Source organism: Saccharothrix isguenensis, assembly GCF_052936305.1.
The window spans coordinates 2,056,168-2,113,061 of sequence record NZ_CP193626.1; the positions used below are offsets into that span (position 1 = coordinate 2,056,168).

At 71.5% G+C, this 56,894-nt stretch carries 52 protein-coding genes and 2 pseudogenes (2 of these 54 only partly in view); 23 read left to right on the forward strand and 31 right to left on the reverse strand.

Annotation, left to right across the window (positions count from 1 at the left end; translation table 11 throughout):
• Both ACRAKI_RS09910 and ACRAKI_RS09915 read left to right on the forward strand, forming a co-directional pair.
• On the forward strand, positions 1-863 hold the 3' portion of the coding sequence (locus ACRAKI_RS09910) for a hypothetical protein (protein ID WP_447006753.1). 61 nt of this gene lie to the left of the window's left edge; only the last 863 of its 924 coding nucleotides appear in the window; its start codon lies beyond the left edge, outside the window; it ends in the stop codon at positions 861-863.
• On the forward strand, positions 860-1,234 hold the full coding sequence (locus tag ACRAKI_RS09915) for a GntR family transcriptional regulator (RefSeq protein WP_447006754.1): 375 nt from the start codon (positions 860-862) through the stop codon (positions 1,232-1,234). Before ACRAKI_RS09910 ends, ACRAKI_RS09915 begins: the two co-directional genes overlap by 4 nt.
• Before the next feature lie 79 nt (positions 1,235-1,313).
• Here the strand turns inward: ACRAKI_RS09915 and ACRAKI_RS09920 are convergent, their stop codons facing one another.
• A complete protein-coding gene (locus ACRAKI_RS09920) occupies positions 1,314-1,499 on the reverse strand; it encodes a hypothetical protein (RefSeq protein ID WP_447006755.1) in 186 nt (61 codons plus the stop codon).
• A 73-nt stretch (positions 1,500-1,572) separates the two neighbouring features.
• Positions 1,573-2,715: a hypothetical protein gene (locus ACRAKI_RS09925; RefSeq protein ID WP_447006756.1), complete on the reverse strand. Its 1,143-nt coding sequence runs from the start codon at positions 2,713-2,715 to the stop codon at positions 1,573-1,575.
• Positions 2,716-3,069: 354 nt separating this feature from the next.
• Between ACRAKI_RS09925 and ACRAKI_RS09930 the strand changes: the two genes are divergently transcribed.
• Both ACRAKI_RS09930 and ACRAKI_RS09935 read left to right on the forward strand, forming a co-directional pair.
• Positions 3,070-6,258: a S8 family serine peptidase gene (locus ACRAKI_RS09930; RefSeq protein ID WP_447006757.1), complete on the forward strand. Its 3,189-nt coding sequence runs from the start codon at positions 3,070-3,072 to the stop codon at positions 6,256-6,258.
• Positions 6,259-6,324: 66 nt separating this feature from the next.
• Positions 6,325-7,020: a DUF4386 domain-containing protein gene (locus ACRAKI_RS09935; protein WP_447006758.1), complete on the forward strand. Its 696-nt coding sequence runs from the start codon at positions 6,325-6,327 to the stop codon at positions 7,018-7,020.
• Positions 7,021-7,030: 10 nt separating this feature from the next.
• Here the strand turns inward: ACRAKI_RS09935 and ACRAKI_RS09940 are convergent, their stop codons facing one another.
• Complete coding sequence (locus ACRAKI_RS09940) at positions 7,031-7,387, reverse strand: DUF6223 family protein (protein WP_447006759.1); 357 nt, start codon at positions 7,385-7,387, stop codon at positions 7,031-7,033.
• 219 nt (positions 7,388-7,606) lie between these two features.
• Here ACRAKI_RS09940 and ACRAKI_RS09945 point away from each other — a divergent pair, with 219 nt between their 5' ends.
• The 3 genes from ACRAKI_RS09945 to ACRAKI_RS09955 all read left to right on the forward strand — a co-directional run bounded on the left by ACRAKI_RS09945 (position 7,607) and on the right by ACRAKI_RS09955 (position 11,832).
• A complete protein-coding gene (locus ACRAKI_RS09945; protein WP_447006760.1) occupies positions 7,607-8,728 on the forward strand; it encodes a sensor histidine kinase in 1,122 nt (373 codons plus the stop codon).
• Positions 8,725-9,381 carry a response regulator gene (locus ACRAKI_RS09950; protein WP_447006761.1) on the forward strand — a complete coding sequence of 219 codons (657 nt, stop codon included), beginning with the start codon at positions 8,725-8,727 and terminating at the stop codon, positions 9,379-9,381. Before ACRAKI_RS09945 ends, ACRAKI_RS09950 begins: the two co-directional genes overlap by 4 nt.
• 177 nt (positions 9,382-9,558) lie before the next feature.
• A complete protein-coding gene (locus ACRAKI_RS09955; protein WP_447006762.1) occupies positions 9,559-11,832 on the forward strand; it encodes an Orn/Lys/Arg family decarboxylase in 2,274 nt (757 codons plus the stop codon).
• A gap of 28 nt (positions 11,833-11,860) precedes the next feature.
• On the opposite strand, the gene ACRAKI_RS09960 is transcribed toward ACRAKI_RS09955, so the two are convergent.
• From ACRAKI_RS09960 to ACRAKI_RS09970, 3 genes are read right to left on the reverse strand one after another with little or no spacing between them, the layout of a single operon-like run.
• Complete coding sequence (locus tag ACRAKI_RS09960; protein ID WP_447006763.1) at positions 11,861-12,460, reverse strand: DUF2867 domain-containing protein; 600 nt, start codon at positions 12,458-12,460, stop codon at positions 11,861-11,863.
• Positions 12,457-12,897, reverse strand: a complete 441-nt coding sequence (locus ACRAKI_RS09965; protein ID WP_447008377.1) for an MBL fold metallo-hydrolase — start codon at positions 12,895-12,897, stop codon at positions 12,457-12,459. Before ACRAKI_RS09965 ends, ACRAKI_RS09960 begins: the two co-directional genes overlap by 4 nt.
• Positions 12,898-12,934: 37 nt before the next feature.
• Complete coding sequence (locus tag ACRAKI_RS09970) at positions 12,935-13,810, reverse strand: NmrA family NAD(P)-binding protein (protein ID WP_447006764.1); 876 nt, start codon at positions 13,808-13,810, stop codon at positions 12,935-12,937.
• A gap of 76 nt (positions 13,811-13,886) precedes the next feature.
• Between ACRAKI_RS09970 and ACRAKI_RS09975 the strand changes: the two genes are divergently transcribed.
• A complete protein-coding gene (locus ACRAKI_RS09975; protein ID WP_447006765.1) occupies positions 13,887-14,309 on the forward strand; it encodes a winged helix-turn-helix transcriptional regulator in 423 nt (140 codons plus the stop codon).
• A gap of 100 nt (positions 14,310-14,409) precedes the next feature.
• On the opposite strand, the gene ACRAKI_RS09980 is transcribed toward ACRAKI_RS09975, so the two are convergent.
• Positions 14,410-14,883, reverse strand: a complete 474-nt coding sequence (locus tag ACRAKI_RS09980; RefSeq protein ID WP_447008378.1) for a cellulose binding domain-containing protein — start codon at positions 14,881-14,883, stop codon at positions 14,410-14,412.
• A 156-nt stretch (positions 14,884-15,039) separates the two neighbouring features.
• A pseudogene (locus ACRAKI_RS09985) lies at positions 15,040-16,440 on the reverse strand (endo-1,4-beta-xylanase); the annotation flags it as partial.
• A gap of 566 nt (positions 16,441-17,006) precedes the next feature.
• Here ACRAKI_RS09985 and ACRAKI_RS09990 point away from each other — a divergent pair.
• Positions 17,007-17,162, forward strand: a complete 156-nt coding sequence (locus ACRAKI_RS09990; protein WP_447006766.1) for a hypothetical protein — start codon at positions 17,007-17,009, stop codon at positions 17,160-17,162.
• Here ACRAKI_RS09990 and ACRAKI_RS09995 read toward each other — a convergent pair.
• The gene (locus ACRAKI_RS09995; protein ID WP_447006767.1) at positions 17,159-17,746 is read right to left on the reverse strand and encodes a hypothetical protein; all 588 of its coding nucleotides are present in this window, start codon (positions 17,744-17,746) and stop codon (positions 17,159-17,161) included. The genes ACRAKI_RS09990 and ACRAKI_RS09995 overlap by 4 nt on opposite strands.
• 170 nt (positions 17,747-17,916) lie before the next feature.
• Between ACRAKI_RS09995 and ACRAKI_RS10000 the strand changes: the two genes are divergently transcribed.
• The 6 genes from ACRAKI_RS10000 to ACRAKI_RS10025 all read left to right on the forward strand — a co-directional run bounded on the left by ACRAKI_RS10000 (position 17,917) and on the right by ACRAKI_RS10025 (position 22,234).
• On the forward strand, positions 17,917-18,396 hold the full coding sequence (locus tag ACRAKI_RS10000; RefSeq protein WP_447006768.1) for a DUF2975 domain-containing protein: 480 nt from the start codon (positions 17,917-17,919) through the stop codon (positions 18,394-18,396).
• Positions 18,396-18,617: a helix-turn-helix domain-containing protein gene (locus tag ACRAKI_RS10005; RefSeq protein WP_447006769.1), complete on the forward strand. Its 222-nt coding sequence runs from the start codon at positions 18,396-18,398 to the stop codon at positions 18,615-18,617. The genes ACRAKI_RS10000 and ACRAKI_RS10005 overlap by 1 nt, the downstream gene beginning before the upstream one ends.
• Positions 18,614-19,546, forward strand: a complete 933-nt coding sequence (locus ACRAKI_RS10010) for an ABC transporter ATP-binding protein (protein ID WP_447006770.1) — start codon at positions 18,614-18,616, stop codon at positions 19,544-19,546. Before ACRAKI_RS10005 ends, ACRAKI_RS10010 begins: the two co-directional genes overlap by 4 nt.
• Positions 19,543-20,349, forward strand: a complete 807-nt coding sequence (locus ACRAKI_RS10015; RefSeq protein WP_447006771.1) for a hypothetical protein — start codon at positions 19,543-19,545, stop codon at positions 20,347-20,349. The genes ACRAKI_RS10010 and ACRAKI_RS10015 overlap by 4 nt, the downstream gene beginning before the upstream one ends.
• Positions 20,350-20,516: 167 nt before the next feature.
• Positions 20,517-20,936: a YciI family protein gene (locus ACRAKI_RS10020; protein ID WP_447006772.1), complete on the forward strand. Its 420-nt coding sequence runs from the start codon at positions 20,517-20,519 to the stop codon at positions 20,934-20,936.
• 14 nt (positions 20,937-20,950) lie between these two features.
• A complete protein-coding gene (locus ACRAKI_RS10025) occupies positions 20,951-22,234 on the forward strand; it encodes an RNA polymerase sigma factor (RefSeq protein ID WP_447006773.1) in 1,284 nt (427 codons plus the stop codon).
• On the opposite strand, the gene ACRAKI_RS10030 is transcribed toward ACRAKI_RS10025, so the two are convergent.
• The gene (locus tag ACRAKI_RS10030) at positions 22,231-23,229 is read right to left on the reverse strand and encodes an IS481 family transposase (protein WP_447003591.1); all 999 of its coding nucleotides are present in this window, start codon (positions 23,227-23,229) and stop codon (positions 22,231-22,233) included. The two genes, ACRAKI_RS10025 and ACRAKI_RS10030, sit on opposite strands and share 4 nt — an antisense overlap.
• A 181-nt stretch (positions 23,230-23,410) precedes the next feature.
• Between ACRAKI_RS10030 and ACRAKI_RS10035 the strand changes: the two genes are divergently transcribed.
• The 3 genes from ACRAKI_RS10035 (at position 23,411) to ACRAKI_RS10045 (ending at position 25,614) form a co-directional block, all read left to right on the forward strand.
• Positions 23,411-24,667 (forward strand): MFS transporter, encoded by a 1,257-nt coding sequence (locus ACRAKI_RS10035; protein WP_447006774.1) that lies wholly within the window; start codon positions 23,411-23,413, stop codon positions 24,665-24,667.
• A 161-nt stretch (positions 24,668-24,828) separates the two neighbouring features.
• Positions 24,829-25,086: an MmyB family transcriptional regulator gene (locus ACRAKI_RS10040; protein WP_447006775.1), complete on the forward strand. Its 258-nt coding sequence runs from the start codon at positions 24,829-24,831 to the stop codon at positions 25,084-25,086.
• A gap of 315 nt (positions 25,087-25,401) precedes the next feature.
• The gene (locus ACRAKI_RS10045) at positions 25,402-25,614 is read left to right on the forward strand and encodes a hypothetical protein (RefSeq protein ID WP_447006776.1); all 213 of its coding nucleotides are present in this window, start codon (positions 25,402-25,404) and stop codon (positions 25,612-25,614) included.
• Between the two features lie 260 nt (positions 25,615-25,874).
• Here ACRAKI_RS10045 and ACRAKI_RS10050 read toward each other — a convergent pair whose 3' ends face one another.
• From ACRAKI_RS10050 to ACRAKI_RS10070, 5 genes are all read right to left on the reverse strand, one after another.
• On the reverse strand, positions 25,875-26,999 hold the full coding sequence (locus tag ACRAKI_RS10050; protein WP_447006777.1) for a hypothetical protein: 1,125 nt from the start codon (positions 26,997-26,999) through the stop codon (positions 25,875-25,877).
• 232 nt (positions 27,000-27,231) lie between these two features.
• Positions 27,232-28,149, reverse strand: a complete 918-nt coding sequence (locus ACRAKI_RS10055; protein WP_447006778.1) for a glycoside hydrolase family 11 protein — start codon at positions 28,147-28,149, stop codon at positions 27,232-27,234.
• Positions 28,150-28,416: 267 nt separating this feature from the next.
• A complete protein-coding gene (locus tag ACRAKI_RS10060) occupies positions 28,417-30,537 on the reverse strand; it encodes a CotH kinase family protein (protein WP_447006779.1) in 2,121 nt (706 codons plus the stop codon).
• Positions 30,528-31,358, reverse strand: coding sequence for a polyphosphate polymerase domain-containing protein (locus ACRAKI_RS10065; protein WP_447006780.1), 831 nt, complete (start codon positions 31,356-31,358; stop codon positions 30,528-30,530). Before ACRAKI_RS10065 ends, ACRAKI_RS10060 begins: the two co-directional genes overlap by 10 nt.
• A complete protein-coding gene (locus tag ACRAKI_RS10070) occupies positions 31,355-31,957 on the reverse strand; it encodes a DUF4956 domain-containing protein (protein ID WP_447006781.1) in 603 nt (200 codons plus the stop codon). The genes ACRAKI_RS10065 and ACRAKI_RS10070 overlap by 4 nt, the downstream gene beginning before the upstream one ends.
• 756 nt (positions 31,958-32,713) lie before the next feature.
• Here ACRAKI_RS10070 and ACRAKI_RS10075 point away from each other — a divergent pair.
• From ACRAKI_RS10075 to ACRAKI_RS10085, 3 genes and pseudogenes are all read left to right on the forward strand, one after another.
• Positions 32,714-32,845 (forward strand): annotated as a pseudogene (locus tag ACRAKI_RS10075) (oxidase); the annotation flags it as partial.
• 64 nt (positions 32,846-32,909) lie between these two features.
• Positions 32,910-33,068, forward strand: coding sequence for a pyridoxine 5'-phosphate oxidase C-terminal domain-containing protein (locus ACRAKI_RS10080; protein WP_447006782.1), 159 nt, complete (start codon positions 32,910-32,912; stop codon positions 33,066-33,068).
• Positions 33,069-33,735: 667 nt separating this feature from the next.
• A complete protein-coding gene (locus ACRAKI_RS10085; protein WP_447006783.1) occupies positions 33,736-35,601 on the forward strand; it encodes a hypothetical protein in 1,866 nt (621 codons plus the stop codon).
• Positions 35,602-35,862: 261 nt separating this feature from the next.
• Here the strand turns inward: ACRAKI_RS10085 and ACRAKI_RS10090 are convergent, their stop codons facing one another.
• Genes ACRAKI_RS10090 through ACRAKI_RS10105 form a run of 4 tightly spaced genes read right to left on the reverse strand, consistent with a single transcriptional unit; the run spans position 35,863 to position 41,169 of the window.
• A complete protein-coding gene (locus tag ACRAKI_RS10090; protein ID WP_447006784.1) occupies positions 35,863-36,897 on the reverse strand; it encodes an NlpC/P60 family protein in 1,035 nt (344 codons plus the stop codon).
• Positions 36,898-36,917: 20 nt separating this feature from the next.
• On the reverse strand, positions 36,918-37,403 hold the full coding sequence (locus ACRAKI_RS10095; protein ID WP_447006785.1) for a poly-gamma-glutamate biosynthesis protein PgsC/CapC: 486 nt from the start codon (positions 37,401-37,403) through the stop codon (positions 36,918-36,920).
• The gene (gene pgsB, locus ACRAKI_RS10100; protein WP_447006786.1) at positions 37,400-38,965 is read right to left on the reverse strand and encodes a poly-gamma-glutamate synthase PgsB; all 1,566 of its coding nucleotides are present in this window, start codon (positions 38,963-38,965) and stop codon (positions 37,400-37,402) included. The genes ACRAKI_RS10095 and pgsB overlap by 4 nt, the downstream gene beginning before the upstream one ends.
• Positions 38,962-41,169: a HAMP domain-containing protein gene (locus ACRAKI_RS10105; RefSeq protein ID WP_447006787.1), complete on the reverse strand. Its 2,208-nt coding sequence runs from the start codon at positions 41,167-41,169 to the stop codon at positions 38,962-38,964. The genes pgsB and ACRAKI_RS10105 overlap by 4 nt, the downstream gene beginning before the upstream one ends.
• Positions 41,170-41,421: 252 nt before the next feature.
• Here ACRAKI_RS10105 and ACRAKI_RS10110 point away from each other — a divergent pair, with 252 nt between their 5' ends.
• On the forward strand, positions 41,422-42,291 hold the full coding sequence (locus ACRAKI_RS10110; RefSeq protein ID WP_447006788.1) for a hypothetical protein: 870 nt from the start codon (positions 41,422-41,424) through the stop codon (positions 42,289-42,291).
• A 179-nt stretch (positions 42,292-42,470) separates the two neighbouring features.
• Entirely contained in the window at positions 42,471-44,915 is a 2,445-nt protein-coding gene (locus ACRAKI_RS10115) for a CapA family protein (protein ID WP_447006789.1), read from the forward strand.
• 59 nt (positions 44,916-44,974) lie between these two features.
• Here ACRAKI_RS10115 and ACRAKI_RS10120 read toward each other — a convergent pair whose 3' ends face one another.
• The 12 genes from ACRAKI_RS10120 to ACRAKI_RS10175 all read right to left on the reverse strand — a co-directional run.
• Positions 44,975-45,526, reverse strand: coding sequence for a GNAT family N-acetyltransferase (locus ACRAKI_RS10120; RefSeq protein WP_447006790.1), 552 nt, complete (start codon positions 45,524-45,526; stop codon positions 44,975-44,977).
• Positions 45,523-46,992 (reverse strand): ABC transporter ATP-binding protein, encoded by a 1,470-nt coding sequence (locus tag ACRAKI_RS10125; RefSeq protein WP_447006791.1) that lies wholly within the window; start codon positions 46,990-46,992, stop codon positions 45,523-45,525. The genes ACRAKI_RS10120 and ACRAKI_RS10125 overlap by 4 nt, the downstream gene beginning before the upstream one ends.
• Entirely contained in the window at positions 46,989-47,759 is a 771-nt protein-coding gene (locus ACRAKI_RS10130; RefSeq protein ID WP_447006792.1) for an ABC transporter permease, read from the reverse strand. The genes ACRAKI_RS10125 and ACRAKI_RS10130 overlap by 4 nt, the downstream gene beginning before the upstream one ends.
• Positions 47,756-48,700, reverse strand: coding sequence for an ABC transporter permease (locus ACRAKI_RS10135; protein ID WP_447006793.1), 945 nt, complete (start codon positions 48,698-48,700; stop codon positions 47,756-47,758). Before ACRAKI_RS10135 ends, ACRAKI_RS10130 begins: the two co-directional genes overlap by 4 nt.
• On the reverse strand, positions 48,697-50,235 hold the full coding sequence (locus tag ACRAKI_RS10140) for an ABC transporter substrate-binding protein (protein WP_447006794.1): 1,539 nt from the start codon (positions 50,233-50,235) through the stop codon (positions 48,697-48,699). The genes ACRAKI_RS10135 and ACRAKI_RS10140 overlap by 4 nt, the downstream gene beginning before the upstream one ends.
• Positions 50,236-50,245: 10 nt before the next feature.
• Positions 50,246-51,040, reverse strand: a complete 795-nt coding sequence (locus ACRAKI_RS10145; protein WP_447006795.1) for a class I SAM-dependent methyltransferase — start codon at positions 51,038-51,040, stop codon at positions 50,246-50,248.
• A complete protein-coding gene (locus ACRAKI_RS10150; RefSeq protein WP_447006796.1) occupies positions 51,037-52,221 on the reverse strand; it encodes an MFS transporter in 1,185 nt (394 codons plus the stop codon). The genes ACRAKI_RS10145 and ACRAKI_RS10150 overlap by 4 nt, the downstream gene beginning before the upstream one ends.
• On the reverse strand, positions 52,218-53,228 hold the full coding sequence (locus ACRAKI_RS10155; protein WP_447006797.1) for a dipeptide epimerase: 1,011 nt from the start codon (positions 53,226-53,228) through the stop codon (positions 52,218-52,220). Before ACRAKI_RS10155 ends, ACRAKI_RS10150 begins: the two co-directional genes overlap by 4 nt.
• Positions 53,225-54,289, reverse strand: coding sequence for a PLP-dependent cysteine synthase family protein (locus ACRAKI_RS10160; protein ID WP_447006798.1), 1,065 nt, complete (start codon positions 54,287-54,289; stop codon positions 53,225-53,227). The genes ACRAKI_RS10155 and ACRAKI_RS10160 overlap by 4 nt, the downstream gene beginning before the upstream one ends.
• Positions 54,286-55,113: a Rossmann-like domain-containing protein gene (locus tag ACRAKI_RS10165; RefSeq protein ID WP_447006799.1), complete on the reverse strand. Its 828-nt coding sequence runs from the start codon at positions 55,111-55,113 to the stop codon at positions 54,286-54,288. Before ACRAKI_RS10165 ends, ACRAKI_RS10160 begins: the two co-directional genes overlap by 4 nt.
• Positions 55,110-56,366 carry an ATP-grasp domain-containing protein gene (locus tag ACRAKI_RS10170; RefSeq protein WP_447006800.1) on the reverse strand — a complete coding sequence of 419 codons (1,257 nt, stop codon included), beginning with the start codon at positions 56,364-56,366 and terminating at the stop codon, positions 55,110-55,112. Before ACRAKI_RS10170 ends, ACRAKI_RS10165 begins: the two co-directional genes overlap by 4 nt.
• A 213-nt stretch (positions 56,367-56,579) precedes the next feature.
• On the reverse strand, positions 56,580-56,894 hold the 3' portion of the coding sequence (locus ACRAKI_RS10175; protein ID WP_447006801.1) for a CGNR zinc finger domain-containing protein. The gene runs 216 nt beyond the window's last position; only the last 315 of its 531 coding nucleotides appear in the window; its start codon lies off the right edge, out of view — the gene reads right to left on this strand; the stop codon is at positions 56,580-56,582.

The window sequence follows — 56,894 nt, forward strand, 5'->3', positions numbered from 1 at the left end:
CCACCCGGTCGACCGGCCTGCGGTTCCTCCGGCGATGGGGCGTCGCGGACCCGGACGAGCGGCAAGGCGCGCTCGCGGTGAAGTACCTGCGGGACCGGCGGTTGCTGTACCCGCCGCTGTTCCTGGCCGCCCCGGCCGTGGCGGCCCTCGCCGCGCACGCGTGGGGACTGCCTTCCAGCGACTTGGGCTTCGTCCGTTCCCTCGCTCCGCTGATCGTCGCCCTGCTGCTCGCGGAAGCCGTCGCCGCACTGCGTCGCGCACGCGGTCCCCGGGTCGCGACGCTGACCCGCCGGCACTGGCGCGACCTGGTGCCCCGGTGGGCGATCGGCCTCCTGCTCACGTTCGGCGCGGTGGCCGCCCTGCTGGCCGTGGCGGGCATGATCGCCCAACCCCGGGTGGACCGGATCGTGGCCCTGATACCGGCCGGCGGTGTTCGGGAATCCGAGCACGGGACGTTGACCGTCGCGCCGCAGCACCTCGCCGAACTCGCCTGTCCGACGTCCCTGGTCACGCTCATCGGGGTGGTGTCCGGACTGGCCGCCGCGCTGGGCGTGGTGCGGCTCGCGGTCCGGCGCGGTCCGGTCGGCGATCCGCGAGTGGACGCCGCGCTGCGGACGCGCAGTGCCCGGGTCGCGGTCGGCATCGGCATCGCCTGGACCGCCTCGATGGTCCTGGTGGCCAACTCCCGGCTCGTGGTCCTGGGCAGCGTCGACTTCGCCGGCTTCCCGCCGCCCCCCGACTGGCTGGAACTCGTCTCGTTCACCGAACTCGCCGGAGCGCCGGTGCTGCTCGCCGCCGCCGCGGGGTGGATCTGGGTGGCGAACCCGCCCCGCCACCTCCCGTACGTGCAGGGCGCGGCGTGACGCGAATCGTCGTCGACCCCGCCGGCGGCGTGGCGGCCTGGCGTCAGGTGCGCGACCAGCTCGTCCACCTGATCCGCATCGGTGAACTACCGGTCGGCAGCCAGTTGCCGTCGATCCGGCAGCTCGCCCGGGACCTCGGGGTGTCCGCCGGGACCGTGGCACGCGTCTACCGCGAGCTGGAGACCGGGGGCACCCTGCACACCGCGAGGCGCAACGGCACCGTCGTCGCCGCCATCCCCCGCACGGACGCGAATGCCGCCATGGCGCTGGCGACGGCCGCGGCCGAGTACGTCGACTCCGCCAGGGCACTCGGCTTCGACCGGCAGGACGCGGTGCAGGCGGTGCTGCACGCCTACCGGGACGAGGGGTAGGGCATCCCGCGGCACCCTGCCGGCGGCACGCCCAGAGGCGATCGCGGCGGCAGGTCCGGCGGCGATCCCAGCGGCGACCTCAGTGGCCGTCCCCGGTCATGTCCATCCCGCCGTCGCCGCCCCGGCCCTCGGGCGTGGACTCGTCCGGCCGCGTGTTGGGCGTGTTGGCCTGGTCGTCGGCGAACGTCGGCCGGCTGTGCTCATCGGCGAAGTCGGGCTCGTGCTCCAGGTCGGGTGTGGTGGGGTCGTTCTCGCGTGGGTCCATGCAGCTCTGGCTACCCGCTGACGGCCACCTCGACGCCTGACGCCGTGACCGGTGACGACGACGGCGGGCCTCGTCACCCGCGACGGGCCGGGGCGACGTCCTCCGCGCCTTTCAGCACGACCTCGCGCCGTTCCCGCGCGCGGTACCCGTAGGTCGCCTCGCGGACGGTGATGTCGTCCTCCAGCCCCGACCCGACCGCACCGGCGATCGCGCCCAGCACGCTCGCCATCAACGCGATGACCAGGTAGTCACCCACACCGACCGGGTGGCCGAGCGTGGTGGCCAGGTACGCGGGCGGGACGACCAGCGCCACCCCGGCGAGCGCGACGACGAACATGGCCACGAAGAACGCGGCGCTGCCGGCGGCGACCGTGATGACCGTGCTGGCGTTGCGCAGCCGGACGTCGGGATCCCTGCCGCCGTGGGTCCGTTCCCACAGCTCGTGCGCGACGATGATCCAGACGGTCATCGTGGCGATGGCGGCCGTGGCCAGGCCGGCGAGTCGGAGCGGGCTGAGCGAGTCCGCGAGGGTCCAGATGCTGGAGTACAGGACGCCGAACGCGATACCGGTCAGCGCGCCGGCCAAGGCGGTGGAGAGCCCTCGGAGCAGCTGCCACGGGCGGTTGACCCGGACCATCCCGGCCAGCAGGTGGGGCAGGCCGCGCCGGCGGGTGATGTCGAGGTGGGGCGAACCGGGTTCCTCCGGGTCCGCCACCCGGATGGTCCGCGTGGACAGCTGCCGCCGGAGTTCCCCGAGCGCCACCGGCTCGTACGGGTCGTCGGGCGGCGCGGCGAGGTAGGCGACGATCGCCACCACGGTCGCGCTCAGCCTGCGCCGCAGGCGCCAGCCGCCCAGCGCGGGCAGGCAGAGCACCGCGACCCGGTCGGCCGTGTGGATGTCGGCGATGACCACCGAACCCCCCTCCGGCATCGGCTGGTCGGTGATGCAGACCACCAGGTCCCACCCGGTGTCGCGGACGTGTTCGCGCGCCTTCTCCACCAGCGGGTTGTAGTCCGGGTACATCGCCTCGAACGGCTCGTGCATCGTGTCGACGTGCCAGGTGACCTGGTCGCTCACGTCGGTGCGGAGGCGTTCGGGCAGCACGTCGCGCAGCCGGTCGGCGAGGATTGCGGGCAGACCAGGATCAGCCAGCACGCCGACCGCCACCCTGCGTGACTGCCCCTCGTCAGGCCGCTCGTGGTCAGGCGCGGTCATCGGTCGCGGTCCGGGGTCACAGGACGTTCCTCCATCAGCCGTCGTCCCCGTGGCCTACCCCCTCCCCCGGCCGGAAAACCGGGCGAGGTCCATCTCACCGGACGAACCGCCCTTCGGTGACCAGGCCCGTGGTCAGCGGTGGCGCGCAAAGGTTTCGAGCACACCGCGTGCGACCGCCGGTGGTTCTTTCGGGTGCCGGAACACCCCTCCAAGAGTGGCTGACCTCCTCCACCCGGGTGGCTAGCGTCGAGGTCGTCGGGGCGATCGCCACTTCCGGTCCCACCGCCACCGCGGGTCTGCGGCGCCTCCCGACTGCGCGATCCACCGCGCACCACCGAATCTGGAGGAATCCCTGTGTTCAGACCACGAAAGCGCGGTAAAGCCCTGGGCGCGGTCGTCCTGGCGGTCGGGCTCGTCGCCGCACCGGTGCCGGGAGCGGCCGGTGCGGAGCCGTCGCCGACCGGTGTGCCACCGCGTACCGTTACCCTGGTCACCGGCGACCGGGTCGTGGTGACCGGCACGGCGGTCGGCGCGTTCCAGCCCGGTCCCGGCCGTGCGGCGATGACCTTCCACACGACCCACCGGGACGGGCGGCTGCACGTCGTCCCCGAGGACGCGGTCAGAGGCATCGCCGCGGGCAGGCTCGACCCGCGGCTGTTCGACGTGACGGGCCTGATCGAAGCTGGCTACGACGACGCCGGCAGCGACCACGTGCCGCTCATCATCACCGGTGCCCCCACCACGGGCCTGCAAGCCACGCGCGCGTTACCCGGCGCCGTGGCCGCGCGAGCGCCCAAGACCGGTGCCGCGTTCCAGGACCTGCTCGCCGACCCGGGCGTGACCAAGGTGTGGCTCGACGGCCTGCTCCGGCCCACCCTCGACCGCTCCACCACCCAGATCGGCGCGCCCACCGCGTGGCAGACCGGCTTGACGGGCAAGGGGATCCGGGTCGCCGTGCTCGACGGCGGCGTCGACGGCGACCACCCCGACCTGGCGGGCAAGGAGGTCGCGCAGCGGAACTTCACCGACGACCCCGACAGCGCCGACCTCGACGGCCACGGCACGCACGTCGCCGCCACCATCGCGAGCGGGAGCCGGACGTACCGGGGCGTCGCGCCCGACGCCCGGATCCTCGACGGCAAGGTGTGCCTGAACGGCGGCTGCCCCCAGTCGTGGGTCATGGCGGGCATGCAGTGGGCCGTCGACGAGGGCGCCGACGTCGTCAACCTCAGCCTCGGCGGCTACGACTCCCCGGACATCGACCCGTTGGAGGAAGCGGTCAACCTGCTGTCGGCGAAGACCGGCACGCTGTTCGTGGTCGCGGCCGGCAACGGCGGCCGGTCCAAGTCGATCGACTCGCCCGGCAGCGCCGACGCCGCGCTCACGGTCGGTGCGGTCCGGCACGACGACGACCTCGCCCACTTCTCCAGCCGTGGTCCGCGCAACGGTGACGGCGCGGTGAAACCGGACATCACCGCGCCCGGCTTGACCATCGTCGCCGCGAGGGCGGCCAAGGCGACCATCGGCACCCCGGTCGGCCGCCGGCACCTGGCCCTGTCCGGCACGTCGATGGCCACCCCCCACGTCGCGGGCGCAGCCGCCCTGCTCGCCCAGCAGCACCCAGACTGGACCGGCGCGCAGCTCAAGTCCGCCCTGATGGCCTCGGCCAAGCCGAACCCGGGACTGGGCGTGTTCGACCAGGGCGCCGGACGGGTGGACCTGACACGTGCGATCACGGCCACCGTCGGCGCCGAGCCGGTGAGCGTGACGTTCGACGAGCAGCGGTGGCCGCACCACGACGACACCCCGGTCACCAAGACCGTCACCTACCGCAACGGCGGCCCGGAGCCCGTCACGTTCGACCTCGCCGCCGAGCTGCGCGGTCCCGACGGCCGGGCCGCACCCGAAGGCCTGCTCACCGTCACCCCGGCGCGGGTCACCGTGCCCGCCGGCGGCACGACGGCCGTGGCCGTCACCGCGGACACCAGGGTCGGCTCCCTCGACGGCGTCTACTCCGGCGCGCTGGTCGGCGGACCCACGCGCACGCCGGTCAGCCTCGCCCGTGAGGTCGAGAGCTACGACATCGCGGTCGAGCACCTCGACGCCGAGGGCAATCCCGGCCTCGACCACACGACCGCGATCGTGGGCATGAACAACGACGTCTACACGAACGTGTACGGCGCCAACGGGACCGCCACCGCGCGCGTGCCCAAGGGGGAGTACATGGCGCGATCGGCCGTGCGCACCGGCGCGGAGGTCGCCGTGCTCGCCAGGCCGGGCATGACCGTCGACGCCGACCACACCCGGTTCACCTTCGACGCCCGCGCGGCCCGGCCGATCCGCGTCTCCGCGCCCGATCCCGGCGCGCTCCCGGTGATCAGCGACATCAACGTCGCCAGGGTGTTCAACGGCCGGCGCGTCGTGCTCAACACGGCGTTCTTCTCCGGCTTCGACGGCATGTCGATCGGTCACGTCGGCCCGACCCTGCCCGAGGACCAGCTGGGCGTCTCGATCGGCGCCCAGTTCCAGCACGCGCCGGTCGACGGAACGCCGGTGCACTACCGGTTCCGCTGGGTCGAGCGCGCGGTGCCGACCGGGTTCACCCGCGCGCCCGGCCTGGACGAGCTGACCGAGGTGCGGACGACGTTCGCCCCCGGACCGGCCGATCGACGGCACCTGCACAGCGGCAACGCCAGCCCGTTGGACGGCTCGGGCGGCTGGTCGGTGCTGCTGCCCGTGGCCGCCGGCGGCACGGTGGTCGACCGCATCACGCCGGACCGGCTGACCTGGGGCTGGTCCTACACGCGGCAGTCCCCGCAGTACCGGACGGAGGCCGACTACTCCTCGTTCAACCGCACGTACCGGCTGGGCCGCAACTACGACGAGCGGTTCCTGTTCCCGGTGCTCGGCCCCGGCCTGTCCGGGTACTCGGCCACCTACCTCGGTCTGCACGAGGACCGCATCACGGCGCAGGTGCCGCTGATCAACGACCGCGACGGCAACCTCGGCCGGGGGAGCCACGAGTCCGCGCGCACCTCGCTGCACCGCGACGGGCGGCTCGTCGGCCTGTCCCGCGACCAGGTGGCCGAGTTCACCGTGCCGGCGGGGGAAGCCCACTACCGGGTGGAGCACGACGTCGTCCGCGACCCGGAGGTCGACGAGCTGACCACGCGGATCACCGGGGCGTGGACGTTCCGCACGGACGTCCTCCCCGGCGGCCACGGTCGCCGGCTGCCGTTGTCGGTGGTGCGGTTCGCCCCGGAGCTGGACGCCGCGGGCGGCACGCCGGCCGGTCGGGTGCTGAGCGTGCCGCTGACCGTGGAGCAGCAGGACGGCGCGGACAACGGCGAGGTGCGGGAGGTCCGGGTCGACGTGTCGTTCGACGACGGCAGGTCCTGGCGCAGGGTGCCTGTCGTGGACGGCGCCGCGTTGGTGCGGCACCCGCACGCGGCCGGTTACGCCTCGCTCCGCGCCTCGGGGTCCGACAGCGACGGCAACACCTTCCAGCACACCGTGATCCGGGCTTACAAGATCACCAAGTAGGGCACGCCGGTGCCGGGGAGGAAGCCGCCCCTCCCGGCACCCGCTCCTGCTAGCCCGTCCAAGCGCGTGGCGAGAGTCGCGGGCGTCCTCTACCTCCTCCTCGCCGTGCTCAACGGCGCAGCCCAGATGTACGTGCGCGCCAGGGTCGTCCGGCGGGGTGACGCGGCTGGCACGGCCGCCAACGTGGTCCAGCACGCCACCCTGTTCCGCCTCGGCTTCGTGGCGAACCTGGTGGGCATCGCCTGCCTGCTCTTCGTGGCCATGGCCCTGTACCGGTTGCTCGGGCACGTCGACAGGAACGCCGCGGCGGTGCCGGCCGTCTTCGTCGCCATCGCGGTCGCGCTGATGAGCGCGAGCCTGATCAACCACTTCGCCGCGCTCGTGGTCGCCACCAACGGGTCCTTCGCGGCGGCCTCCGGCGTGAGCGGATCCGACGCCCTGGTGCTGACGTTCCTCGACCTGCACCGCAACGGGTACCTGATCGCCCAGGTCTTCTTCGGCCTGTGGCTCCTCCCGCTCGGGTACCTGGTCCGCGCCTCGGGGTGGTTCCCGAGGCCGCTCGGTGTCCTGCTGGTGGTCGGGTGCTTCGGCTACGTGGTCGACCTGTTGGTGAAGTTCCTGTTCCCCGGCTTCGGCACCACCCTGTCGCCGTTCGTGCTGGTGCCGGTGGTCGCCGCGGAACTGTGGATGATCGGCTGCCTGTTCCGCATCGGCGTCCGGAAGGACGCCCGGCCGGGCGGACTCGTCCCCGTCGCGGCCTGATCCCCGCTCCTCAGGCGGGGACCCGGCGGGAACGGACCAGCGCGAGACCGCCGAGGACCACGCCGAGCACGCCCACCACCATGGCCACGATGGCGCCGGCCCGTCCGTTGCCGGTGCCGAAACCACCGGCGGAGTCGGCGTAGTGCAGCCAACCGACGACCAGGGCGACCAGTCCCGCCACCCCGGCCGCGATCGCTCCGACTCGTCCGTTCCCGGCGGGACGACGGGCGGAGCGCAGGGCCGACGCGCCGAGGACCACGCCGACCAAGCCCACCAGCGCGGCGGCGGTGGGCACGAACCGCCCGGTGCCGATGCCTCCGGCGTCCTGCGCCACGGCCAGGACCTCCGGGATCAGTGTTGAACTCATGTCTCTCACTCCTCTTCCGCCACGTTTCCTCGCCGGCTGATCCTGTCGCCGGGCGGTCCGCCGGTCGTCTTGCGGACGGACGCCATCCGGCCTGCCACGACCACCGCACCCGGCTGCCGCGGCGGTCGTGGGAACGGCGGGAAGTACCGCGTTCGCGGTAGGCGAGGGGTCGTCCGCGGGGAGGAGTCGCCCGGCCGGGTACCGCGTTACGGTGCGCGCATGAGGACAGGACGGTCCGGAATACCGGCCGGCGTGGTGGACGGGGCGATCGCCGCCGGCGTGGCGGTGACGCTGCTCGTCGCCGGGTTGTCCGGGGACCACCCGGCCGACCCGCTCGGCTACGCGCTGGTGGTCGCGAGCGGACTGGCGCTGGCCGCGCGCCGGCACGCTCCGGTGGTGGTCCTCGCCGTGACCGGGCTGTGCGTGGTGGGCTACCAGGCGATCGGCTTCGACGTGCCGGCCGTCGCGTTCCTGTTCGCGGTGTACTCCTCCGTGCGGGCGGGCCACCACGTCATCACGGTCGTGGCAGCTGTGGTGTTGTTGGCCGCCTTGCCATTCGGCGCACTCGTGCTGGCGCAGGACCTCCCCGTAAGCGATGCGCTCACCCAGGCCCGGGGTGCGCTGGAGATCGCCTGGCTGGTCGCCGCCGCTGCCGCCGGTGAGGCGCTGCGGCAGGCCGAGCGGCGGGCGGACGAAGCCGAGCGCACCAAGGAGGAGACCGCGCGGCGGCGTGCCGACGAGGAACGGCTGCACATCGCGCGGGAGCTGCACGACTCCCTCACCCACCAGATCTCGATCATCAAGGTGCAGGCCGGGGTCGCCGTCCACCTGGCCCGCAAGCGAGGTGAACAGGTGCCGGAGGCCCTGCTGGCGATCGAGGAGGCCGGGCGTGAGGCGACCCGCGAGCTGCGGGCGACCCTGGAGGCGCTGCGCGACGACGGCACGACCCCGCCGCACGGGCTCGCGCACGTCCCGGAACTGGTGGAACGCGCCCGCACAACGGGCTTGGACGCGACGCTCACGATCGACGGGCACCGTCACGACGTGCCGGCGGCCGTGGACCGGACCGCGTACCGGATCGTCCAGGAATCGCTGACTAACATCACCCGCCACGCCTCCGCCGCCACGGCGTCGATCCGGATCGACTACCGGCCGGACGCCCTCGCCATCCGGGTGGACGACGACGGCAAGGCCACGCCGGGCGCCGTCACGCTGCCCGGTGTCGGCCTGCTCGGGATGCGCGAGCGCGTCACCGCCCTGGGCGGTCGCCTGCGGGCCGGACCACGCGGCGGGGGTGGCTTCACCGTCCACGCCGAACTCCCCGTGGAGCGGACGTCGTGATCCGCGTCCTGCTGGTGGACGACCAGCCGCTCCTGCGCAGCGGGTTCCGCGCGCTCCTCGACGTGGAGGACGACATCGAGGTGGTGGCGGAGGCCGCCGACGGGCAGGAAGGGCTGGCGCTCGCCCGGGAACACCTGCCGGACATCGCGCTCGTCGACATCCGGATGCCGGTGATGGACGGGATCGAGGCGACCCGGCGGATCGCCGCGGACCCGGCCTTGGCGGGCGTGCACGTGGTCATCCTGACCAACTACGGCTTCGACGAGCACGTGTTCAACGCGCTGCGCGCCGGCGCCGCCGGGTTCCTGGTCAAGGACGTCGAGCCGGAGGACTTCCTGCACGCCGTGAGGGTCGCCGCGCGCGGTGACGCGCTGCTCGCGCCGTCGATCACCCGCAAGCTGATCGACCGCTACGTCAGCGAACCGCTCACCGTGCGTGCCGACGTGGAAGGCTTGACCAACCGCGAACGCGAGGCCGTCGTCCTGGTGGCGCGCGGCCTGTCCAACGACGAGGTCGCCGACCGGATGGTGATCAGCCCGCTGACCGCCAAGACCCACGTCAACCGGGCCATGGCGAAGCTCCACGCCCGCGACCGCGCCCAACTCGTGGTGTTCGCGTACGAATCGGGCCTGGTGTCCCCGCGCACCCGCTGACGCGCCGACCGGTCGGTGGGCCGGCCCGCCGAGCCGTCCGTGCCCGAGCACGCGATCGAGGTGGGAACCATCGCCGCCCTCGACCGGGGGTCACGCTTTCGAGGCATCGACACCGGGGGCGTTCGGTTGAAAACTCATACCCCAGGGCAAGCTTCGCCCCACGGAAGAGAGTCGATCGTGTCGCGTTCAACGGTATTGGTGGCGCTGGACAACAGCACGGGTGGTCTGGTGTCACGGGACCAACTCGAACGGATTTGCGACCAGCTGCGCGAGGACGGCCACGAAGTCGTCTGGGCGCACACCGCCGAGGACGCGCTGGCGTTGACGCAGAGCAGGGCCGACCTCTCGGCGGCCATGGTCTCCTGGGACCTCGACTCCCCGGAGACCGTCCTCAGGGCGCTCATGGGCCGCTTCACGAAGCTCCCGGTGTTCCTCGTGACCACCGCGACCTCCGTGGACGACCTGCCGCTGTGGGTGTCCGAAGTGGTCTCCGGCTACGTCTGGCTGCTCGAGGACACACCGGACTTCGTCGCCGGCCGGATCGGGGTCGCCGCCCGCCGGTACCTCGACGGCGTGCTTCCCCCGTTCTTCCGGGAGCTGCGCCGTTTCGAGGACACGCACGAGTACTCGTGGCACACCCCCGCGCACGCCGGCGGGGTGGCGTTCCTGAAGTCGCCGGTGGGGCGGGCGTTCTTCGACTACTACGGCGAGCGGCTGTTCCGCACCGACCTGTCGATCTCCGTCGCCGAGCTGGGCTCCCTGTTCGAGCACTCGGGCCCGATCGGGGAGGCCGAGCGCAACGCCGCGCGCATCTTCGGCGCGGACCTGACGTACTTCGTGCTGCACGGCGACTCCACGGCCGACCGGATCGCGTGCCACGCCAGCATCGCCACCGACGAACTCGTCCTGGTGGACCGCAACTGCCACAAAGCGATCTACCACGGCCTGACGATCACCGGCGGCCGACCGGTCTACCTGGTGCCCACGCGCAACGGTTACGGGCTCATGGGTCCGATCCCGCCGTCGGCCATGACGGCGGGGGCCGTCGCCGAGCAGGTGCGCCGCAGCCCGTTCGCGGAAGGCGCGGCGAGCCCGGACCCGGTGTACGCCGTGATCACCAACTCCACCTACGACGGGCTGTGCTACGACGCCGTCCGCGTCGCCGAACTGCTCGGTGCCAGCGTGCCGCGCCTGCACCTGGACGAGGCGTGGTTCGCGTACGCCCGGTTCAACCCCCTCTACGCCCGGCGCTACGGGATGTCGGTCGACGCCGACGCCGTGCCCGACGACGTGCGGCCGACGGTCTTCTCCACCCAGTCCACGCACAAGCTGCTGGCCGCCATGTCGCAGAGTTCGATGGTGCACGTCAAGAACTCGCCGCGATCGCCGGTCGAGCACCGGCAGTTCAACGAGACGTTCATGATGCACGCCACCACATCCCCGCTGTACCCGATGATCGCGGGGCTCGACGTCGCCGCCGGGATGATGGACGGCCCCGGCGGCCGGTGGCTCACCGACGAGGCGATCACCGAGGCGATCCGCTTCCGCCAGGCGGTGGTCCGGCTGGGCCGGCGGATCCACGACGCGGGGGACCGGGCCGACTGGTTCTTCGGCGCCTGGCAGCCGGACGAGGTCACCGACCCCGCCACCGGCCGGGTGTACGCCTTCGCCGACGCCCCGCTCGACCTCCTGCGCACCGAACCGCGCTGCTGGACCCTGGCCCCCGGCGCGGCCTGGCACGGCTTCGAGGGCCTGGAGGACGGCTACTGCCTGCTCGACCCGGTCAAGGTCTCGATCACCTGCCCCGGCGTGGACGCGCTGGGCAACGTCGCCGCCATGGGCATCCCGGCCCGGATCCTCACCGCGTACCTGGAGACGCGCGGGATCGTCGTGGAGAAGACCGACGCGTACACGTGCCTGATCCTGTTCTCGATGGGCATCACCAAGGGCAAGTGGGGCACGCTGCTCGACGCCTTGCTGGACTTCAAGGCCCTGTACGACGCCGGCGCCACCGTCGCCGACGTCCTGCCCGACCTGCTGAAGGAGCACCCGGACCGCTACCAGGGCCTCACCCTGCCCGCCCTCTGCGACCAGATGCACCAGCAGATCGGCAAGAGCGAGCTGACCTCGTTGCTGGACGAGGCTTTCACGCATCCGACACCGGCCCTGTCCACGCCCGCGCAGACCTACCAGCGCCTCATCCGAGGCGGCACGGAACCGGTGAGGCTGGCCGACATCGCCGGCCGCACCGTGGCGACCATGGTCGTCACCACGCCGCCCGGTATCCCGGTCCTCATGCCCGGTGAGAGCACGGGTGAGGCCAACGGTCCCGTGCTGCGGTACCTGCACGCGCTGGAGGCGTTCGACCGGGAGTTCCCCGGTTTCCCCAGCGAGACCCACGGCGTGGCAAGGGATTCCGCGGGCGACTACTGGATCGCCTGCCTGCGTTAGGTTCTGCCTGGGTTGGGACCCGCCTGCGTTAGGGCCTCCCGGTGGTGTCGCGCTCGCGCCAGGCGCGTTCCCATCCCCGGGTCAGCGCCGGGTAGACGACGAGGTACCGGAAAGGTGCGATGGCGGCCATGTAGAGCCGTCCGAAGGTGCCGTTGGGCTTGACGAGCACCGTCATCCGCAGCTCGTGGTCGCCCTCGGCGCCCTGCGCCCAGGCCAGGTGCATGACGGTGTGCACGGTCTTGTTCGCCAGTTCGCGGGCGGACTCGTTGGGGAGTTCGTAGACCGCCTTGAGCGGCATGGTGGCGTTGTCCTCGCCGCGTGGCGCGTCACGGAGGTCTTCGGGCAGGCGGTCGCGGAGCGAGACGACCCGTTCCCCGACGCTGTCCGACGGTTCGTCCCAACCGAAGAGCGCGCCGAGCTTCCACCGTGCCGCGAACAGGAACCGCACCGGCCAGGGTTGTCTCGCGATGCCGCTGTGGGTCCGCATCGCGGCGAGCATCACCGGGAAGTCGTGCGGTCCGGCGCCCGGGGTGCGGAACGCCCACGCGTCCTCCACGTGGAAGTCGTCGGCGATCTCGTGGATGCGCCACGGCTGTTCCCCGTACGCGGTCTTGTCGAGTCTTGTCACGGTCGGTGTCCTCGTTCGGCGTTCCAGTCGGTCATCAGGGCGAGCAGTTCGGTCTGCGCCACCGCGGCCATGTCCGGGTCGAGTCCGCGGTAACGCTGGTAGAGGTCGACCACCATCGGTTCGGCGTCCAGCCAGGCGGCGTACCCGGCCAGGTCGACGGTCGCGGCGGCCTCGCGGAAGGGCAGGCCCTTGGCGTGGGCGGCGTCGGCCCGCTCGATGACGTGGGCGAGGTAGCCGCGGACCGCGCGGATGCCGTCGGCGTCGGTGATCGGGCCGCGACCTGGCACGACGGTGGGTGCGTCGAGCGCCGGCATGGTGTCGCACGCGGTGATCCAGTTCGCGGTCGGCCCGTCCCACACGATCGGGGTGCAGCCGATGAAGAGCAGGTCACCGGCGAACAGGACGCGCGCGTCCGGGGTGCGCCAAATAATGGACAGGGGAGAAAGTGGGGTCGGGGTCTCGCTCGTACAGGCGTCAGGTGCGCAGGGCCTTCAGCGCGTGGGAGATCAGGTCCAGTGGGGACCGCGGTGGGGTGGGGAGCAGGGCGGCCAGGTCGTCGCCGGAGGGCTCCAGCAGGCCGGCGGCGATGTTGGCGAACAGCGAGAGCGTGTGCCCCACCTGGTACGGCTGGAGGTCTCCGGTGGCCAGCGCCTGCCTGGTGTCGGCCAGCGACACCGGCTCGTACGTCACCGGACGTCCGAGGGCGGCGGTCAGCGCGTCGGCGATGTCGCTCCCGCCGATGGCGGTGGTGCCCGCGAGTTCGTACGTGCGGCCGGCGTGACCGGTCGGGCGGCCGGCGGTGAGATCGGCGTGGACCTCCGACGCGACGCGGGCGGTGACGTCGGCGAGGTCTTCCCGCGCCACGACCGCGATCCGGCCGTGGCCCATGGGCGCGGTGAACACGCCCGTGGTGGCTGCGGATTCGGCGGAGTTCACCGCCAGACCTGCCGGGATCTCCGCGTACAGGCCGTTGCGCAGCACGGTGACGTCGAACGGGGTTTCGGCCAGGCGGGCTTCGGTCCAGCGGTGGGCCAGGGCGATGCTGAGCTGGTCGCCAGAGCCGGCCAGGCTCGTGTAGACCACGTGCCGGACACCCGCCGCGGCTGCCGCGTCGATCACCGCGCCGTGCCGGGCCAGCACCACGTCGTCCTCGGCGTAACCGGCGGAGACGAACACCAGCACCTGCGCACCGGCGACGCCGTCGGTGAGCGTGGACGGGTCGTCGAAGTCGATCCGCCGGGCGGCGCCCGTGGCCGCGCGCGTGCCCGCCACGACGTTCAGGCCGGCGGCGCTGAGCCGGTCGAAGACCAGACCACCGAGCGCGCCGGACACACCGGTCACCAGGATCATGGAATACCCCTCACTGCGGTTCGGTTGCTGACCATAGGTTCGTGACCAGCGGCCGGGACCGTAAGGAGGCACTACTGTGTCCGTCGCGCACACCGGGGTAACCCCGCAGGTCAGCGGTACCGAGCCGGTCGGTCCGTGTGGCGAGGACGACTGCGGCATCCGGGACGTCCTCGATCGCATCGGGGACAAGTGGACGGTGCTGGTGATCGTGGAACTGGCCAAGGGCATCCGCCGCTACCGCGAGTTGCAGCGGGCCGTTCCCGGCATCTCGCAGCGGATGCTCACCGTCACCACCCGCCGCCTGTGCCGCGACGGTCTGGTCGAGCGGACCGTCTACGCGACCGTCCCACCGCAGGTCGAGTACGCGCTGACCGACGTCGGCCGCAGCCTCGCGGAGACGATCGCCCGCCTCGCCGACTGGTCCCGCGACCACAAGGACGCCATGGCCACGGCCAGGCAGCGCTGGGACGCCGAGCACCCCGACGACCCCGACCGCTGAACACCCGGGCACGCACACCCCGCCGTCACCGGTGTCGCCAACCTGACGCACGCGCGCCGGTGTGCCCCTCACGTCACTGTGAGGGGCACACCGGCACCCGTCACGGAGTCGAGCAGGAGACGGCCGGAGCCGCCCACTGGCCGTTGGCCATCACGGTGAAGCCGAACGTGGTGCTCGCGCCCGCGGCGAGGTTGCCGTTCCCGTTGGGCTTCATGGTCATCACCAGGCCGCTGGAGTCCCAGCTCGGCGTGCCGCTCCACGTGGCGGACACCCGCTGCGGAGAGGTCAACCGGACGGTGGCGGTCCAGCTGGTGATCGCCGACGCGCCCGCCCGGATCGTCACCTCGCCGTTGAAGCGGTCACCCCACTGCTGGCTCATGCGGTAGGACGCCGTGCAGGAACCGCTGCTCGGCGGCGGCGGCGTCGTGGTGGTGGTCGTGCCCGGCGGGGTGTCCGACGGCGCGACGGCCCGGCCGGTGGACGGCGAGATCATGCCCGCGCACAGGCCCCGGCTGCGCAGGTCGGACGCGATCTGCGGGATCGCGTTGATCGTCGTCTGGTAGCCGTCGTGCATCAGGATGACGCCGCCGTTCTGCAGGGTCGACGCCGCCTGCACGATCTGGGCGGTGCTCGCGTTGTTCCAGTCCCGCGAGTCGACGGTCCACAGCACCTCCGTCAGGCCGTACTGCGCCTCGACCGCCTTCAGCGTGCTGTTGGTCTCGCCGTACGGCGGCCGGAACAGCTTCGGCGCGACGCCCGTCGCCGACTGGATCGCGTTCTGCGTCTGGGAGATCTCCGACGCCATCTGCGACTGGCTCAGCTGCGTCATGTGCGGGTGCGACCAGCTGTGGTTCTCGACCCACATGCCGGCGTCGCGCTGGCTCCTGGTGAGCGCCGCGTTGCCCTGGACCTTGTTGCCCTGGTTGAAGAACGTGGCCCGCAGGCCGTTCTGCCGCAGTGCGTTGAGCAGCGTGGTCGTGGTGGCCGCGATGGGACCGTCGTCGTAGGTGAGGGCGACGTAGCCGTTGGCGCAGTTCGACGTGGTCGGCGGCGTCGTCGTGGTGGTGGTCGGCGGAGCCGTGCCGGCGGCGTTGAGCGCGTTGAGGACCGACGTGTAGGCGGCCTTCTTGTTGCCCGAGCCGTCGAACAGCAGCGGCGTGCCCGAGGCGCGCCACGAGTCGCTGTCGCGGATGCCCCACACCGTGATGCCGGTGCAGCGGGTCACGGCGAGGCAGGCCTGGACGACGCCCTGGTACTGCTGCGCCTGGCTGGTGCCGGAGCCTTCGATGTCCAGCTCGGTGATCTGCACGTCCACACCCAGCGCCGCGAAGTTCTGGAGCGTGGTGTGGTAGTTGGACGGCACCGGGTTGCCGCTGTTGAAGTGGGCCTGGAAGCCGACGCAGTCGATCGGCACGCCGCGCGCCTTGAAGTCCTGCACCATCCGGTAGACGGCCTGGGTCTTGGCGTGCGACCAGTTGTCGGTGTTGTAGTCGTTGTAGCAGAGCTTCGCGGAGGAGTCCGCCGCGCGGGCCGCCCGGAACGCCGCCTCGATCCAGTCGTTGCCCGTCCGCTGGAGGTTCGAGTCACGCCGAGCGCCCGACGAGCCGTCCTGGAACGCCTCGTTCACCACGTCCCACGAGTGGATCCTGCCCCGGTAGTACGTCGCCACCTGCGTCACGTGGTTCAGCATCGCGTTGCGCAACGCCGTGCCCGACATGTTCTGCATCCAGCCCGGCTGCTGCGAGTGCCACGCCAACGTGTGCCCGCGCACCTGCATCCCCTGCGCACGCGCGTGGTTCACGATCCGATCCGCGTTCGTGTACGTGAACTGACCCTGCGACGGCTCCAACGCGTCGATCTTCATCTCGTTCTCGGCCGTGACCATCTTGAACTCACGGTTGAGGATGCCCACGTAGGTGGAGTCGCCCAGCTTGTTCGCCGCGACCGCCGTCCCGAAGTACCGGCCGCTCTCGGCGGCGGACGCCCCCAGCGTGGTGCCGGCGCTGGCCACATTGGGCAGCACCACGGCCAACGCGCCGAGCAATCCGACCGCACCGGCCAGGGCCGCGACACGTCGCGTCCCTCCTCGCGCCACCGGCCTGCCGGCAACGGTGACAGCATTTCTGGACATCACTTCCTCCAAGGGGTCGTCGCGGGGCGCAGGCGAGCCGAAAGTTTCGGGCTTTTTCGGTGCCAGCTTTCGAAAGCTAAGGCGAATGATCTCCGGAGTCAAGCACTGGGTTTCACCTATAGAGACGCAAGAGACCAGGTAGAGCGCGACTTACGGCCGACTGCACTACCTTCTGCGGGTTACGAAACTATCGAAACTTTTCGGCATGGCCACCGGGCGACCGGCCCGTTCAGGCTGCGACCAGCCCAGGGGAACCCGGCGGCGACCACGATGGCGATCATCTCCAGCGCGCGACCACCGGGAGCCGGTCATGTCCGAAGATCGCATCGGCGAGTACCGGCTCTGGCGGCAGAGGGCCGGTGTCGGGTACTTCGGGCAGGTCCGCGTGCGTCTGGCGACGGACGAGGGGAGTGGGCCGCCGGTCGTGTGGCGGGTGGACGCGGACGACGCGTGGTCCATCCAGCCGGACCTCGACCGCAAGCTCGTGGACGCGGCGCTGGCGGGTGCGGCGAACGGTCTCTCGACCTGGTGTCCTGCTGCGGCGTGGACACCGCCGGGATCACGAGGTGGTGCACGCGCGACTCGACATGACCGACATCGAGGAGTCCGCCGTCCGGGCGGCGGCGGCCCTCGCGGTGGCGGAGGCGTTCGGCGTCGCCGACCGGGTGGAGCTGGGGTTCGACGCCGGCTGGACCGTCGGCGTCGAACCCGGGAACGCCTAGCGGGACTGGAGGGCGTCCACCGCGACGGCCTGCGCGATCACCACGCGGCGGTCGATGTGCGGGTCGGCGATCTGGATCAGGTAGTGGTCGCGGACCCAGGTCTTCTTGTCCACGCTGAACACCGGCTGACCGTTGCGGCCGAAGTCGAAGTGGTAGCGGAACGGGACCGGGATGTTGTTGACCAGGGGGAGGAAACCCCACACCCGGCGCAGGACCGCGAGGCCCGCGTTGCGCTCGCTGCCCGTGGCCGTCGGCGCGCCCGGCACGTCGAGGTGCCAGGTGGAGTTCATCAGGGACTTGCCGAAGTCCTTGCGGAAGTGGCCGATCGGCCGGCCGTCGGCGTCGGTCACGTCGTAGCCGCTGCCGAGGTCGATCACCTTGCGCGCGCGGAAGCCCGCGAGCACCTGGCTCTTGCTGGAGTCGGTGTAGACGGTCACCTGCTCCTTGAACGCCATCCTCTTCTGCTCGACGAACGCGACGAGCTGACCGGGCTCGCCGCCCTGGTCGGCGAAGATCTCGTAGCGGTTCACCATCAGGGTGACCTTCTGGTGCATGTGCAGCACGTTCATCGCCTGCGAGAGCATCGTCGTCCCCTTGACCTTCGGTGGAACCGCATTTTCCCACCCGGTCGGACCAAGATCCCCAGTGGCACCGCCGTGCCCGCTCTGTCACGGTTCGGTCACTCAAGCCGGGATTGACCGTGAAACGGCAGGTATCGATTGACATTCGATAGGCAACGAGCGAGACTCGATGCATGATCGCAGAGCGTTGGGCGGTAGCCCTGCTGAGGGTTTTCCTCATGTTGCTGTTCGGGGTCCTGGTCCTGTTCCAGGTGATGTCGTTGCCCGGCCAGTTCGCGCACATGGCGGAGGTGTCGCCGGACATGGCGCACCTGCGGTGGCCGCTGACGGCCATCACGGTGTTCTGGGTGCTGTGCGTGCAAGTGGTCGTCGTGGCGACCTGGAGGTTGCTCACCCTGGTCAAGAACGACCGCATCTTCAGCGAGGCGTCCCTGGTGTGGGTGGACGCGATCGTGTGGGCCATCGCCGCCGCCTGGCTGGTGTTCGTGGGCGTGTTCCTCTGGGTCGGCTTCAACGCGGACGACCCCGGCGTGCCGCTCATGCTGTTCCTGATGCTGATCGGTCTCACCGTGCTGGGGCTGCTGATGGTGGTGATGCGGGCGCTGCTGCGGCAGGCCACCACGCTGCGGAGCGACATGGAATCGGTGATCTGATGCCGATCATCGTGCGCATCGACGTCGAGTTGGCCAAGCGCAAGATGAGCGTCGGCGAGTTCGCGGAACGCGTCGGGCTCACGCCGTCGAACGTGGCGGTGCTGAAGAACGGTCGGGCGAAGGCCGTCCGCTTCAGCACGCTGGAAGCCATGTGCCGGGTGCTCGAGTGCCAGCCGGGCGACCTGCTGGAATGGGTCGACGACGAAGAAGGACAGCAGTGATCGAGGTGCGCGGCCTGACGAGGCGCTACGGCGACGTCCTGGCCGTCGACGACCTGAGCTTCGACGTCGAACCGGGCAAGGTCACCGGGTTCCTCGGGCCGAACGGCGCCGGCAAGTCCACCACCATGCGGATCATGCTCGGACTGGACCGGCCCACCTCGGGCACCGCCCTCGTGAACGGGCGTCCGTACGCGACGTTCGCCGAACCGCTCCGAGAGGTCGGCGCGCTGCTCGACCCCGGCGCGGCGCACCACGGCCGCACCGGTCGCAGCCACCTCCGCGTGGCCGCCCGGTCGAACGGCATCCCGGCGCGCCGGGTGGACGAGGTGATCGAACGGGTCGGGCTCGGCCGTGCGGCCCGTCGCCGGATCAAGGGCTACTCGCTGGGCATGCGGCAGCGCCTCGGGATCGCGGCGGCCCTGGTCGGCGACCCCGGCGTGCTGCTGTTCGACGAGCCGATCAACGGGCTGGACCTCGACGGCGTCCGGTGGATTCGCGGACTGCTGCGCCAACTCGCCGACGAGGGACGCACCGTGCTGGTCTCCAGCCACCTGATGAGCGAGATGGAACAGGTCGCGGACCGCTTGGTCGTCATCGGTCGGGGCCGCTTGATCGCCGACGCGACCACGGAACAGATCATGAGCGGGCTCGGGCACGTCCAGGTGCGGGTTCGCGGTCCCGAGCCGGACCGGCTCCTCACCGCGCTCCGGGAGCACGGCTTCCGGGCCGAACGGGTCGACGCCCGCGAGGTGCGGGTCGAGGACAGCACCGCCGAGGAGGTGGGCGAACTCGCCCACTCCCTGAACGTTCCGCTGCACCACCTCAGCGAGGTGCGCCAGTCCCTTGAGGATGCCTACATGGAGCTGACCAACAGCAGCGTCGAGTACCACGGCCGTGAGCTGGTGGGGACGACCGAGGGGGCGCGGTGACGGCGCTGGCAGGCGCGGCCGGCCACGCCTCCGCAGGCCACGTCTCCGTCGGGCGTGTGTTCGCCCGCACCTGCGCCGCCGAGTGGGCGCGACTGTGGACGGTGAAGGCGACGTGGTGGTTCCTCGCCGCGGCGGCCGTGACGATGGTGGGGATCGGCGTCATCGCGGGCTTGGAGGCGGCCTCCGATCCCGTTGCGCCACGGGGCGGCTCGGCGTGGTTGGCGGGGTCTTTCGCGGGTATGCCGGCGCAGTTCGCCCTGCTGGCCCTCACCTTGACCGCGGTGACGTCCGACTACGCGACGGGCGGGATCACCCCGGCCCTCCAGTGGACGCCACGCCGCGGCGTCTTCTTCCTCGCCCGCACGACGGTGGCGGTGGGCACGGTGACCGGTCTCGGTGTGCTGCTCGCGGTCGCGTCCGCGTTCACGGCGTTCGTCGCGGCCCGGCCACTGCTCGACGTTCCGCTGGACAACGGCCTGGAGGTGCTGTCCGACGTCGCGTTCGTCTTCGCCGCGGGAGCGGCTTTCGCGATCGGGCTCGGCTTCCTGCTGCGCAACATCGCCGGAGCGCTGGTGACCGTGTTCCTGCTGATGCTCGTGCTGCCGCTGATGCTGCCGAACTTCGGCTACGAGTGGATGTCCGCGGTCGCCGACCTCCTGCCCGGGTCCGGTGCGGCGTTCCTGCTGATCGGGGAGGTGCCGGGGATGACGCGGACGTCCTCGGTGATCACCATGCTGTGCTGGGCGCTCGGCGCACTGGTGCTCGGCCGGCTGCGGCTCGCCCGCGACGACGCCAACCGCTGACCCCCGCAGGACTCGCGCGTTCGCGAACGCTCAGGGGCAGGCCCGCCGAGCGGTGTCGAAGTTCGTGGAAGAAAATTCGGCGGCGGTGTCGATCCGCGGCGCCCACCGTTCGACCTAGGGGTGAGAGGGTTCGAACGGGACCCGGACAGACCCAGGAGAGACAGAAGATGAAGTACATGCTGATCATGCGCGCGACCGACGAGGCCTACCGGAGCATGAGCGACATCGACTTCGACGAGATCTTGGAGATGATGGGCAAGTACAACGACGAGCTGATCCGGGCAGGTGTGCTGGTCGCCGCCGAAGGGCTCGCCGACGCCGAGGAAGGCGTGGTCGTCGACTACTCCGCCGAGCCGCCGGTCGTCACCGACGGCCCGTACGGCGAGACGAAGGAGCTGTTCGGCGGGTTCTACATCCTCAACGTGACGTCGAAGGAAGAGGCCGTCGAGTGGGCGAAGCGGGCGCCGGGCGCCGGTCCCGGCTTCAAGACGGAGATCCGCCGGGTCACCTCGATCGACGAGTTCCCGCAGGACAACGAGTGGATCCAGAAGGAGCGGGCCTGGCGCGAAGCCACCGGCCAGCTCTGAACGGCCCGACCGGGATGCACGCACCCACCGATCGCACCGCCCGTGACGCCGTCGCCGCCGTGTGGCGGATCGAGTCCGCACGGATCGTCGGCGCCCTCGCGCGGTACACCGGCGACTTCGCGCTGGCCGAGGACATCGCCCAGGAGGCCGTGGCGGAGGCTCTCGTGACCTGGCCGCGTGACGGCGCGCCCCGCAACCCGGCGGCGTGGCTGCTCACGGTCGGGAAGCGCCGTGCGATCGACGCGTTCCGCCGGCACTCCGCCCTCGACGAGAAGTACGCCGTCCTCGCCCGCGACCTGGGCGAGGGCGGCGCCTCCTCGGGCGCGGCGCCCGATCCGGCCGAGGACGTGCTGTGGGATCCGGACCAGATGGACGACGACGTGCTCGCGCTGATGTTCATCTCCTGCCACCCGGTGCTGTCGCGGGAGGCCAGGGTGGCGCTGACGTTGCGCGTGGTCGGCGGTCTGACCAGCGACGAGATCGCCAAGGCGTTCCTCGTCCCGACCGCCACCGTGCAGGCCCGGATCACCAGGGCCAAGAAGACGCTCGGTGCGGCGCGGGTGCCGTTCGGGCTGCCCCCGGCGGAGGAGCGGAGGAAGCGGCTGGGCTCGGTGCTCAACGTGATCTACGTGATCTTCACCGAGGGGTCCACGGCGAGCTTCGGCGGCGAGCTGATCCGGCTCGACCTGGCGAGCGAGGCACAGCGGCTGGCCCGGGTGCTGGCCCGGTTGACGCCGGACGAGCCCGAGGTCCACGGCCTGCTGGCGCTGCTCGAACTGACCTCGGCCCGCTTCCCCGCCCGCACCGGGCCGGACGGCGCGCCCGTGCTGCTGGAGCACCAGGACCGCCGTCGCTGGGACCGCGCCGCGATCCGCCGTGGACGGGCCGCGCTGGCGCGGGCGGAACAGGTCGGCCGAGGCCTGGGCGCCTACGGCTTGCAGGCGGCCATCGCCGAGTGCCACGCCGTCGCACCGTCGGTCGAGGCGACGAACTGGGAGCGCGTGGTGCTCGTCTACGAGGCGTTGGGTCGCCTCGCGCCGTCACCCGTCGTCGACCTCAACCGGGCGGTGGCCGTCTCCATGGCCCGGGGGCCGGCCGCCGCGCTGGCGATCGTGGACGACCTGGTGGCGGCCGATGCGCTGTCCAGCTCGCACCTCCTGCCGAGCGTCCGCGGCGAACTCCTCACCCGCTTGGGACGTACCGGAGAGGCGCGGGCGGAGCTGGAGCGCGCCGTGCGGCTGTGCGGCAACGAGCGGGAACGCCTGGTGCTGGAGCGGAAGCTCGCCGACCTGGCCTAGCTGTTCTGTCCTGTGAGGTTGGGTACGCGGGTGGCGGGTGGCTGGCCGCCGAGTGCGGTGTGGCCGCGGTGGTGATTGTAGGTGTGCAGCCATCGCGGCAGCGCCTCTCGCCGCTCGGTCTCGGACCGGTATGCCTGGGCGTAGGCCCATTCGTCGAGCAGGGTGCGGTTGAAGCGTTCGACCTTGCCGTTGGTCTGCGGCCGGTAGGCGCGGGTGCGTTTGTGGGTGATGCCGGACTGGGTGAGGGTGTCGCGCCACAGGTGTGAGCGGTAGCAGGAGCCGTTGTCGGTCAGCACCCGTTTCACCGTCACCCCGGCGGCCCGGAAGAACGCTTGCGCCCTGGTCCAGAACGCGGCGGCGGTCTGCTTGGTCTCGTCCGGGAGGATTTCGGTGTAGGCCAGGCGGGAGTGGTCGTCCACGGCGTTGTGCAGGTAGGCGTAGCCGAGGTTGGGACGGCCGTGGACCTTGCGCGGCCTGCCCGGGTCGCGGTGGGCGGAGCTGTTGCGCCCGCCGGCCTGCCGGCCGTGGACCTTGTGGCCGCCGCCGTCGGGGATGTTGCCCAGCTTCTTGATGTCGACGTGGACCAGGTCGCCGGGCGCGGCGTGTTCGTAGCGGCGCACCGGCACGGCGGTGGCCCGGTCCAGGTGCGCCAGGCGGGCCAGGCCGAAACGCCGCAGCACCCGGTGCACCGTGGAGGGGTTCAGGCCGAGCAGGTAGGCGATGCGGGCCGGCCCCCACCGACGCGCCAGACGCACCTTCACGATGCGGCGCTCGCGGCGGGTCGGCAGGCGGCGTGGGCTGCGGTGGGGGCGGCTGGAGCGGTCGACCAGACCCGCCTCCCCGTGCTCGCGGTAGCGCCGGGCCCAGCGCGCGGCGGTGGTCGGCGAGACCTGGAACCGCTCGGCCGCGCGTCGCAGCGGCCAGCCGTCCTGCACGACACACCGGGCCAGGCGCAGCCTGCCCGCCGGGGTCAGCGGTGCGTTAGCGTGGGTCACGAGGGCCTCCGTGGGCTTGGTGTAGACGTCGCAATCCACACCGAACCCGGAGGCCCTCCCTCATTCCAACATCATCCGACTACGTGTCGGACCGCCCACAACCTCCCAGGGCAGTACACCTAGCCGATCCGCCCTAGGTTGGAGAGCCGGGAGGCCTTTCCCGGAGATCCATGGGGGATGGATGAGCGACACCGGCACGGCACCGGGAACGGTCGGTCGCGGCAAGTGGCGTGACGCGGGGGAGTTGTTGGCCGACCGGAGGTTCCGGCGCTTCTTCTTCGGCTACGCCACGTCGTTGGTCGGGTCGTCCATGGCACCGGTGGCCATGGCGTTCGCCGTGCTGGACACCGGCGCTTCGGCGACCGCCCTCGGTCTCGTGTTCACGGCGGGCGTCGTGCCGTCCATCGTGCTCCTGCTGGCCGGTGGGGTGCTCGCCGACCGCGTGTCGCGCCGGACCGTGATGGTGGTGGCGGACATCGTGTGCGCCGCCGCCCAGTTCGTGTTCGCCGCGCTCGTCTTCACCGGCACGGCGGAGCTGTGGTCGATGATGCTGCTGGCGGCCGTGCGCGGTGGTGCGGCGGCGTTCTACCAGCCCGCCCTGGCCGCGATGCCGCCCGACCTGGTGGAGCGGGGCCGGTTGCAGCGGGCCAACTCGTTCCTCGGGCTGGCGAAGGCGATCCCCGACGTGGCGGGTCCGGCCGTCGCCGGTCTGCTGGTGGTGCTGGGCGGTTCCGGCGTGGTCCTCGTGGTCGACGGGGTGAGCTACCTGCTCAGCGCGGTGTTCCTGGCCGGTGTCCGGGTGCCGCGACGTGCCGTGGTCGAGCGGGCTCCGGTCGCCCGTGATCTTCGGCGGGGCTGGGCGGAGTTCCGGTCCCACCGGTGGCTGTGGACGGGCGTCGTGCAGTTCGCGTTGTGGAACATGGCCGTGGTGGCGCCGTTCATGGTGCTGGGGCCGGTGATCGCCCGCGACGACCTGGGCGGCGCGTGGGCGTGGGGCACGATCGCGGCGGCGCAGGGTGCGGGCGCCGTCCTGGCGGGCGTGGTGCTGCTGCGGGTCCGGGTGCGCCGGCCGCTGGTGACGATCGTGGTGGTCCAGCTGAGCTGGGTCTTCCTGCTCGGCTTCCTCGCGCTCCGGCTGCCGATGCCGGTGGTGGCCGTGGCGGCGTTCGCCGTGGGCATCGGCTCGGGCGTGTTCATCGCCCTGTGGCGCACCACCGAGCAGACCCTCATCCCGCGCGACGTGCTCTCCCGCGTCACCTCCTGCGAACTGCTCGGCGCGTACGCCCTGGGACCGGTGGGCCTCGCGGTCGTGGGCCCGGTCTCCGACGCGTTCGGCATCGCCCCGGTCCTGTGGTTCGCCGCCGCCTGGCAACTCCTCAGCAGCGCCGCGATCCTCCTCGTCCCGGAAGTCCGCTCGACCCGCCTCGACCGGGCCTGAAGTCCTGGCTGACACCAGCAGGAGGTGGCTGAGGCGGACGGTTGGACGCCGGTGGCCCGTGCCTTGTGCCCGGACGAGGCTGAACGGCGTCACCCGCACGAACTGGCGCCGGGAGGTCGGCGGAAGCCGGCCGCGGGCGTCGTCCCCGCGGTCGAGCGCGGGTGACGCCTGCTGTGCGGCAGTTGCCGGCGATGATGGGTGACGTGCCCGCTTTGGCCCTGGGCCGCCGCAGCGATGTGCCGGCGTGGAACAGCGCCGGGCACGCCCTGTTCGCCGGGCACCTCGACCCGGCGGCGCCGGACCGTCCGGAGCAGCGGCCGAACAGATCGCCCTCGCGCGCGGCCATGGCCCTGCTCGTCCACAGCACCCAGGGGACTGCCGGCGCCGACCCGGTGCGCGAACCGGTTCCGTGCGAATAGCGGTCCGATCCCAGCAGATCCCTGAACGAAGGTCGACCTGCCCACAATCAATGAGGAGGACGGTCGTGCGCGCCGGAAAACATTGGAGAATGGGAGAAGAATGCGCAAGAAGGTTATCATCACCGTGATCCTGACCGCCGGAATGGCAGTCGCACTCGCCGCTGCCCCCAGGTCGGCCGCGGGCACGGGTCCGCAGGCAGCGATGTCGCAGTCGCGGCCGGCCGGGCACACCCAGGTGGTGCGGTCGAGTCGCGGATCGCGAACCACTTCGTCGCCGCGGTGATCCCCGGCTGCTCACCACGGCACATCGCCGCGATGCCGGCGGACGGCCTGCCCAACGGACTCGCCCTCGACGAGCGCACGGGGACGTCCTACGCCACCGACTCCGTCCTCGGCACGATCATGACCGTGCCGCTGCGCGGTGGCACGGTGGTGGTCTGGTCGTCGGCACCCGGCACGGACGCCCCGGCCGGGTCGAGGTCCGCGTCACGGCCTCGTCGGCATCGACGACTTCCCGTTCTACGGTGACGACGTGCTGTCCGCCCTGAACGGGCTGAACCAGGTGGCGCGCATAGCCCCGACGGCACCTCCACCACGCTCCTCGACGCCACCGACGGCTTGCAGAACCCCACGTCCGTGGCCGTGCGCGACAACACCGCCCTGGTGTTCAGCGCGGCCTACACCACCTCCACCGACCCGAACCTGGTGCCGGCGACGCTGTCCTGCCGTTGGTGAACGGCCTGATGGGGCCGGCCCGGACGACACCGTCCGGGCCGGAGCCATCGGGATCAGCGCAGCGGGCCGGTCCTGGCTGGCGTCCAGCGGACCGCCTTCTGGCTGCCGTCCGCCGTGGTGCTCCGGCCGACCACGACGCCGTGGTTGTTGATCGCCACCGGCGCGCTGTACGTGCCGCCCAGCGAGTCGAGGTACGTGACCCGGCCGGCGCGCCAGAGGAACGCGCGGGACGACCCGTCCGACGTCACCCCGACGACATCACCCCGCTCGTTGATCGCGATCGCCTCGGACGGCGCGGGCACCCCGAGGTCCACCTCCTTCCCGTCGGCGGGCCACAGCACCGCGCGCTGGAAGCCGTCTGCGCCGACCGACCAGCCCACCGCGTCACCGCGTTCGTTGAGCGCCTGCGCGCCGTGCGCCACCCGGCCGTTCTCGGCCAGCACGGTCACCCCGTCGCCCTCCCAGCGCAGCGCCACCGTGCCCCGGTTGCCGACGACGACACCGGCTTCGTTGATCGCCTCCGCGGTGTACGACCCGTACCCGCTCGGCACGCCGGCCAGCTTCGTGCAGTCACCGTCGGCACAACGGATGGCGGCGAACTCCTGGGTCGCCGCCGACGAGAGGCTGCCCGCCACCACGCCCGCGTTGTTGATCGCTTCCAAGGACACGTACGGCCCGGTCAGCGACAGCTCCGTGTGCCGGCCTTCCTCCCACACCGAGGCGCGGTCGTAGTGGCCGAGCGTGGACCTCGAATACGTCATGGGCACGTCGCCGCCGTCGTTGATCACGTAGGCGAGGGCGCGTGCCGCGGTCGGTGGCGCGATGGTCTGCCGCGTGCCGCTGAACCACACCCACGGTTTCAGCCCGGCGGAGGAGTCGAGGCCGAGCACCTGACCGCGCTGGTTGATCGCGGAGGCCAAGCCGGGGCCGAGGTCGGTCGCCCCGCCGCGCGGTGACCACATGACGGCGTGCACCGGGCCGTCGCCCTGCGCGCTGCCGATGACCTGGCCGAGGTCGTTGACACCGGTCACGTGGTGGCCGGGATAGCCGGGCAGGTCGGCGAGCGCGGCGACGACCATGGTGTCGTCCGCGGGTGTGCCGTAAGCCGGTGGCACGAGCACCAGTGGCAGGGCGGTCGCGAGCGCCAACACGGCCAGCGACGCGCGTAACTCGGGCATGATCGCTCCATTGCGAAGACGTCCTGGTGGGTGGTACTGGATCGATTCGACCGTAGCCCGTCGCTCGAACGGACGGCGTCGGCCGGACAGCGCAACGGGACGAGCCGGCGCGCCCACGAGGCGTCGCCGACCGTCCCTGGAGTGGGTCGTGCCCCCTGCGGCACCGCCGGAGCGGTGGCCGTCAGGGGGCACGAGCCGTGTCACCACGGCATTCCGGTGCGTCTTCCGGAGATCAGCCCGCCGCGCAGGAGACCGAGGGCCAGTTCCAGTTGCCGTTCGCCTGTATCGTCACGCCCCAGTTGTTCCCGCTGCCGTTGGACTTCGCGGTCAGCACTTGCGCGCTCGGGTAGCTCGCGCTGACGTTCCAGGTGGCGAGGACCTTCGCCGGGGACGGCACGTTCATCGTCACGGTCCAGTTCGACGCGCCGCTGACCGAGACGTTCAGGTTGTACCGGTCGCTCCACTGCTGGCCCGCGGACAGGGTCGCGGTGCAGCTGCCGCCGCCACCGCCGCCGGGGGGCGGTGTGGTGGTCGTGCCGCCGACCGTGATGTTGGAACTGCCGCTGCTCTGGTAGCCCTCGGTCGCCATGATCATGTAGTCGTGCGAGCCGAGGTTCATGCCGTTGCGGGCCCACGCGTCGAAGTGGTTGCCGGACGTGATGGTGCCGCCCGTCCGCTTCGACTGCCGGACGCTCCAGTACTGGTCGAAGGTGCGGGTGCCGTCGATGGAAGGCTGGTTGACCCGCGTCGTCTTGTAGATGTCGTACGTGCCGCCGTCCGAGGTGACCGTGCCCTTGTACGTCCCGGTGGGCCGGTAGGTGCCCCAGCTGTCGACGATGTAGTACTCCACCAGCGGACCCCTGGTCCAGCCGTAGAGGGTCAGGTACGAGTTCCCGGACGGGTTGAAGCTGCCCGAGTAGTTCACCGCCCGGCGCCCGCCGGTGGCCCAGCCCTTGCCCGCGACGAAGTTGCCGGTGTTGCGCCACGACGTGCTGTAGTTGCCGCTGGAACCCAGCTCCATGGAGACGGTGCCGGGGCTGTCGGTCCAGAACGAGTAGAAGTAGCCGTTGTTGGTGCCGGTTTGGTTGGAGGTCACCGCGGCGTAGGCGTTGGGCGCCCCGAATACGACGAGCATGAATGTGATCGCCATCAACGGGATGATTTTCCCGCGTCTGGTGTTGACCGACATCGGCGAGTTCCTTTCCTGTGCAGGGTGGACCGGCCGCTCCGGGTATTACAGGGCAGAAGCCGGGCGGCAGGGATGGTGCACGTGCGACGATCGACGTGAAATAGAATCGATCTGATCGTCGGAACATGTCAACAGTTTGCGAAACTTCGAGCGTCGGGTAATCACAAAGCGGATGAGTGCGCGCGCGTGCCCGGCGCCGTGCGGGCCGCCGGGCACGCGCACGTGCCGTCAGCTGCCGGCGCAGGTGAGCATCGGCCTGCCGGGTGTCCCGGAGGACGTCCCGAGGAACCCGAACGTGGTCGTGGCGCCCGCCGCCACCGCGCCGTTGTGCGAGACGTTGCGGGCCGTGGCCGTCGTCCCCTGGCTGGTGACGGTCGCGTTCCACGCCTGGCTGATCGCCTCGCCGGAGGCGAGCGTCCAGGACACGGCCCAGTTGCTGATCGCCGCCGTGCCCGCGGTGACGCGGACTTCACCCTGGAACCCGCCCGGCCACTGGTTGACCACGGCGTACGTCGCGCTGCACCGCGCCCCGCCGGGAATCGTGGTGGTGGTGGTCGTCGTCGTGGTGGTCGTGCTCGTGCTCGTGGGTGTTGTGGTGCTGGTGCTGGTGCTCGTGGCGGTCGGGGTGGTGGGACCGCCCCACCCCGACGTCGAGTCCAGCCACGCCGACCGGCGCTGCATCCAGTCCCGCATGAACTGCACCTGGCCCTGCCACGTGGGCGCGGTCGGGGTGGTGAAGAAGCCGATCATCGGGGTGGAGAGGTTCGGCCAGCGCTGGAAGTTGCGCTGCGCGCCGTTGGCCAGCGGCCGGGTGAGCGTGTCGATGCGGCTCTGCACGGCGGAATCGGAGAGCAGGCCGCCGCGGCGCAGCGACTGCCAGCGCGACTTGAGCTGGTTGACGAACGCCGGGTCCCGCAGGAGCTGGGCCTGCCAGTCGTTCGCGGACGGCTGCCGGGTCTGCTGGTGCTGCCAGCCGGCGGTCTGGTCGTTCTGGAAGTACCCGCCCACACCGAACGTGAGGTCGAAGTCCCACAGCGGTCCCGCGAAGATCTTGGCGTCACGGTCCTTGTAGAAGTGCGCGCTCCGGAGGTACGCGTCCATCCCGCGGCTCAGCTCGTTGATGATCATGTGATCGATGAACGAGGGGACGTCGATGTACTTCCGGTAGCCGTTGACCGGGTCGGCGGAGTTCGGCGCCCGCAGCGCGTTGTGGAATTCCTGTACGTGGTTGCGCAACCAGTCGCGCTGCTGGGTGTTCAGCGGGTCCGGGTCGGCCACTTCGAGGTAGTTCCAGCACGTGTTCGTCGGACCGCTGCACGGCAGCGTCGGCTCCTCGGCGGCCATCCACTCGAACTTGAAGATGTACCCGCCCGAGATCCGCGGCATGGTCGTGTCGTCGGCCTTCAGCTTCTTGAGGTCGAGCCGGTTCTTGGTGTTCTTGATCGTCTCCACGAGCATGTAGACGCCCATGTAGTCGTTGGCCGCCACGGGGCTCGCGTCGGTGTTGACGTAGAGCTCCGTGAACGCGTAGCGCGGCGCCTTCAAACCCATCTCACGACCGAGGTCGTAGATGAAGGCCTCGCGGATCAACGACTTGTCGGTGAACGGTCCGCGCAGCACCCAGTCCGAGTCGGCGGGCATGCCGAGCACCGGGTAGTCGGCGTCGTCGCTGTCGTTGTCCCACAGCTCGACGCGGTACGGCGTCTTCTCGAACGAGGCCGACGACTGCCCGCGCAGCTTGAACCCGGAGCGGGTGGCGATGGTCGGGGTCGCCGCCAGCGACGTCGTCCCGCCGGCACCCGGTTGGAAGATCATGGTGGTGGCGTCGAAGTACTCACGGGCGGGCTTCCCCGCGCCGTAGGAGTCGATCAGCGTCACCGGCAGGTCGTGCGCCGTGGTGACGTTGTGGGCCACGTACATCGCCGTTCCCGGCGCGCCGGACGCGGTCCCGCCGACGAACGCCTGCGCCCGCAGCTGCGTGGTGCGGCTGAACTGGAGCGGCGAGCCCTGGTAGGCGGTCGACTGCGCGTTCGGCAGCCGGCCGTCGGTGGTGTAGCGGATCTGGGCGCCGGCGATCGCGGTGCTCAGCGACACCGACACCTGCCCCTGGAACGTGCGGCTCGGCACCGAGAAGACGATGTCGCCGACCAGGTCCTCGGCCGAGGCGGCGGCGGTGACGGCGTCGGCGGCCGCCGTGCTCGCGTCCGGTGCGGCGGGCCGGGTCGCGGACTCCGGTGCGGCGCCGGCCGACAAGGGGATGAGCAATCCGGCGAGGAGCACGGCGGCGACCGCGAGCCCCGTGGTGCCGTGGGTAGCCGCGGCGCCGTTGCTGCGGGTGGTCAAACGCACGATGCCTCCTGTTCGGGTCGGTGGGACATGGTCGGTGTCGGGCCGACGGACGGTGCGGTGTCGCGGAAGTGGCGACGCAGCGTCCGTCGCCACGGCACGTCGGGCAGGTCCAGTCGGAGCGCGGCCAGGCCGGTGGCGTACTTGGAGATCCGGGTGGGCCGCATCCCCCGTCGCCACAACACGCGGTCGACCGGTGTGGCGGCCGACGCGGTCTTGGTCTCGACCACCGTCAGACCCGGCAGCCGGAGCGTGGAATCCGCGTCCCGCCAGGAGAGCGCTGTGTCGATGGTGACCCGGCTCCGGGTGTCCGGGAGCAGCAGGGTGGCCCGCTGGTAGTCGGTCACCAGGACCGGGTCGAGCGAACTGCCGGTCTCCGGGCCGACCGATTCGCGGGCGAGCGCTTCGTCGACGAAGTGGCGTCCGGGGTGGACGGTGCCGGAGTCACGGGAGCGGTAGGGCATCCGGTGCTTGGTGATGCTGCCCCGGGCGCCGCTGATCTTGACCTCCAGCCAGCACTCCCCGGAGTCCAGGTAGGTCCGGGTGCGGACCTTGAAACGGCGGCGACGCCGGTACGCCGCGCAGTAGTAGCTGGCCAGCCGGGGGGTGTCGAAGTACACCGACTCGTAGCGGAACGTGCGTTCGCCATCGATGTCCAGCACCTTGGCGTACGGCGCGATCTGGTCCAGCAGGCGAGGCAGCGCCTCGGTGGGGACGAGGTACTTGCGGTCCACCCTGGTCTGCAACGCGGCGCGGTCGATCAGCTCGGCGAGCCCGACGGGCGCCAGCCGCGCCAGCGCACGCGTGATCGGCATCGTGGTCATCGGCGCGCTCCCATGGGTGCGGGCGCCCCCGTGCCCGCGGTCAGACCGCGTGCGGTGAGCGCGTACCGGACGTCGACCACGGTCGTCTCGTTGACCAGGTCGAGCCGCTGGACGTTGACGGCGTGGACGCGCGCGTGGAGCAGCTGTTCCAGGTGCGCGACGAGCGCCACGTGGTCGGTCATCGCCGTGTCGAGCACCAGGACCTGGTGCCGGTAGTGCCGGAACAGCCGCTTGTGGTCGCCGAGGAACATCACCAGGACGATCAGCGCCATCAGGCCCGCGTTGAGCCACATCGAGGTGGTGCCGAGCGCGCCGAGGAGACCCAGGGCGAGCGCGGAGAAGTAGTACGCGACCTCGTGCTGGTCCAGCTCGGTCGAGCGCAGCCGGATGATGGACAGCACGCCGAACAGCGCCATCCCGAGCCCCAGCCCCGCGCCGGTGTTGCTGGCGCTCAGCGCGCTGGCGACCGCCAGGACGCCGACGTTCACCCCCAGGTAGGCGACGACCAGGTCGCGGCGGCGATGTCGGGGGAAGTAGAGCCCGAATACGAGTAGTGCCACTGCGCAGATGTCGATCGCGAACAGGACGAGTTGTGACATCTCGTTCGTTCCTCCTGAGCCGGTGCCGGGTGTCGGCTGGGCACCGCCCGCTCCGTGGCGGGGGTCGCAGGACGGTCGCCGAAACTTTCGTGCATTGCGGTAAACTTTCGGGAACTACTGCGAAACGATAAGGGGCTTCACGGTGTCGCGTCAATGAACTTCAGGTGTGTGACCGTGGGCCAAAAGGAGCAACTATTGCTGGTAAAGAGTGATTCTCGGCCTGCGTCGCCGTCATCCGGGTGAAAGCGCCAAGGGGGTCAAGCCGTCGTCCGTCACTGTCGTCCATGTCCGAAACTTTCGAAGCACTGCGCCATTGATCGGTCACGTGACGTCAGCAACGGGGGCGACGAGCACCGGACCTGCACGTCGAGAGGGCGGCACGCGGGAGTGCCCCGCGGTGGCGGCGGCGTCGGCCGCAGTGCCGACCGGCGAGTGCGGCCGTCCCCGCCCTGGTCCCCACGGACCCGGCCGGCTGAGCGCGTGGAGGGCTCAGCCGGCCGGTCACCACCGGGAACGCGAGCCGGCTTCCCCTGGGACGTCGACGTAGAGTCGAACACCTCGCGCAGCGCCGTGCTGCGCCCGCAAGGGGGCCTGGCTCGATGACTGACGACCTCCGGACGCTGTTGCGCGGGCTCGCGGTGTTCGCCGGCGACCTCTCCCGGGTTCGACCCCGAGGCCACGCCGCAGGACCCCGTGCCGCTGTTCACCGAGTGGCTGCGCACGGCGGTCGGACGCGGTGTGCCGGAGCCGCACGTGATGACGCTGTCCACTGTGGACTCCGATGGCCGGCCGTCGTCCCGCGCCTTGATCCTGAAGGACGTCGACGAGTCGGGCTGGCAGTTCGCGTCCACTTCGGCCGGTCGCAAGGGGCGGGAGCTGGGCGCGACGCCGTTCGCGGCGCTGAACTTCTACTGGCAGCCGTTGGGTCGGCAGGTCCGGGTGCGAGCGGCGGGTGGCGGCCTCGCCGGACCTCGTGCCGCCGACGTGGACGCTGTACGCGTTGCGACCCGACGAGGTCGAGTTCTGGCAGGCCGACAAGGGCCGCCGGCACGTGCGGCTGCGGTACGAGCGCGGCGACGACGGGTGGGCCAAGGTCCGGCTGTGGCCGTGACGGCAGGTCGGTGACCCCGGTAAGCCAGTCGGTCGCCATCGCCACGGCGGGTCGGCCGATCCGCACTTCTTACTAGTCCGTGTGGGTGACGCCGGTGGCGGCGTTCGCGGTGTTGATCGTCACCACGGTGATCCGGGGCGTGCTCGTGCCGGGTGAGCATGCAGTTGATGGGCCGCTGGAAGCGGTGGCCACCGCCGTTCGCCCGCCGTGCCGCCGCACCCCACGAGGACTTCGTGTCGCGGGTGGACGAAGCTGGGGAAGGTCGAGTGCGGCGAGGACGAACAGCGCGTCTGGATGCGGACCGAGCACAGCCCGAACGTTCCGTGCCAGAACTTCCCCGTCCCACCGCTGATGGCACTGACGTCCTGCACTGCTACCACGGCAACGACTTCCACGTCGGCCGGGCGAAGAGGTGGCACGCGGTGTGACCGGTGGCCTACTCCACGCTCCGTTCCGGCCCGCCTGGTGGACGAACCGGCGTCGATCAGGGGTCGCCGGCGAATTTCGTGGCGGCTGAGCATGGCGCTGGAGCGGATCGCGCGGTAGAAATAGCCACACCGTTGCTTCCGTGTCCGATCCCGGCGGTGCTGTCGTGAGAGCGCTCTCTCGCGTCGGCGCCCGGTCGGGTCGGCGTCACTACCCCCATAGAGGCTAGTCAATGACGATCATGCCCCACGCAAGACGTGAGAGCGCTCCCACGCGCCGAGGTCGGGTGTTCGTGCTCGGCCTCGCGCTGGCCGCGACCGCCGTGACGATCGCACCGGCCGCGAGCGCCGCCCCGCCCCGCCCCGGCACGCCCGACCAGCTCGGCGTGAACGTCAAGGTCTTCGACCCGAGCATGCCGGTCGCCGAGATCCAGGCCGCCCTCGACGCCACCCACACCGCGCAGGTGGACAACGAGATGGGCACCGAGCGCTACGCCTACCTCTTCAAGCCCGGTCAGTACGGCACCGCCGAGCAGCCGTTGCAGATCAAGGTCGGCTACTACACCGAGATCGCCGGCCTGGGCGCCTCGCCCGAGGACGTCGTCATCAACGGCAAGGTCGACGTCTACAACCGCTGCCTCACCGAAGGCGGCACGGCCAACTGCATCGCGCTGGTCAACTTCTGGCGCACGCTGGGCAACCTGACCATCAACGTCGACGCGGCGGGTCAGGACGGCTGCCGCGCCTCCGCGAACTTCTGGGCCGTGTCGCAGGCGGTGTCCATGCGCCGGCTCAACGTCACCGGCGGCACCATGTCCCTGATGGACTACTGCACCGCCGGTCCGCACTACGCCAGCGGTGGTTTCATCGCCGACTCCCGGCTGCCCGCCGTCGTCAACGGCTCGCAGCAGCAGTGGCTGACCCGCAACAGCGAGGTCGCGAGCTGGTCCAACGGCGTGTGGAACCAGGTCTTCTCCGGCGTCGTGGGCGCGCCCAGCGACGCGGCGTTCCCGACCGAGCCGTACACCACGCTCGACACCACCCCGCTGTCCCGCGAGAAGCCGTACCTGTTCGTGGACGAATCGGGCTCCTACAACGTCCGCGTGCCCGAGGCGCAGCGGAACACCAAGGGCGTCTCGTGGGCGGACGGCATGACCGCCGGCCGCACCATCCCGCTGTCCGACTTCTTCGTCGCGACGCCGGCGGATTCCGTGCGTGACATCAACAACCAGCTCGCGCGCGGCAAGCACTTGCTGCTCACGCCCGGTGTGTACGACATCGGGCGCAGCATCGAGGTCAAGCGCCGCAACACGGTGGTCCTCGGCATCGGCCACGCCACGCTGACCGCCGTGAACGGTTCCATCCCGGTGGACGTCGCCGACGTGCCCGGTGTCGTCATCGCCGGCGTCACGGTCGATGCCGGTACCGAGCTGTCGCCGGTGCTGATGAGGGTCGGCAAGAAGCACGGCAACCGCCCGAGTTCGCCGACCAACCCGACCACGCTGTCCGACGTGTACTTCCGCGTCGGCGGGCCGCACATCGGCAAGACCGACACGGCGCTGGAAGTCAACAGCGACAACGTCCTCATCGACCACACGTGGGTGTGGCGCGGTGACCACGGCGTCGAGGGCTTCACCGACACCGAGCGCTGGAACACCAACATCGGCCGCACCGGCGTGGTCGTCAACGGCGACCACGTCACGGCGACGGGGCTGTTCGTCGAGCACTTCCAGCAGTACAACACCGTCTGGAACGGCGAGCACGGCACCACCGTGCTGTACCAGAACGAACTGCCCTACGACCCGCCGACGCAGGGCGACTGGATGAACGGCGACGTCGCGGGCTGGGCGGGCTACAAGGTGGGCGACCACGTCAAGTCGCACACGCTGCACGGCGGCGGCGTCTACGTGTTCAACCAGAACAACCCGTCGATCCGCACGGAGAACGGCTTCGAGGTCCCGGAGACGCCGGGTGTGAAGCTGCACCACATCATGACGGTCAACCTCAGCGCCGGCGTCATCGACCACGTCGTCAACGGCGTGGGCGAGGCGGCCGACATGACGAAGGTCGGTGTCCCGGTCTACATCACCGAGTACCCGGCCCCGTAAGCGAAGGCCGGCCAGGAACGTGAGCGGTGCCCGACCCGGCAGTCGGGCACCGCTCACCCCCGTCCGCGGTCACTCGGACGAACCGCGCCGGCGGGCGTGTTCGACCAGTTGCTGTGCTTGTTCAGGACGTCAGGAGCTGCACAGGGCGTCGGCACCCCGAGACGGCGTCGGTTCGCGGAGTGGTCGAGGCGTCTGCCGAACCGGTCCTGCTGGTGGAACGGCGTGCTCGTGGGCCTTGCGGGGAGTACCCCGAACGGATCGTCAGAGACGTCGAGCGGACCGCCAGGCCGTCGAGTAGTGGCCGCCGTCGTCCAGGAGCGACGTGCCGCCGACGTCACCCAGCGTCGGTCCGTTGATGCGTTCCCGGCTGGAGATGAAGCGGTGGTGGCCGTCGCTGTCCAGGCCGAAGTAGATGCCGACGTGGTCGAGGGTCTCCGGGTCGTCCTCCACCTCGAAGAAGACCAGGTCACCGGGCTGCAGGACGCCGTAGTCGGTGGCGCGGCGGCGTTCGTTCCGCACCAGCTGGACACCGGGGCCGAACTCCGAGATCGCGTACGCCCGCCGCGGGATGCCGGGCCCTGCCGTGTTGGTGCCGAGCAGCGGCATGCCCATGCGGTAGCCGAAGACCAGCCGGATGTACCCCGAGCAGTCCACGGCGCCGTAACGGCTCTTGTCGGGCTGTCCGTTGCTGCCGTTCGGGAAGCTCCACGGCACGCCGAGGTAGTCGTAGAAGTCCGACTGCTCCTGCCGCCCCGCCCCGGACGACTTGACCGGCCCGAACGACGCGTCACCGCGGAAGCGGACGCCCTTGGGGTCGGTCTCCGCGGGCGCGTCGATGACGTAGTCGGTGGCGATCGCCAGCACGTCCGGGCTGGTGTCCTGCCGCGCGTCGCTGAACCAGGTCTGGAACCAGTCGGAACTCTCGGCGCCGGCCCGCCACGGTTCGGGCAGCAGCCGCACCCACGCCGAGGTGTTGATCGTGGCGGCGGTCGCCTGCGGCTCGCTGAACGAGCGGCGCGAACCGTTGAGCAGAGCGGTCCTGGCGTCGTCGGTGAAGGTGGCGACGATCGCACCCGCCTGGTCGCGCACGACCGTGCGGGCAGGCCCGGTGACGCGCTCGTAGAGCAGTGCGGACTGCGGGGCGGCATGGCCCTCCTGGGGCTGCGAGGACTCCGCTTGTCCCGCCGGCGGGACGTCGGCGGACCCCTTGGGCCACCACGTGACGACACCCGCCGCCACCACCGCGACGACCGCGACCGCGCCGGCAACGGCCAGACGCCCGATTCTCCGATTCACCACACCTCCAGCGGAACCGCTCAGACCGTGGGTACGAGCCCGACCAGCACCCCGCTGGCCAGCACGCCGTAACCTGCGGCGCTGACCGTACCGGTGGCCAGCAGCGTCACCAGCGGAGGCTGCCGGACGAGCTGGTAGGCGATCAGGCCGGGCACGACGAAGCCGAGCGTCTGGTGGGCGAACAGCAACGGGTAGTCGCTCTGGACGAGCATGAACAACGTCGTCTGCAGCAGCACGCCGGTGAGCACCACGGCGGCGAACAGCCGCTTGCCGTAGAGGATCACGACCCGTTGCAGGAGCTTGACCGCGCCGAAGGTGACCGCGCTCATGATCACCACCAGCACGGCCCGGCGGTAGTCCTCGACGAGGGTCAGCGCGAGCCAGCCGGGCGTGATCATCCCGCCCGGCGACAGGTTCGTGCTGAGGTAGCAGGCCAGCGAGAAGACCAGGCCGATGGCGAGGCCGAGCGTGGCCACCTCGGGCAGGAGGAGGGATCCGTTGGTCACGATTGCCTTCTGGTTCGGGGTGCGGGCGGAGCGCCGTGCGGCGGGGTGGGGTGCGGTGGGTTGCCGTGCGGCGGGGTGCCGTGTGGCGGGGTACCGCGAGGTGGGACGCCGCGCGGAGGAACGCCACGGGGTGGAACGCCACGTGCAGGGGTGCCGTGCGGCGGGGTGCCGTGCGGCGGGTTCGCCTGCGGGTTCCCGTGCGGCTGGGGGCCGCGGGGTTGAGCCGGTCGCGGTCGGTCGGCCGGGTGTTGCCGGGGCGCTGCCTCGAAGAGGTCGCCCTGGAGGCCGCCGGGAACCTCGCGCCGGTCGTGGGCGGGCGGTGGCGGCGGCCCGGAGGGCCGCGCCGGGGGCCGGGGCTGCTCGCGTGCCACCGGCTTCTCCTCCGGCTGCACCTCTTCGAGCGCTTCCAGCGCCGCGAGCAGCACCTCGCCCTGGCCGTGGATGTTCCCGATCGCGATCAGCGAGGCGATCTCGTCGACCTCGGCCAGGATCGCGTCGAGCAGGTCCTCGGCACTGCGCGCGCCGCCGAGGTCGGTCACGCGGTCCTGCCACGCGTCGCCGACGGTCGAGCGCGCGCTCCGGGTCGGATCGCCGATCAGCACGACCCGCTCGGGGTCGATCCGGGCGATCAGCTCGCCCATCTGCCGGTTCCGCTCGACCCGGTCCGGCCGGCAGTTGATGACCACGTGCAGCGGGCGCGAGATCGAGCCCTGCTCCAGCAGCCGCTCGATGTTCATCAGCGTCGACTCGGGGTCGTTCGCGGCGAAGACGTTGGCCAGCTTGATCACCTTGCCGTCCACCGCGCGGGTCTGCACGGAGAGCACGCCGGGGTCCGGCGGCGCGGCCCACATGCCCGCCAGCGCCAGTCGCCGGTTGACCCCCAGCAGGTCGGCCACGGCCAGGGCGATCGCCACGTTCTCCTTGAACGTGACCCAGCCGAACCCGGCCATCTCCTCGTCGGTGACCGATTCCGGGTCGACCGACAGCAGCTCGCACTTCCGCTTCGCCGCCTCCTGCTCCAGGATGTGCAGCCGGTCGCGTTCGGCGGTCACGCAGATCCCGCCCACCGGCATGGACCGGCTCAGCGAGCGGGCCACGTCGTCGAGGGTGGGCCCCATCTCGGCCAGGTGGTCCTCGCGGACGTTGCACAGCACGCCGATGGTGGACCGGATCAGCTTGCTCTGGTTGATCTCCTGGAGGTCGGGCATCACCGCCATGCACTCGATGACCAGCGCGTCGGACCGGTACGCCGCGGCCCGCCGCACGATGCCGATCTGCTCCACGACGTTGGCGATGCCCCACTTGCGGTAGACGGGTTCCTCGCTGCCGTCGGGGTGGATGAACCGCGCCGCGGTCCCGGTCGTCTTGGCCGTGGTGACCAGCCCGCCGCCGCGCAGCGCGCCCGCGCACAGTCGGGTGATGGAGCTCTTGCCGCGGATGCCGTTGACCAGCACCCGGTGCTCGATGCGGTGCAGCTCGGCGAGGTGCCGGCGCTGCTCCAGGACGCCGCCGACCAGCAGGCCCGTGGTCAGGACCACGAAGACCACGTACAGGTAGGTCACGTCGTGCCCCGTCCGGCCTTGGGACGCGGGCGTTCCGGCGGACGCCGGCGCGGGGCACGGGTGATCGGCGGTGGGCGCTTGGCCGGCCGTTCGACCGGCTTCATCAGCTGGGTCGGGTCGGTGGCCGCGCCGCGCGGTCGGCGGACCTCGCCCAGCCGGTCCGGTCCCTGGACCACGGCCTGGCGGCAGATCTCCAGGCAGGAGGCGATCGTCCCGATCTCGTCGTGGCGCTGCGGGTAGATCACCGACTTGAGGTCGCCCGCCACGAGCCCGTCGGCCGCCCGCGCCACCCGGCGCAGGGGTCCGAGCACGGTGAAGAGCAGCCAGCCGTAGCCGAACAGCGCGACCAGCGCGGCGATGAGCGCGACCAGCTGCGCGTGGCGGCGGGCCTCGTTCACCGGCAGGGCCAGTTCGGAGCCGGGCAGCTCGGTGACGACGGTCCAGCGCAGTCGGCCGATGTCGCCGCCGAGCACGGTGGCGGCGGCCACGATCGCGGGTCCGGCGTCACCGGGTCGGATCTCGCCGACGACACCGCCGTGCTGAGCGCGCGCCGCGCTGTCGCGCAGACCTTCTTCCGTCACCTCTTCGAAGGCGACGAAGCCGTCGGTGGCGTTGATCGTGCGGAAGTCGCCGTCGACCACGCGGGCGTGGCCGGGGACCTGGCCCAGCAGCACGCGGAGGTGGTCCAGGTCGAATTCGCCGATCAACGTCGTGTCGCGGCCCGTGACGGGCACCTGCGCGAAGATCACCGGCACCCGCCCGGCCTGGTTCTGCTGGCGGAAACCGGCGGTCGGAGCCGGCGCCTCGGTGTGCCGCAGCGGGGGCCGCCCGACCGGTTCGCCGGGCGTTCCGGTCCGGTCGACCAGGTACAGGCTGCGGTACCGGGTCTGGTTGGCCAGCAGCCCGTCCAGCGCGGCCCGCAGGACGCCGTCGTCACCGGGCGTGCTCGCGACGGCGGCCAGGTCGGCGAGGCCGTCGTTCATGCTGCGGCGCAGCGCGTCGGTGGCGTTGCCGGTCTGGGCGCGGACGCTGGCGACCACGGCGGCCGGGATGTCGACGTCGGTGGTGCGGAACGCCACGAGCATCCCGGCAGACCAGCCGAAGACCGACAGCGCGACCACCGCGGACGTCATCCGTGCGGTGATCGCGCGGCGCCGCCGGGACGTGTCCCGGCCGTCGTCGTCCTGGCCGTCGCGGACGAGCCGGTCGCGGCACAACCGGGCGGCGGCCACGATGCGGGCGACCTCGCCGGTGGCGGAGGGGCGGATCTTCGTGTCCAGGTTGCCCGCGGCGATGCCGAGCAGGTCGGCGCGCACGGCCAGGACCGGTCCGCTGACGATCCGCCTGACCAGGACGAAGCCGGCGATGGCGAGCAGCGCCAGGATGGCGGCGGGCACGATGCCGGAACCTCCGCCGCCCCCGCCGGACAACGGCCCGTCGGCCACCGCGACCACGACGAGGTCCAGGCCCTCCGGGATGCCCGACGGCATGACCCGCGCGTAGGCGAGGGTCGGCCGGGTCTGGCCTTCCTCCGGGCCGAGCACGACGCCCGGCTTGCCGCTCTCGGCGGCCAGGCTCGCGTCCGCCACCAGGGTCGCGATCCGGGTGTCCCGGTCCTGCGCGGGCGACGGGGTGGCGCCGACGACCTTGCCGGCCAGCGTGGCCAGCATGAACGACTGCCGCAGGACCTCGTCGGCCTCCACCTCGGGCAGCCGCACGGACGTGGTCGCGGCCAGGATCCGTCCACCCGGCAGCGCGGTGGTGGTGATGAGGAGGAGTTCGCCGTTGGCGGCCACCGTGGAGGTCACCGCGGCATCGGTGACGCTCGCCGGGATGGACTCCGTCGGGACGGGCTCGCCCCGCGTCGCGACCAGCGTGCGGGGCGAGCCGGCGAGTACCGCCGCGCCGCGCCACTTGCGGTTGCGCACAAGGGCTTCCAGCATCGGGTCGACCGCGTCCGTCACCCCGAGCGAGGCGGCGCGCAGGTCGCTCACGCTCTGGTTGGCCGTCGCCCCGACCGATCGGGCCGCCGCGGCGGCCAGTTCCTGCTGCGATTCGAGGAACGCCCCGGGAACGGCCTGCCCTTCCGGGTCGTCCAACAGGACGACTGTGGACGTTGCCAGGAGCAACAGCAGGATCAGCACCAACGCGGGCAATGTCCGGACGGCGGCGGGGAACGCCGCCTCCGGGAGTTGCGCCTTCAATCGTTCGACTCGCTCGTCACGCAGCGTAAGTTCAGTGTGGCGTAACACAGCTCTCCGACCGTCACCCGCTGAAAGGGTGCGCCCCCACGCGCGTCACCCAATGTCCGCAAACCTCGTAGATTGTGCACTAGGAACGGGCAAGTTCACCCACTCGGGTGTTTTTGTGTCGCCCCGATGGAGTGAGGCGGGTTACGTTAGGTGACTAATGTTCGCGTTCGACGGCATTGGCGTTGGTTGGTCACACTCGCTGTCGTGCTCGCCGTCGGGGCCGTTCTCGTCGCCTTGCCCGGCCGGTCCGACGACCCGAAGCCGCCGGACGAGGCCCCGTCCACCGGCCTCGGCACCAGGCTCGACGACTTCGCCGCCGCCTTGCGGGAGGACGCCGCCTACGCGCCGCCCGACGGACGGCAACGGCGCGCGTTCGTGGAGGGGATCTCCAGTCTCAGCGAGGGGTCGTACGAGGCGGTCGACGCATTGCGGGCGTTGGGCCTGACCGTGGAACGGGGGACCGACGCGCACACGGGACGTCCCTACGCCGCCGTCGCGAGCGCGCCCGACGCCGAGCACGGGTGGGGCTTCTACGTCATCGACCTCTCCCGGCCCGCACGGGTGGTGGTGCAGGTACCGCATCCGGCCAACGACCTGCGCACCGGCGAGATCGGCCTGGAGCTGTTCCGGCGGGTGCCGGGCGCGGTGCTCGCCGTGGCGGGCACCCACCGCCGGGCCGCCAACGGCGCTGGTGACGCGGCCCACCGCACCGATTCCGCGTTCCACGCCCTGGCCGGGGAGCACTCGCGGCAGGGCTTGCCGCAGGTCCAGGTGCACGGCTTCGACGACGGCAGCCTGCCGTCCGCGGACGTGGTGCTCTCACCGGGACCAGGGCAGGCGGGTGACCTGGTCAAGCGCGTCGCCTCCGCCCTCGACGAAGAGCTGCGCGTCTGCCGCGCCTGGGAGCGCGAGTGCGGTGAGCTGGAGGGCAGGCGGAACAAGCAGGGCGAGGTCGCGGCCGGGCACGACGCGGTCTTCGTCCACTTGGAGGTCAACCGAACGGTGCGGGACGACCCGTCGGCGTGGCAGGAGGTCGTCCGGGTGTTCGCGGACGCTCTGGCGGACGGTGACTAGAGCATGGCCCACCAAGGGCATGGCAGGTATCAATCCGACACCCGTTCCGGCTAACCTTCCCACCGCCTGACGACGCGCGGTGGTGACACGCGGACTGATCGAGTCGTCGGGACCCGCCCGGTCCAGTGAATGGGGTACTTGTGCGCATTGTCGCCGCCTTGAGACGTCGGTGGCCCCTCGTGGCGGTCCCGCTCGCGGCCGTGGTCACGGCCGGTGCGGTCGTCTACGCGGTGAGCGAGCCGGACTGCGGTGAGTGCCTGCGCCCGGCGAGCGGCGGCAGCATCCTGGCGTCGCTGAAGATCACGGCGGAGTCGGGCGAACCGCTGGAGGGCGCGAGCGTCACGGTGCACGCACCGGTCGGCGCGCCGTCCCGGCTGACCGCGGACGACGACGGCGTGGTGGAGGTGCCCCAGCTGTCCGGCCCGGCGATGGCCGTGGTCGAGGCGGACGACCACCTGCCCGAGCCGGTGGCGCTGGGCTGGTCCGACTCCGGCAAGCAGATCGACATCCGGCCGCTGGCCCGCAACGGCAAGCGGTTCGCCGTGCACTCCGCCGGTGACGTCATGTTCGGCCGGCGCTACGCGGCTCCCGCCCAGGAGGAGTCGAGCGGCCGGTCCGAACCGCTCATCGCCGACGACAACGCCGCGGCCGGCGCGGCGAACGTGGTGGCCGCCATCGCGCCCGCCTTCGCCGCCGCCGACTTCCGCACCGTCAACGTGGAGACGGTGGTCAGCGACAAGCCGGCCGAGGCCGCCTACCCCGGCAAGCGCTACATCCTCAAGTCGGCCGCCCCCACCGTCTCCGGGCTGAAGGCGCTGTCCACCGACCTGGCGGTGCTGGCCAACAACCACGCCCGCGACCTGCTCGACCCCGGCGTGGCCGACACCCGGGCCGCGCTCGCCGACGCCGGCATCGCGATGGTCGGCGCGGGCGCCACCGCCGAGGAGGCCTCGGCGCCCCACCGGCGCGAGGTGAACGGCACCGGGATGAGCGTGCTCGCCTACACCAGCGTCGACGGCTCGTTCGTCAACGAGAGCTTCCCGTCGGGGAGCGCGCGGCGGCCCGACTCCGTGTCCCAGAAGGACGAGTGGCAGTACGAGACCCGGACCTGGGGTTACCCCCAGGCGGGCGTGCCGGTCGCCGCCCGCCGCATCCGCGAGGCGTGGGAGCGGTTCTCCGCCCTGGAGTCGCGGCTGTCACCCGAGCAGGTGGCCGGGATGTGGGCGTCGATGGAGGCGGTCTACCCGGAGGTGCAGGACTGGGTGGCCCGGCGCGGTCACGGCGGCGCGGCACCGTGGAACGCCGATTCCGTCCGGCAGATCAAGGAGGCCGCGGCGGCGTCCCCGGTGGTGATGGTCCAGCTGCACGCCGGTTTCCAGTTCCAGGAGGCCGCCTCGGACAACGTCCGCGAGGTCTCGCGGAAGGCGATCGACGCCGGAGCCGACATCGTGGTCGCCCACCACCCCCACGTCCTGCAAGGGGTGGAGTGGTACAAGGGCAAGCTGATCGCGTACAGCCTGGGCAACTTCGTGTTCGAGCAGAACTTCCTGGCCACCTTCGCGAGCGCGTTCCTGCGCACCGTGTGGGAGGGCGACACGCTCGTCGAAGCGCGCCTGTACCCGTTGGAACTGGTGGACTACAAGCCGGTGCCGGTGACCGACTCGGCCGCCGAACGGGTCCTGTCCCGGATCTGGGAACGCGGCCTGCTGCCGTGGGAGTCCTACCGGGCCGGCTCCGGTGACGTGCGAACCCGGCCGCGCGGGCCCGAGAAGGACACCACGCAGGCGCACCTCGTGATCGAGCGGCACACCGGCCGCATCACCACCGAGGCGCCACCGGACGCGCCCCAGCGCCAAGAGGTCACACCGCGCGAGACGCTGGAACTGCCCGCGCCGGTCGGCCCGGCGGCGCTGGTCAAGCCCGGTGACGGCAAGGGGCTGGACATCGGGCGTGACCTCTTCGGCTGGGGCCACTTCGAGGACGAGACCGGGGACGCGCTGATCAGCGAGGCCGTGCACTGGAGCGTGAACAGCAAGCGCGAAGGCGTGCGCTCAGGTGACGCGGCCAGCGGTCTGCGCAGCCTGCACCTGGAGGTCAAGGACGGCGACTCGGTGCAGAGCAGGCCGATCGCCCGCATCCCCCTGCCCCGACACCGCGTGTACGAGGAGAAGCGGGGAGACGCACGTCCGGTCGACCCGAAGCCCTCGTACTCGTTGGTCGCGAAGGTGCGGCGGTCCACGGCGGCCGTGCCGGAGGTCCGGATCGACGTCTACCACTTCGACGACAGCAACCCGGCCGAGGACCCGACGTCCGAGGTGGTCGCATCGCACGTGAAGGCGCTGGAGGTGCCCGCCGACGGCGAGTGGCACCAGGTCGTCGTGGACCTGACGGTGGCTGAACTGGATGCCGGACCGGCGCAGGGCAACATGGTGATGCCGTACCTGAAGATGGGCGCGCCGGACTCCAAGCAGGTGGCGTGGGTCGACGTCGACGACCTGCGGTTCGTCGAGTGGCGTGAAGCGGCGGGCATGACCGGTGCGTTCGGCGCCTTCACCATGGTCCGGAACCGCACCGACGTGTCGTTGACCCTGCCGTACGAGGTGCGCGAGCCCCGGCAGCGCTGACCGACCCGGTGGACAGGGCACGTCTGGTGGGCAGGGCGTGTCCTGCCCACCAGAAGGCCTCAGCGTGCCAGCGGGATCTCGAAGTGGACGGTCTGGAAGGTAATCGGGTCGCCGTCACGGGCGTCGTGCACCTCCTCGGCCACCGACCGCCAGAACGGCTCGGCACCCGCGATCCTGGTGTCGGTGTGCAGGTACAGGCTCCGGTACCCCGGCGTGTCCGCCACGAACGCCGTCGCCATGTCGACCAACGCGCGCGCCAGCCCACTGCGACGGTGGTCCGGACGCACGTACACCCGGAACAGCTGCGCGGTAGTGGGCTCGGGGTAGCGGGCCGCCAGCCAAGCCGGATGCGGCGGGCTGGACGGCGCCGTCGCACGGACACCGGTGGTCGCCACGACCTCGTCGCCCTTCACCGCCACGAACAGCGCGTGCCGCGCCGGCCGGACGTACGCGCCCTCCAGGTCGATCACGTCACCGTGCCACTCCGGCCGATACCCGTAGCCGAACTCCTGGTAGAACGTGTCGAGCATGACACTGCGCGCCCCCGGCAGATCAGCCGGACGCGCCCTGCGGACCTCGTAAGGCCCCACTTCACGGTGGTACTCGGTCATGTCCTCTTCTCCTCTGTTCCTTCCATCGCTCGGCCCAGCAGGCCGATGGTCACCGGGTGGGCGGGGGAGCCCAGCACGTCACCCGCGGCGCCCTGTTCGACGACATCTCCCCGGTGCAGCACCGCGACGCGGTCCGCCAGCCGCGCGACGACGGCGAGGTCATGGCTGATCAGCACCAAAGCGCAGGGCAACGCCGCGAGCTGATCGAGCAGACGGGCCTGGGTCAACGTGTCCAAACCGGACGTGATCTCGTCGCACACCAGCACGTCCGGTCGCGCGAGCAGCGCCCGCACCAGAGCGGCCCGCTGCAACTCGCCACCCGACAACTCCGCCGGCCGACGCATCACGGTCGCCTCGTTCAAACCCACGGCCGCGAGTTCCTCCAACGCCAACGGCCGAGCGTCCGCCACCCCACCCAGCCGCACAGCAGTACGACTGACCTGGTCGAGCACCGACCGGTACGCGTCGAACGACGCACGAGCGTCCTGGAACACGTACTGCACCGCGGCCAACTGGGCCCGTGAACGCCGCCGCAACGACCGGGGCAGCGGACGGCCGTCGAGCAGCACGTCCCCGTCGTACGTGGGATGCAGCCCGGCGACGCACCGCGCCAGGGTCGTCTTCCCACTCCCGGACCGCCCCACGACAGCGAGCCGCTCACCCGTTCCGACCTGCACGTCCGCCGCGTGGAGCACAGCGGTGGACCGGTGCCGTGCGGTGAGCGAACGGGTCTCCAGCCGAGGCGGGCCGAGCGGACGGGCAGAAGGCACGGTCACGCGGGGCTGGGCGGCGATCAGAGCGGCGGTGTAAGGCGATCGAGGCCGCGAGAGCACGTCCGCCGTGGACCCGGCCTCCACCACCTGACCGGCACGCAGCACGACCACCTCGTCCGCCAACGCGCGCACCACGTCCAAGTCGTGCGTCAGCAGCACCAGCGCAACCCCCTGCGCCACCACCGACGCCAGTTCGTCCACCACCTCCGCCCGCGTGATCGGGTCCTGACCGGTGGTGGGCTCGTCCGCGACCAGGACCGCCGGATCACCGACCAACGCCTGCGCCAACACGACCCGCTGCTGCTGCCCGCCGGACAGCTCGTGCGGGTACCGCCGCAGCAGTTCCACCGGCACCCGCGCCCGACGCAACGCCGTGGCGATCAACGAATCACGGTCGCCTGGGTGCAGCCCGGCGATCTCCCGGAACACGCCGCCCAACCGCCGCACCGGGTTCAAAGCGGCCGACGGCTGCTGCGGCACGAACCCGACGCGTCCCGACACCGTGATCCGCCCGCTCACCGACACCCCGGGTGCGTGCTCGCCCAGCAGCGCCAACCCGGTCGTCGTCTTCCCACTGCCGGAGGCGCCCACCAACGCGACCACCTGCCCGGCGGCCAGGGCGAAACTCACCCCGTCTACCAACGTGTGCGACCCGGCCACCGCGCGCAGGCCCTCGACGTGCACCACGGTCACGTCCGTGCCTCCGCCCGCAACGCGCGGTCGAACACCAGGTTCAGCCCCACCGACAACGCCACGATCAGCAACGCCGGCACGACCACCGCCCACGGCTGGAGGAACAACCCGACCCGGTTCCGGTCCACCATGACGGCCCAGTCCGCCGCGTCCGGCGCCACCCCGACCCCCAGGAAGCTCGCCGAAGCCACCAGGTACAGCGCACCGGTCAGCCGCACACCCGAATCAGCGGCCAGCGTCCGGAGCATCGACCGTCCCGTGTAGACGATCGATGTCCGCCACCACGTCTCACCCTGCAACCGCATCGCCTCCAACGCCGGACGCCCGGAGATCTCCAGCGCCGCCGCCCGCGAGATCCTCGCCACATCGGGAAAGTTGACCAAGGCCACCACGAGCACCAGCACCGTCAGACCAGGCCCCGCGATGGTCGCCACCAGGATCAGCACGAGCAGCGACGGCACCGCCAGCAGCAGGTCGAGAGGTCGCATCAGCACCTCGTCGACGATCCGCAGGCGCGACATGGCGGCCACCACGCCCCACGGCACACCGACCGCATAAGAGAGCACCGTCGCCAGCAACGCGACCAGCACCACCGTCTGCCCACCCGCGAGCACCTGGTGCCACACGTCCCGGCCCACGAAGTCGGTGCCCAAAGAGGAGTTCACGACGAACGGCGCCCCGCGCGTCAGCGAATCCGGCACGAACCAAGGCCCGAGCAGCGCCAACGCCAGCGGCACCACGACGAGCAGCGCACCGATGCCCCTCATGCGATCGCCACCGATCGCGGCGCGAGCCGGAACACGACCAGGTCGGCCACCAGGTTCACCACCACCGTCGTGACCGCGAAGACCACCGCCAGACCCTGCACCACCGGCAGGTCACGGCCCGCGACCGCGTCCACCAGGACCGTGCCCAAGCCGGGGATGACGAACACCGCCTCGACCACGATCACACCGCCCAGCAGCCAGTCGGTGGTCCGCGCCACCTGCTGCACGGCCGGTGCGAGGGCGGCCGGCAGGGCGTGCGCGAACCGGACCCGCGTCACCCCGATCCCCAGCCGAAGGGCGTGCCGGACGTGGTCCGAGGCCAGCGCGTCGATCATCCCCGCCCGGACCAGCCGGCTGATCGAGCACAACGGCCGGGCCACCAGCACCACCAGCGGCAGCACCAGCACGGACGGCGTGCCGAGCAGGTCCGCTCCCACCGCCGTGGGCGGCAGCCACCGCAGCTGCACCCCGAACAACGCGATCAGCACCACGGCCAGCGCGAACTCCGGGATCGAGTGCAGCCCCACGGTGACGGTGGTGACCACCCGGTCCAACGGCCCGCCCTCGCGCAACGCGGCCAGGACACCGAGCAGCACCGACAGCGGGATCAGCAGCACCAGAGCGAGCAACGCCAGCACGAGCGTGGGCCCGAGCCCGTCGTGCAGGAACTCGGCGACCGGCCGACCGGAGAACAGCGACACCCCGAAGTCGCCGTGCGCCAGACCCCACAGCCACGAGCCGAACCGGTCCAGCGCGGGCCGGTCCAGCCCCATCGCGATCCGGATCTCCTCGATCCGTCGCGGGTCGGGGTTGTCGCCGGCCAACGCCACGGCGGCGTCCCCCGGCAGCGCCTGCACCAGCAGGAACACCGCGGTGACGACGGCCAACACCTGCACGAGACCGATGGCCAGCCGCCGAAGGGCGTACCGGCGCAGGCTCACCCCAACCACACCTTGTCGAACCGCGCCCAGTCGAGCGTGTTCGCGGGCGCGGTGGAGATGCCGCCGACGTTGGGCGCCGCGCCGACGATCCAGTCCGCGAAGCCCCACATCAGGTACCCGCCCTCGGCGTGCAAGGAGCGCTGCATCTCCCGGTACACCGAGTCCCGCTCGCCGGCATCCACAGTGGACACCGCACGGTCGTAGAGCGCGTCGAACTCCGGACGCGCCCACTTGGTCACGTTGGTGCCCGAACCGGACAACAGCCGCTGCGCGATGTGCGTCTCGATCGGCATCGCGCCGGACCGGAAACTCGACATCGACCCGTTCTTGAGCGTGTCGGCCCAGTAGCTGTCCTTGTTGCCGGTGACCACCTCGATGGTCAGCCCCGAGCCCTTGACCTGGTCGGCGAACACCGTGGCGGCCTCCACCATCCCGGCCGCGGCGGTCGACGTGTCCAGCTTGACCGTCAGCCCCTCGGCGCCGGCCCGTCGGATCAGGAACTTCGCCTTGTCCAGGTCACGGGTCCGTTGCGGGATGTCGTCGGCGTAGTGCCGGTAGCCCTTGCCGAACAGGTCGTTGCCCACCTGCCCGGCCCCCGCGAGCACCGACTCGACCAACTGCGGCCGGTCGGCCAGCAGGAACATCGCCTCGCGCAGGTCGCGGTTGTCGAACGGCGGCCGGTCCACCTTCATCGCGAACGCCTGCACGGCGCTGTTCGGCGCGCGGTGGATCGCCATCCGGTCACTGCCGCTGTGACTGCGCGCGGTGGTCGGGGTGAGGTCGTGCGCGTACTCGACCTGCCCGCCGAGCAGCGCGTTCGTCCGCGCCGACTCCTCGTTGGCCAGGACGAACTCCAGCTCGTCCAGGTGGGGCGCGCCCTCCCAGTAGTCGGCGTTGCGCTTGAGCAGCACCGACTTGCCGGGCTCGAACGACACGAAGCTGAACGGGCCGGAGCCGACCGGCTCGGTGAAGTCCTCCGCCCCGGCGGGCACGATGTACGCGCCGAACGCGGCCAGCACGTTGGGGAACTCCACGAACGGCCGCTGCAGCGCGAACTCCACCGTCCGGTCGTCTACCGCACGGCTGTTCGCCAGGTCGATCAGCGCGAGGCTCGACTTGGCCCGGAACGCGCGGTTCGAGTCGAGGATGCGGGCGTAGCTGGCCAGCACGTCCTCCGCTCGCACCGGCTGCCCGTTGTGGAACGTGGCCTCGCGCAGGGTGATCCGCCAGCGCGTCAGTGCGGCGTCCGGCTCCCACTTCTCGGCGAGTCTGGGCTGTGCCGAGACGTCCGGGCCGAGGTCGGCGAGCTTGTCGTACAGCGCCTTGGACCGCGCGGCCTCGACGAACAGGTTCGCCAGGTGCGGGTCCAGCACCTCCTTGGCGCCGCCACCCGCGAACGCCGCCCGCAGCCGTCCGCCGGAGCGTGGCGTGGAAGCGGCGGACGGCTGGGCGCCGGTGGTGCCGCAGCCGGTGAGGGTGGCGATCGAGAGTCCGGCGGTGAGGCCGAGGAAGCGGCGGCGGTCGAGGGAGTGCATGCGGTTCCTTTCAGTGACGTTCGGGGCGCAGGCGCGCGACGAGGTGCAGTCGGTCTCCGGACAGGTCCTGGCTCAGCTCGGCGTCGGCGGTCCACGGTTCGTCGGTGCGCGGCCCCGGCGAGTCGAACAGGGCCGGCACGTCGAACCCGGCGAGGTCCAGGACGTGCCGCAGTTCCTGGGGGAACAGCAGCCGCCACGCCGAGTGCTGCACGAGCGGCCGGGCACCCGGCCGGCACCACTCGCGCCGCCGGCGCAGCAACTGGGCGGCGTGGTCGATCCAGAGCCGGGTGTGGGAGGTGTGCGACACGCCCTCCCAGACGACCGTGCGGCTGCTGGTGCCGTCGAGCAGTTCGGTGTTGCCGAGGAAGAACGCGCCGTTGCGCATCTCCGCGACCAGCAGGCCACCGGGGGTGAGGTGGTCGCGGCAGCGGCGCAGGAAGCCGTCCAGGTCGGCGTTCGTGTGGCAGTACAGCAGCGCGCTGTCCAGGCACGTGATCACGTCGAAGCGACGGCCGAGCGAGAACGTCCGCATGTCGCCGAGCACGAACGTGGCCGCCGGGTGGTGCTCGCGGGCGTGCTCGACCATCCGCTCCGAGCTGTCCAGCCCGACCACGCGGTAGCCCAGGCCGGCGAGGTGGCCGGCGTCGCGGCCGGTGCCGCAGCCGACGTCCAGCAGGTCGCCGCGACGGCCGCCGAACCTGGTCACGACGTCGTGCGCGAACCGGGCGGCGACGTGGTCCGGGTCGGGGAACTGGTGCTCGTAGAGCGCGGGGTTGTCGGTCAGCAGGTTCTCGCCGACGGTCATCGGGCCACCTCCGGTCGGGTCGCGGTCAGCACGCCACGTCGGTGCAGCCTGGCCACCGCCGCCGCGCAGCAGAGCCCGACCGCCACGCACAGCAGGGAGGCGAGCCAGGCCGAATGGCCGAACACCCAGCCGATGGCCGCGTTGCCCAAGGCCGCCGCGACGCCCGAGACCAGGTAGAACACGCCGAAGTAGGTGCCCGCCAGGCCGGTCCGGCCGAACTCCGGGATCAGGTCGTAGACGAACGGCTGCGCGATCATCACTCCGACCGACAGCAGCAGGGCCGCGACCAGCACGGGCGTGACGCCGCCGAGCGGGCCGACGTGGCCGACCGCCGTCGCGGCGAAACCCGAGCCCATGACCGCGAGCCCCCACGCGATCGCCCGACCACGGGCCACCCGCTTCAGCCACCGGGTGATGCGCACCTGGAACAGCAGGGTCGCCACGGTGGACACCAGGAACACCGCCGCGACGGCGAGCGCGGAGTCCGTCAGCCGCCGAGCTTCGAGCGGCAGCACCAGGTAGAGCTGGTTCTGGAGGACGAACATGCCGGTGAGCGCGCCGGTGAACGCGAGGAACCGGCGGTCGGCCAGGCACTCGCGCCAGTCGTCCAGGACGGTGCCCTGGCGCGGCGCGGCCGGTCGCGCGGGCAGCACGGCCGCCTGCACGACGGTCAGCACGGCGAAGATCCCGGCCGCCACCAGCGCGGCGATCCGGAAGTCCCACAGCATCAGCAGGCCGCCCAGCAGCGGGCCGGTCAGCGCCCCCGCCTGCCCGTAGAGGTTGAACAGGGCGAACGCCCCCGCCCGGTCCGACGACTCCTCGGCGATGTAGGCGCGCACGGCGGGGTTGAACAGCGCCCCGGCCAGTCCGCTCAGGACGGACGCGGTGAGCAGCACCGCCACCGACCCGCCGGCCGCGAAGAGCCCGAAGCCGATCGCCCGCACCGCGCAGCCCGCGATGATGACGCGGCGCGGCCCGAGCCGGTCGGACGCCGAGCCGCCGAGCAGGAACAGCCCCTGCTGGCTCAACGTCCGCACGCCGAGGACCAGGCCGATCGTCGCCACCGACAGGCCGAGGTCGCCCAGGTGCGTGGCGAGGTACGGGATGAGCAGGTAGAAGCCGGTGTTCACGCCGAACTGGTTGACCAGCAGCACGCGCACCGACAGCGGGAAGCGCTTCACCGGTGCTCGACCCCGGTGGGCACGACACCGAGACCGGGCGCGCCGGACAGCCGGAGCGTGCCGTCCTCGCCGCCGATACCGGTCCACGGGTCGTCCGCGAGCAGGAGGTGGCCGTCCAGGTCGACCCAGCGGGCGTGGCCGGTCAGGTGCACGGCCGGCGCGATGCCGAGCGAGCTGGCCACCAGGCAGCCGAGCATCACGTCCAGGCCGGACGCGCGGGCGACGTCGATGATCTCGCGGGCGGCGGTGATCCCGCCGCACTTGGCGAGCTTGACGTTCACCCCGTCGACCAGGCCGGCCAACGCCCGCACGTCGGCGGCGGTGGCCGCGTCCTCGTCCGCGATCAACGGCACCGGGCACCGTTCCCGCAGCCACGCCAGGTCGTCCCACCGGCCCGGTGCGATCGGCTGTTCCAGGGCGTCGATGCCGGTGAGCTGGTCGACCACCCGCACGGCCTGCTCGGCGGTCCACCCGCCGTTGGGGTCGAGGATGAGCCGGGCGTCCGGCGCGGCGGTCCGGACGGCGTCGACCGTGGCGACGTCGTGCTCGGAGCCGACCTTGACCTTGAGCACGCTGAACCCGCGTGTGGCGAGGTGGGCGGCCTGGGTGGCGGCAGTCGCCGGGTCGCCGATGCCGATCGTGCAGGCCGTCGGCACGTCCGTCCAGTGTGGAACGCCGATCAGCTCGTGCACCGGAACCCCGCGCCGCAACGCCTTCAGGTCGTGCAGCGCGCTGTCCACGGCGGCCAGCACACCCGGCGGCAACACCGGCAGCGTCAACTCGGCAGGGTCCGCGCACGCGGCCACCACGGGCGCCAAGTCGCGCAGCAGCCCGGTGATCCGCTCGACGTCCAGCCCGTAGAACAGGCTCGTCACCACCTCGCCGTGCCCGCGCACCCCGTCGCACTCGATCACCACGCGCACCGCGTCACGCCGGGCCATCACCGACCGCGAGATGCGCAGCGGCGACCGCAGCTCCAGCCCGTACACCGTCCAGTCGAGCTTCACGCGGGCACCCCGACAGCCTTCGGCGCGTACACCGACCGGCACCGGGCCCAGCTGGTGACCTCGATCTCGGCGGTGTCCGCTATCTCCACCGGCCGGTCCTCCGGCGTCCCCAACAGGCCTCGTGACCGGCAGAAGTCGTCGTCGAAGATGGTGCCGAGGTAGCGGTGCGGGCCGTCCGGGAAGATCGTCACCACGGTCGCGCCGGGCTCGACGCGCGCCACCCACGCCGACACCAGCGCCACCGCGCCGGTGCTCCAGCCGCCGGTGACGAAGCAGTCCCGCGCCAACCGGCGGCAGGCGTCGACCACCTCCACCGGACCGAGCCAGTGCACCTCCTCGAACTCCTCGTAGGCCACGTTGCGCGGGTGGATGCTGCTGCCCAGGCCGCGCATGACGCGTGGCCGGGCCGGCTGGCCGAAGATGGTCGAGCCGACCGTGTCCACGCCGACCAGCCGCACGTCCGGCCAGTAGCGGCGCAAGGCGGTGACGATGCCGGCGCTGTGCCCACCGGTGCCCACGCTGCACACGAGCACGTCGGCGCGGTCCACCTGCGCGGCCAGCTCCTTGGCCAGACCGGTGTACCCGGCGGGGTTGTCCGGGTTGTTGTACTGGTCGGGCCAGTACGCGCCCGGCAGCCCGCGCAGCACCGACCGGAGCCGGTCCAGCCTGGCCTGCTGCCAGCCGCCGGTCGGGTGCGGCCGGTCCACGATCTCCAGCCGTGCGCCGTGGGCGTGCAGCAGGGCGCGCATCGACGGTTCCAGCTCGTGGTCGACCACCAGCACGACCGGGTGCCCCAACGCCTGGCCGGCGAACGCCAGTCCGAGCCCGAGGGTGCCGCTGGTCGACTCCACGACGACCGCGCCGGGACGGAGCTCGCCGCGTTCACGCGCGGCCAGCAGCATGGCGACCGCCGAACGCGCCTTCATGCCGCCCGCGCTCAGGCACTCCAGCTTCGCCCAGAAGCCGCCGTGGCGGTGGGGGAGCGGGGTGTCGATCCGGGCGACGGGCGTGTTGCCCAGCAAGTCGAGCAGGTAGTGGTTGCGGCGTGGAGGCACGGTCACCCGACCCGTTCGGCTCGGTAGTGGTGCAGGGTGGTCGGGCCGCCGTGCAGCCAGAAGAACGGGAACGGCTCCGCCGACACGGCGGTGACGCCCGAACCCAGGAACCACGGCACGATCGCGCTCGCGGTCTGGGCGAACACCACGACCGGCCGGTCGGCGGCGACCGCCGTGCGCAGCAACGGTTCGAAGCTGCCGTTGCCGACCGTCATCCCGGACGCCAGCACGAGATCGCAGTCCGCGACGGCGGCTTCGGCGTCGGTCACGACCGGCTCGTCCCACTCCGTGCGACCGCCTTTGAGGTCGCACGGCACGTACCTCAGGCCACGCGCGCGCAGGTGGTGCAGCAGCGAGTTCACCACGCCCACGACCAGCACCCGTTGCCCCGGCGCGGCGTCCAGCAGGTCGACCACGGCCGACGCCCGCGCCATCGACTTGGCCAGCGAATCGCCCGGTCCGACCACCACCGGCCGGGCGGACGACTCGTGCGGGTGCGCGTTCATCAGGTAGGCGTCCAGCACCGCCGTGCGGATCGCGGTGTCGGGGTGGGTGAGCAGGTCCGCGACGGTCTCGCCGACGCAGTCCGTCACGTCCGCTCCCGTCTCGTCGGGCTCGACCGCGCACGAGCCGACCGCTTCGCCGACCCGCACGCTGATCACCGCGTTGCGGTACGCCCGGCCGCGTGAGACGTGCCGAGCGCCCTGCCTGGTGGTGAACGCGACGCTCACCCGGCACTCGGCCGGATCGGGCCCGATCGTGCCCGCACGGGCCAGCGCGACGAGTTCCGTGACGCTGGTCAGCGTGCGGCGGACCGCCCGGGCCGTCATTCCGCGCCCTCCGCGTACCGGACTTCCAGCCCGGCCGCGGCGTGTTCGGCACGGGCCCGCGCGTCGGTGTCCGGTGACGTGACCACGACGTGCCCGAGGTAGCTGTTGTTGCTGGTCGGCTCGCCGGCGCGGTGCCCGGCGGGCTTCAGCGCCCAGTCGACGACGTCGGGGTTGGCGGCCAGGGTGTCGACGCCGTCGATCCCGGCCAGCACCCCGGCGTGCGGCGGCAACAGGAACGAGATGGCCGCGCTGCGCACGCCGGTCTCCCGTGGCCGCAGGTCGGGCTGCCGGCCGACGGCGAGCTGGGTGAACACGGACGGCAGGTCGATGCCGGTGGTGCGGCGGACCAGCTCGGTGATCTGGTTGCCCGCCGGACGCGGGTTGACCTCGATCAGCCGCGGACCGTCGGCGGTCAGCTTGACCTCGGTGTGCGCCACCGCGCTGTCCAGGCCGAGCGCTTCGATCGCCGCCACGGCGGTGTCGACGGCCGCCGCCCGGTCGGTGTCGCTCAAGTCGGCCGGGAACATGTGGCCGCTCTCCACGAACCACGGGTGTCCGGCCAGGCTCTTGTCCGTCACGCCGATCACGTGCGTGGCGCCGTCCACCGTCACGGTTTCCACGCTCACCTCGGGGCCGACGAGGAGTTCTTCGAGCAGCACGGTCGGCACCCGCTCCTGGCCGCGCGCGTTGACCGGGAACGCCTCCAGGGCGAGGAACGCCTCGCGCAGCGCGGCCTCGTCCCGCACCTGGCGGACGTGCATCCCGGCGCACAGGTCGACCGGCTTGACCACCAGCGGGTAGCCCAGGTCGGCGGCGGCCTTGGCGGTGGCCTGCCAGTCCTGGGTGAGGGTGAACCGGGGGCCGGGAACGCCCGCGTTCCGCGTGGTGGTGCGGGTGAGGTCCTTGCGGTAGGCGCGTTCCACGGCCTGCGGGTCGGAGCCGGGCAGGCCCAGGTGCGCGGCGACCGCGGCGACGGTGGCGAGGTAGTAGTCGCAGGAGGAGATCACGCCGTCGAAGGAGAGGACGTCGTGCATCCGCTCCACATAGGACAGAAGTGCGGGCACGTCGTTGGTCTCGGCGGTGAGCACGTTGTCCGCCGCCAGCAACGGGTGCGGGTGGGACGGCGCGGCGCGCAGGTAGTGGTGCAGGTCGCGGGTGAGGAAGGTGAACCGGTGGCCGGACTCGTGGATCGCCCGTGGCAGCAGCGAACTCATCGCGCCGACCCAGCTCTCGATCATCAACAAGTGCGCCACGCGTGCTCCTCCGAGGGGGACGGCCGATCGAGACCAGGGAATGGTAATCATTATCAGTGTCGTTAGTGGTCCGCCAATCGAGTGATGTGGCTCACGACGTGGCGTCATCGCGGCGGTCTGGCGGTCCGGCGGTCCGGCGGCTTGGTGGCCCCACTGCCCAAGAAAAATGGCGCCACCCCCGGTGCGGGGATGGCGCCATGTGAGGTGCGGCGGTCACGTCTTGCGGGCGCGGTAGGCGGCGACGGCGATCCGGTTGCCGCACGCGGTGCTGCAGTAGCGGCGCGAGCGGTTGCGGGACAGGTCGAGGACGAGACCGGTGCAGGTGTCGTCGGCGCAGACGGACAGCCTGCTCAGCTCGTCCGCGCGGATCACGTCGATCATCGCCATGGCCGTGTCGACGGCGATCCGGTCGGCGAGCGGGGCGGACGGATCGGTCGCGTGCAGGTGGTAGTCGAGGCCGTCGTGGCGGACGAGCCGGGGCACGGCGCGGTGCTCGGCCAGGATCGCGTTGACGATCTCGACGGCGGT

Excerpts from the sequence above, each read along its gene's own strand:
- ACRAKI_RS09920 (WP_447006755.1), bottom strand. The coding sequence starts at position 1,499 with ATGGACCCACGCGAGAACGACCCCACCACACCCGACCTGGAGCACGAG.
- ACRAKI_RS09925 (WP_447006756.1), bottom strand. The coding sequence starts at position 2,715 with ATGACCGCGCCTGACCACGAGCGGCCTGACGAGGGGCAGTCACGCAGG.
- ACRAKI_RS09940 (WP_447006759.1), bottom strand. The coding sequence starts at position 7,387 with ATGAGTTCAACACTGATCCCGGAGGTCCTGGCCGTGGCGCAGGACGCC.
- ACRAKI_RS09945 (WP_447006760.1), top strand. The coding sequence starts at position 7,607 with ATGAGGACAGGACGGTCCGGAATACCGGCCGGCGTGGTGGACGGGGCG.
- ACRAKI_RS09970 (WP_447006764.1), bottom strand. The coding sequence starts at position 13,810 with ATGATCCTGGTGACCGGTGTGTCCGGCGCGCTCGGTGGTCTGGTCTTC.
- ACRAKI_RS09980 (WP_447008378.1), bottom strand. The coding sequence starts at position 14,883 with ATGCACGACGGCTACCAGACGACGATCAACGCGATCCCGCAGATCGCG.
- ACRAKI_RS09995 (WP_447006767.1), bottom strand. The coding sequence starts at position 17,746 with ATGCTCTCGCAGGCGATGAACGTGCTGCACATGCACCAGAAGGTCACC.
- ACRAKI_RS10000 (WP_447006768.1), top strand. The coding sequence starts at position 17,917 with ATGATCGCAGAGCGTTGGGCGGTAGCCCTGCTGAGGGTTTTCCTCATG.
- ACRAKI_RS10005 (WP_447006769.1), top strand. The coding sequence starts at position 18,396 with ATGCCGATCATCGTGCGCATCGACGTCGAGTTGGCCAAGCGCAAGATG.
- ACRAKI_RS10020 (WP_447006772.1), top strand. The coding sequence starts at position 20,517 with ATGAAGTACATGCTGATCATGCGCGCGACCGACGAGGCCTACCGGAGC.
- ACRAKI_RS10025 (WP_447006773.1), top strand. The coding sequence starts at position 20,951 with ATGCACGCACCCACCGATCGCACCGCCCGTGACGCCGTCGCCGCCGTG.
- ACRAKI_RS10035 (WP_447006774.1), top strand. The coding sequence starts at position 23,411 with ATGAGCGACACCGGCACGGCACCGGGAACGGTCGGTCGCGGCAAGTGG.
- ACRAKI_RS10045 (WP_447006776.1), top strand. The coding sequence starts at position 25,402 with ATGCCGGCGGACGGCCTGCCCAACGGACTCGCCCTCGACGAGCGCACG.
- ACRAKI_RS10050 (WP_447006777.1), bottom strand. The coding sequence starts at position 26,999 with ATGCCCGAGTTACGCGCGTCGCTGGCCGTGTTGGCGCTCGCGACCGCC.
- ACRAKI_RS10055 (WP_447006778.1), bottom strand. The coding sequence starts at position 28,149 with ATGGCGATCACATTCATGCTCGTCGTATTCGGGGCGCCCAACGCCTAC.
- ACRAKI_RS10065 (WP_447006780.1), bottom strand. The coding sequence starts at position 31,358 with ATGACCACGATGCCGATCACGCGTGCGCTGGCGCGGCTGGCGCCCGTC.
- ACRAKI_RS10070 (WP_447006781.1), bottom strand. The coding sequence starts at position 31,957 with ATGTCACAACTCGTCCTGTTCGCGATCGACATCTGCGCAGTGGCACTA.
- ACRAKI_RS10085 (WP_447006783.1), top strand. The coding sequence starts at position 33,736 with ATGCCCCACGCAAGACGTGAGAGCGCTCCCACGCGCCGAGGTCGGGTG.
- ACRAKI_RS10120 (WP_447006790.1), bottom strand. The coding sequence starts at position 45,526 with ATGACCGAGTACCACCGTGAAGTGGGGCCTTACGAGGTCCGCAGGGCG.
- ACRAKI_RS10130 (WP_447006792.1), bottom strand. The coding sequence starts at position 47,759 with ATGAGGGGCATCGGTGCGCTGCTCGTCGTGGTGCCGCTGGCGTTGGCG.
- ACRAKI_RS10140 (WP_447006794.1), bottom strand. The coding sequence starts at position 50,235 with ATGCACTCCCTCGACCGCCGCCGCTTCCTCGGCCTCACCGCCGGACTC.
- ACRAKI_RS10145 (WP_447006795.1), bottom strand. The coding sequence starts at position 51,040 with ATGACCGTCGGCGAGAACCTGCTGACCGACAACCCCGCGCTCTACGAG.
- ACRAKI_RS10165 (WP_447006799.1), bottom strand. The coding sequence starts at position 55,113 with ATGACGGCCCGGGCGGTCCGCCGCACGCTGACCAGCGTCACGGAACTC.